The 55,642-nt window shown below is 66.6% G+C and carries 43 protein-coding genes and 3 pseudogenes; 20 read left to right on the top strand and 26 right to left on the bottom strand.

What is annotated here, in order from left to right; all coding sequences use genetic code 11:
• Together AC1Q6P_RS22300 and AC1Q6P_RS22295 are read left to right on the top strand one after the other, a co-directional pair.
• Positions 1-3,534 (top strand): SPM autocatalytic domain-containing protein (locus tag AC1Q6P_RS22300; RefSeq protein ID WP_492703334.1); only part of this gene is annotated, 3,534 nt, incomplete at its 5' end.
• A 158-nt stretch (positions 3,535-3,692) separates the two neighbouring features.
• Positions 3,693-4,187 carry an acyltransferase gene (locus AC1Q6P_RS22295; protein ID WP_492665869.1) on the top strand — a complete coding sequence of 165 codons (495 nt, stop codon included), beginning with the start codon at positions 3,693-3,695 and terminating at the stop codon, positions 4,185-4,187.
• 21 nt (positions 4,188-4,208) lie between these two features.
• Here AC1Q6P_RS22295 and AC1Q6P_RS22290 read toward each other — a convergent pair whose 3' ends face one another.
• The gene (locus AC1Q6P_RS22290) at positions 4,209-5,318 is read right to left on the bottom strand and encodes a DegT/DnrJ/EryC1/StrS family aminotransferase (RefSeq protein WP_492665870.1); all 1,110 of its coding nucleotides are present in this window, start codon (positions 5,316-5,318) and stop codon (positions 4,209-4,211) included.
• Complete coding sequence (locus tag AC1Q6P_RS22285; protein ID WP_492665871.1) at positions 5,315-6,328, bottom strand: WxcM-like domain-containing protein; 1,014 nt, start codon at positions 6,326-6,328, stop codon at positions 5,315-5,317. Before AC1Q6P_RS22285 ends, AC1Q6P_RS22290 begins: the two co-directional genes overlap by 4 nt.
• A 319-nt stretch (positions 6,329-6,647) precedes the next feature.
• Here AC1Q6P_RS22285 and gmd point away from each other — a divergent pair, with 319 nt between their 5' ends.
• The 5 genes from gmd to AC1Q6P_RS22260 are packed head-to-tail and all read left to right on the top strand — an operon-like array spanning position 6,648 to position 10,700.
• The gene (gene gmd / locus AC1Q6P_RS22280) at positions 6,648-7,682 is read left to right on the top strand and encodes a GDP-mannose 4,6-dehydratase (RefSeq protein ID WP_102766923.1); all 1,035 of its coding nucleotides are present in this window, start codon (positions 6,648-6,650) and stop codon (positions 7,680-7,682) included.
• Complete coding sequence (locus tag AC1Q6P_RS22275) at positions 7,679-8,605, top strand: NAD-dependent epimerase/dehydratase family protein (RefSeq protein ID WP_492665872.1); 927 nt, start codon at positions 7,679-7,681, stop codon at positions 8,603-8,605. The genes gmd and AC1Q6P_RS22275 overlap by 4 nt, the downstream gene beginning before the upstream one ends.
• Complete coding sequence (locus AC1Q6P_RS22270; RefSeq protein WP_492665873.1) at positions 8,592-8,999, top strand: cupin domain-containing protein; 408 nt, start codon at positions 8,592-8,594, stop codon at positions 8,997-8,999. Before AC1Q6P_RS22275 ends, AC1Q6P_RS22270 begins: the two co-directional genes overlap by 14 nt.
• The gene (locus AC1Q6P_RS22265) at positions 8,996-9,586 is read left to right on the top strand and encodes a class I SAM-dependent methyltransferase (protein ID WP_492665874.1); all 591 of its coding nucleotides are present in this window, start codon (positions 8,996-8,998) and stop codon (positions 9,584-9,586) included. Before AC1Q6P_RS22270 ends, AC1Q6P_RS22265 begins: the two co-directional genes overlap by 4 nt.
• 10 nt (positions 9,587-9,596) lie before the next feature.
• Positions 9,597-10,700, top strand: coding sequence for a DegT/DnrJ/EryC1/StrS family aminotransferase (locus AC1Q6P_RS22260; RefSeq protein WP_492665875.1), 1,104 nt, complete (start codon positions 9,597-9,599; stop codon positions 10,698-10,700).
• Between the two features lie 99 nt (positions 10,701-10,799).
• Here the strand turns inward: AC1Q6P_RS22260 and AC1Q6P_RS22255 are convergent, their stop codons facing one another.
• The 7 genes from AC1Q6P_RS22255 to AC1Q6P_RS22225 form a co-directional block, all read right to left on the bottom strand.
• Positions 10,800-11,525, bottom strand: a complete 726-nt coding sequence (locus tag AC1Q6P_RS22255) for an FkbM family methyltransferase (protein WP_102766927.1) — start codon at positions 11,523-11,525, stop codon at positions 10,800-10,802.
• A gap of 57 nt (positions 11,526-11,582) precedes the next feature.
• Entirely contained in the window at positions 11,583-14,861 is a 3,279-nt protein-coding gene (locus tag AC1Q6P_RS22250; RefSeq protein ID WP_492665876.1) for a DUF268 domain-containing protein, read from the bottom strand.
• 147 nt (positions 14,862-15,008) lie between these two features.
• Entirely contained in the window at positions 15,009-16,403 is a 1,395-nt protein-coding gene (locus tag AC1Q6P_RS22245) for a glycosyltransferase domain-containing protein (protein WP_492665877.1), read from the bottom strand.
• A 37-nt stretch (positions 16,404-16,440) separates the two neighbouring features.
• On the bottom strand, positions 16,441-17,880 hold the full coding sequence (locus AC1Q6P_RS22240; RefSeq protein ID WP_492665878.1) for a TolC family protein: 1,440 nt from the start codon (positions 17,878-17,880) through the stop codon (positions 16,441-16,443).
• Positions 17,881-18,069: 189 nt separating this feature from the next.
• The gene (locus AC1Q6P_RS22235) at positions 18,070-19,269 is read right to left on the bottom strand and encodes a beta-barrel domain-containing protein (RefSeq protein WP_492665879.1); all 1,200 of its coding nucleotides are present in this window, start codon (positions 19,267-19,269) and stop codon (positions 18,070-18,072) included.
• An 83-nt stretch (positions 19,270-19,352) separates the two neighbouring features.
• A complete protein-coding gene (locus AC1Q6P_RS22230; RefSeq protein ID WP_492665880.1) occupies positions 19,353-21,713 on the bottom strand; it encodes a type I secretion system permease/ATPase in 2,361 nt (786 codons plus the stop codon).
• Positions 21,714-21,734: 21 nt separating this feature from the next.
• Entirely contained in the window at positions 21,735-23,615 is a 1,881-nt protein-coding gene (locus AC1Q6P_RS22225; protein ID WP_171829152.1) for an O-linked N-acetylglucosamine transferase, SPINDLY family protein, read from the bottom strand.
• A 362-nt stretch (positions 23,616-23,977) separates the two neighbouring features.
• Between AC1Q6P_RS22225 and AC1Q6P_RS22220 the strand changes: the two genes are divergently transcribed.
• The 5 genes from AC1Q6P_RS22220 to AC1Q6P_RS22200 all read left to right on the top strand — a co-directional run bounded on the left by AC1Q6P_RS22220 (position 23,978) and on the right by AC1Q6P_RS22200 (position 27,297).
• A complete protein-coding gene (locus AC1Q6P_RS22220) occupies positions 23,978-24,685 on the top strand; it encodes a hypothetical protein (protein ID WP_492665881.1) in 708 nt (235 codons plus the stop codon).
• Positions 24,686-24,731: 46 nt separating this feature from the next.
• Complete coding sequence (locus tag AC1Q6P_RS22215; RefSeq protein WP_492665882.1) at positions 24,732-25,076, top strand: hypothetical protein; 345 nt, start codon at positions 24,732-24,734, stop codon at positions 25,074-25,076.
• A 64-nt stretch (positions 25,077-25,140) separates the two neighbouring features.
• Positions 25,141-26,148, top strand: coding sequence for a D-2-hydroxyacid dehydrogenase family protein (locus AC1Q6P_RS22210; RefSeq protein ID WP_492665883.1), 1,008 nt, complete (start codon positions 25,141-25,143; stop codon positions 26,146-26,148).
• Positions 26,145-26,741 (top strand): chromate transporter, encoded by a 597-nt coding sequence (locus AC1Q6P_RS22205; protein WP_492665884.1) that lies wholly within the window; start codon positions 26,145-26,147, stop codon positions 26,739-26,741. Before AC1Q6P_RS22210 ends, AC1Q6P_RS22205 begins: the two co-directional genes overlap by 4 nt.
• A gap of 7 nt (positions 26,742-26,748) precedes the next feature.
• Positions 26,749-27,297, top strand: coding sequence for a chromate transporter (locus AC1Q6P_RS22200; protein ID WP_492665885.1), 549 nt, complete (start codon positions 26,749-26,751; stop codon positions 27,295-27,297).
• Between the two features lie 13 nt (positions 27,298-27,310).
• Here the strand turns inward: AC1Q6P_RS22200 and AC1Q6P_RS22195 are convergent, their stop codons facing one another.
• Positions 27,311-28,174, bottom strand: a complete 864-nt coding sequence (locus AC1Q6P_RS22195; RefSeq protein WP_492665886.1) for a DMT family transporter — start codon at positions 28,172-28,174, stop codon at positions 27,311-27,313.
• A 119-nt stretch (positions 28,175-28,293) separates the two neighbouring features.
• Between AC1Q6P_RS22195 and AC1Q6P_RS22190 the strand changes: the two genes are divergently transcribed.
• Positions 28,294-29,643, top strand: coding sequence for an aminotransferase-like domain-containing protein (locus AC1Q6P_RS22190; protein WP_492665887.1), 1,350 nt, complete (start codon positions 28,294-28,296; stop codon positions 29,641-29,643).
• A gap of 10 nt (positions 29,644-29,653) precedes the next feature.
• Here AC1Q6P_RS22190 and upp read toward each other — a convergent pair whose 3' ends face one another.
• The 3 genes from upp to AC1Q6P_RS22175 are packed head-to-tail and all read right to left on the bottom strand — an operon-like array spanning position 29,654 to position 31,847.
• Entirely contained in the window at positions 29,654-30,286 is a 633-nt protein-coding gene (gene upp, locus AC1Q6P_RS22185; RefSeq protein ID WP_102766941.1) for a uracil phosphoribosyltransferase, read from the bottom strand.
• A gap of 47 nt (positions 30,287-30,333) precedes the next feature.
• Positions 30,334-31,098 carry a 23S rRNA (guanosine(2251)-2'-O)-methyltransferase RlmB gene (rlmB, locus tag AC1Q6P_RS22180; RefSeq protein WP_102766942.1) on the bottom strand — a complete coding sequence of 255 codons (765 nt, stop codon included), beginning with the start codon at positions 31,096-31,098 and terminating at the stop codon, positions 30,334-30,336.
• Positions 31,095-31,847: an acetyltransferase domain-containing protein gene (locus AC1Q6P_RS22175; RefSeq protein WP_492665888.1), complete on the bottom strand. Its 753-nt coding sequence runs from the start codon at positions 31,845-31,847 to the stop codon at positions 31,095-31,097. Before AC1Q6P_RS22175 ends, rlmB begins: the two co-directional genes overlap by 4 nt.
• A gap of 189 nt (positions 31,848-32,036) precedes the next feature.
• Here AC1Q6P_RS22175 and AC1Q6P_RS22170 point away from each other — a divergent pair, with 189 nt between their 5' ends.
• The 4 genes and pseudogenes from AC1Q6P_RS22170 to AC1Q6P_RS22155 all read left to right on the top strand — a co-directional run.
• Positions 32,037-33,152, top strand: a complete 1,116-nt coding sequence (locus tag AC1Q6P_RS22170; protein WP_492665889.1) for a S1C family serine protease — start codon at positions 32,037-32,039, stop codon at positions 33,150-33,152.
• Positions 33,153-33,272: 120 nt separating this feature from the next.
• Complete coding sequence (locus AC1Q6P_RS22165; RefSeq protein ID WP_492665890.1) at positions 33,273-35,984, top strand: PAS domain S-box protein; 2,712 nt, start codon at positions 33,273-33,275, stop codon at positions 35,982-35,984.
• A gap of 9 nt (positions 35,985-35,993) precedes the next feature.
• Positions 35,994-36,326 (top strand): annotated as a pseudogene (locus AC1Q6P_RS22160) (MsnO8 family LLM class oxidoreductase); the annotation flags it as partial.
• Between the two features lie 265 nt (positions 36,327-36,591).
• A pseudogene (locus AC1Q6P_RS22155) lies at positions 36,592-37,278 on the top strand (MsnO8 family LLM class oxidoreductase); the annotation flags it as partial.
• Here the strand turns inward: AC1Q6P_RS22155 and purL are convergent.
• The 12 genes from purL to AC1Q6P_RS22095 form a co-directional block, all read right to left on the bottom strand.
• Positions 37,279-41,274 carry a phosphoribosylformylglycinamidine synthase gene (gene purL / locus AC1Q6P_RS22150; protein WP_492665891.1) on the bottom strand — a complete coding sequence of 1,332 codons (3,996 nt, stop codon included), beginning with the start codon at positions 41,272-41,274 and terminating at the stop codon, positions 37,279-37,281.
• Positions 41,275-41,433: 159 nt separating this feature from the next.
• The gene (locus AC1Q6P_RS22145) at positions 41,434-42,750 is read right to left on the bottom strand and encodes a TRZ/ATZ family hydrolase (protein WP_492665892.1); all 1,317 of its coding nucleotides are present in this window, start codon (positions 42,748-42,750) and stop codon (positions 41,434-41,436) included.
• Positions 42,751-42,793: 43 nt separating this feature from the next.
• Entirely contained in the window at positions 42,794-43,810 is a 1,017-nt protein-coding gene (locus AC1Q6P_RS22140; RefSeq protein WP_492665893.1) for a nucleoside hydrolase, read from the bottom strand.
• 60 nt (positions 43,811-43,870) lie between these two features.
• Positions 43,871-44,794: a ribokinase gene (locus tag AC1Q6P_RS22135; RefSeq protein ID WP_492665894.1), complete on the bottom strand. Its 924-nt coding sequence runs from the start codon at positions 44,792-44,794 to the stop codon at positions 43,871-43,873.
• Positions 44,795-44,818: 24 nt separating this feature from the next.
• The gene (locus AC1Q6P_RS22130) at positions 44,819-45,862 is read right to left on the bottom strand and encodes a substrate-binding domain-containing protein (protein WP_492665895.1); all 1,044 of its coding nucleotides are present in this window, start codon (positions 45,860-45,862) and stop codon (positions 44,819-44,821) included.
• Positions 45,863-46,242: 380 nt separating this feature from the next.
• A complete protein-coding gene (gene gltA, locus AC1Q6P_RS22125) occupies positions 46,243-47,553 on the bottom strand; it encodes a citrate synthase (RefSeq protein ID WP_102766953.1) in 1,311 nt (436 codons plus the stop codon).
• A 31-nt stretch (positions 47,554-47,584) separates the two neighbouring features.
• Positions 47,585-47,881, bottom strand: a complete 297-nt coding sequence (locus AC1Q6P_RS22120; protein WP_102766954.1) for an FAD assembly factor SdhE — start codon at positions 47,879-47,881, stop codon at positions 47,585-47,587.
• A 25-nt stretch (positions 47,882-47,906) separates the two neighbouring features.
• Positions 47,907-48,611, bottom strand: coding sequence for a succinate dehydrogenase iron-sulfur subunit (locus tag AC1Q6P_RS22115; protein WP_102766955.1), 705 nt, complete (start codon positions 48,609-48,611; stop codon positions 47,907-47,909).
• A gap of 46 nt (positions 48,612-48,657) precedes the next feature.
• The gene (gene sdhA / locus AC1Q6P_RS22110; RefSeq protein WP_492665896.1) at positions 48,658-50,460 is read right to left on the bottom strand and encodes a succinate dehydrogenase flavoprotein subunit; all 1,803 of its coding nucleotides are present in this window, start codon (positions 50,458-50,460) and stop codon (positions 48,658-48,660) included.
• Positions 50,460-50,819 carry a succinate dehydrogenase, hydrophobic membrane anchor protein gene (gene sdhD / locus AC1Q6P_RS22105; protein ID WP_102766957.1) on the bottom strand — a complete coding sequence of 120 codons (360 nt, stop codon included), beginning with the start codon at positions 50,817-50,819 and terminating at the stop codon, positions 50,460-50,462. Before sdhD ends, sdhA begins: the two co-directional genes overlap by 1 nt.
• A 28-nt stretch (positions 50,820-50,847) precedes the next feature.
• The gene (sdhC, locus tag AC1Q6P_RS22100) at positions 50,848-51,288 is read right to left on the bottom strand and encodes a succinate dehydrogenase, cytochrome b556 subunit (RefSeq protein WP_492665897.1); all 441 of its coding nucleotides are present in this window, start codon (positions 51,286-51,288) and stop codon (positions 50,848-50,850) included.
• A gap of 116 nt (positions 51,289-51,404) precedes the next feature.
• Positions 51,405-52,265, bottom strand: coding sequence for a GntR family transcriptional regulator (locus AC1Q6P_RS22095; protein ID WP_492665898.1), 861 nt, complete (start codon positions 52,263-52,265; stop codon positions 51,405-51,407).
• 304 nt (positions 52,266-52,569) lie between these two features.
• Here AC1Q6P_RS22095 and AC1Q6P_RS22090 point away from each other — a divergent pair, with 304 nt between their 5' ends.
• The 3 genes from AC1Q6P_RS22090 to AC1Q6P_RS22080 all read left to right on the top strand — a co-directional run bounded on the left by AC1Q6P_RS22090 (position 52,570) and on the right by AC1Q6P_RS22080 (position 55,424).
• Entirely contained in the window at positions 52,570-53,556 is a 987-nt protein-coding gene (locus AC1Q6P_RS22090; RefSeq protein ID WP_102766959.1) for a malate dehydrogenase, read from the top strand.
• 137 nt (positions 53,557-53,693) lie between these two features.
• The gene (locus AC1Q6P_RS22085; protein WP_492665899.1) at positions 53,694-54,698 is read left to right on the top strand and encodes an HpcH/HpaI aldolase/citrate lyase family protein; all 1,005 of its coding nucleotides are present in this window, start codon (positions 53,694-53,696) and stop codon (positions 54,696-54,698) included.
• Between the two features lie 147 nt (positions 54,699-54,845).
• Positions 54,846-55,424 carry a hypothetical protein gene (locus AC1Q6P_RS22080; protein WP_492665900.1) on the top strand — a complete coding sequence of 193 codons (579 nt, stop codon included), beginning with the start codon at positions 54,846-54,848 and terminating at the stop codon, positions 55,422-55,424.
• 119 nt (positions 55,425-55,543) lie between these two features.
• Here the strand turns inward: AC1Q6P_RS22080 and AC1Q6P_RS22075 are convergent.
• Positions 55,544-55,642, bottom strand: a pseudogene (locus AC1Q6P_RS22075) (ABC transporter ATP-binding protein); the annotation flags it as partial.

The raw sequence follows: 55,642 nt of genomic DNA, 5'->3' as shown, positions 1-55,642 counted from the left end.
GGTGCCCTGGCATCCGACCAGCTCGGCGCCCTGACCACCGCGCAAGTCAACGCACTGACGGCCGGCCAGATCCAAGGTCTGTCCAGCGATGACCTGAACGCCTTCACCACGGCCCAGTTCCGCGCCATGAGCTCGACACAGGTCGGCGCCATCACCACCGACCAGGTCAAGACCCTGACGACGGAGGATCTGTCTTCCATCGGCACGGGCGGCCTGCGTGGCCTGACGGCCGGCCAGCTCGGCGCCCTGACCACGGACCAGGTGATTGCGCTGAGCACCACCCAGTTCGCTGCGCTGAACAGCGTCCAGGTGGTGGGCTTCGGCACCGAGCAGATGTCCAAGATTGCCACCGAGGACCTGCAAGCCATCAACACCAGCGCCCTGCGCAACCTCAACAGCGAGCAGCTTGGTGCCTTGGCTTCGGACCAGCTGGGAGCTCTGAGCACCAACCAGGTCAATGCCCTGACCGCCGGCCAGATCCAGACCCTGTCGAGTGACGACCTGAACGCCTTCACCACGGCCCAGTTCCGCGCCATGAGCTCGGCCCAGGTCGGTGCCATCACCACCGACCAGGTCAAGACCCTGACGACCGAGGACTTTGCCGCCATCGGCACGGGCGGTCTACGTGGCCTGACGGCCGGCCAGGTCGGCGTGCTGACGACCGACCAAATCGTCGCCCTGACCACCCAGCAAGCCGCCACGCTCAACAGCGTGCAGATCGCCGGCCTGGGCACGGAACAAGTCTCCAAGCTGGCCACCGATGACCTGCAAGCCATCAACACCAGCGCCCTGCGCAATCTGACGACCGAGCAGCTGGGAGCCTTGGCATCCGACCAGCTCGGCGCCCTGACCACCACGCAAGTCAATGCCCTGACCGCCGGCCAGATCCAGGGTCTGTCCAGTGACGACCTGAACGCCTTCACCACGGCCCAGTTCCGCGCCATGAGCTCGAGCCAGGTGGCGGCCATCTCCACGGATCAGGTCAAGACCCTGACCACCGAGGACCTGGCGTCCATCGGCACCGCGGGCCTGCGCGGCCTGACAGCCGGTCAAGTCTCCGCTCTGACCACGGACCAGGTGATCGCCCTGAGCACCCAGCAGATGGCCGTCCTGAACAGCGTGCAAGTCGCCGGTCTGGGCACGGAGCAAATGTCCAAGCTGGCCACCGACGACCTGCAAGCCATCAACAGCAGTGCCTTGCGCGCCTTCAACACCGAGCAATTGGGTGCCTTGGCGTCCGACCAGCTCGGCGCCCTGACCACCGCACAAGTCAACGCGCTGACCGCCAGCCAGATCCAGGGCCTGTCCAGCGACGACCTGAACGCCTTCACCACGGCCCAATTCCGCGCCATGAGCTCGGGCCAGGTCGCGGCCATCAGCACCGATCAGATCAAGACGCTGACGACGGAAGACCTGTCTTCCATCGGCACGGCGGGTCTGCGTGGCTTGACGGCCGGCCAGGTAGGCGCATTGACCACCGACCAGGTGGTCGCGCTGACCACGGCCCAAGCGGCGACGCTGAACAGCGTTCAGATCGTGGGACTGAGCACCGAACAGGTCTCCAAGCTGGCGACGGATGATCTGCAAGCGCTGAACACCAGTGCCCTGCGAGCCCTGAGCACCGAACAACTCGGCGCACTGGCCTCCGACCAACTCGGCGCCCTCAGCACGGCACAGGTCAATGCCTTGACCAATGCACAGATCCAAGGCCTGTCCAGCGACGACCTGAACGCCTTCACCACGGCGCAGTTCCGCGCCATGAGTTCAGGCCAGGTGGCCGCCATCTCCACGGATCAGATCAAGACCCTGACCACCGAGGACCTGGCCGCCATCGGCACCAGCGGTCTGCGCGGCCTGAGCGCCGGCCAGCTGGGTGTGCTGACGACCGACCAGATCATCGCCCTGACCACCACCCAGGCGGCTGCATTGAACAGCGCTCAGGTCGCTGGCTTCGGCACCGAGCAGATGAGCAAGCTGGCCACGGATGACCTGCAGGCGATCAACACCGGCGCGCTGCGCAACCTGAGCACTGACCAGCTCGGCGCCCTGGGCTCCGATCAGCTGGGCGCTCTGAGCACCACACAGGTCAATGCCTTGACCGCAGGCCAGATCCAAGGCCTGGCCAGCGATGATCTGAATGCCTTCACCACGGCCCAGTTCCGCGCCATGAGCTCGACCCAGGTCGGCGCCATCAGCACCGACCAGATCAAGACGCTGACGACAGAAGACTTCTCGTCCATCGGCACCGCGGGCTTCCGCGGCCTGACGGCCGGGCAGTTGGGCGCGCTGACCACCGACCAGGTGATCGCGCTGACCACGCAGCAGGCCAATGCCTTGAACAGTTCGCAAGTGGGAGGTTTCACGACCGAGCAGATGTCCAAGCTGGCCACCGATGACCTGCGTGCCTTGACCACCTCGGCGCTGCGCAACTTCAGCACCGAGCAGTTCGAGGCCCTGACCACCGAGCATCTGGTGAACTTCACGACCCAGCAGTTCCAGTCCATCACTGTCAACCAGCTCGACACCCTGAGCACCGATGACATGGTGGCGCTGACAACCACCCAGGTCGCGACCTTCAGCTCGATCCAGATTGGCAGCCTGAGCACGGAGCAGTTCTCCAAGTTTGTGTCCGAGGACATCAAGGCCTTCACCACGGCCCAGATGGCGGGCCTGACCACGGAGCAGATCCACAGCATCACCTCGGATCAGATCAAGGGCTTCGACGCCGAGGATCTGGCCAAGCTGAACATGGCTCAGGTCCTGTCCTTCGCCACCGAATCTCTGGCGGCGCTGACAGCAGCCCAGTTGGACGGTCTCTATCTGGCCACCCCGATCGTGCTGGACCTGGACGGCAACGGCATCAGCACGCTGAGCGCGGCCGACGGCGTGAACTTTGACGTCAACGGCACCGGCAACACCAGCCAGAAGTGGGGCTGGGTTGGCGGCAACGACGGCCTGCTGGTGCGCGACCTGAATGGTGACGGCATCATCAACAGCGGCAAGGAGTTGTTCGGCTCGGGCACGGAACTGGGCTCTGGTCAACGCGCCACCGACGGCTATGCCGCGATGCGCGAGCTGGATCTCAACCACGACGGCAAGCTCAATGCGCTGGATCAGAGCTTCGGCGAGCTCAAGGTCTGGGTCGATGCGGACAGCGACGGCCAAACCGATGGCGGCGAGCTGAAATCCTTGCAAGAGCTGGGCATCACCGAGATGAACCTGGCGGCGCAAGCCAACAGCACGATCGACCAGGGCAATCTGGTGGGACTGGTGTCGGGCTACACGACCAGCGACGGTCAGACCCACACCATGGCCGACGTCTGGTTCGCCAAGGACAACAGCCAGGCCGCAGCTCCCGCGCCGCAGCTGGGGGATGTGCTGGCCGGACCGGCTGGCACCCTGCTCGGCGAAGGGGCCGCGGTCAAGGGCAGCGATCTGGATCACAGCCAGAACGCGCAGGTGAGCCAGCAGCACCTGTTCATCAAGCAGCGTCCCGACGACGACGAGCTGCAGCGCATGAACCCGCTGATCTGATCGATCAGCCTGGACCCGGACCCGACCCCGGGGCCGGGTCGCCCCGCACACCGCGGGGCTGCGAGCCCCGAGCGGGGCGCCCTCCACGGCGCCCTCACTCGGGGCTCGCTTGCTTTATGCTCCCCCGACATCCGATCCACGCCGCCTCAATCCCTGCCATGTCCGACACGCCTGCCACCGATCCTCGTGCGCCCCGCATCCACGCCCTGGCCGATGTGCAAAGCCCGCACATCGGCGCCGGCACGCAGATCTGGCAGTTCTGTGTGGTGCTGGCCGGCGCGCGCATCGGCGCGGACTGCAATCTCAATGCCCAGGTGTTTGTGGAAAACGATGTCTGCCTGGGCGACCGGGTGACGGTGAAATGCGGCGTGCAGCTCTGGGATGGGCTGAGCGTGGCCGACGATGTCTTCATCGGGCCCAATGTCAGCTTCACCAACGACCGCACGCCGCGCTCCAAGCGCTACCCGGCCGAGTTCCAGCGCACCCGCATCGAGCGCGGCGCCTCGATCGGGGCCAATGCCACCATCCTCGGCGGCGTGACGATTGGGGCAGGCGCCTTGATCGGCGCCGGCAGCGTGGTGACCCGCGATGTGCCCGCGGGCGAGTTGTGGGTGGGCAACCCGGCCCGCTCCCGCGGACCGGCACCGGCCTGAGCCTTCAGGCCCGGGCAGGCATCACACGCTGGCTCGAACGACCTGGATCAGGCGCTCGACCTGGGCCTCACTCATGCCCGGCCACAGCGGCAGGCTCAGCACCCGGGCATGGATGGCCTCGGCGATGGGAAAGTCACCGGGGCCATAGCCCAGCTCGGCATAGGCCGGCTGCAGATGCGGCGGCACCGGGTAGTGGATCAGGCTGCCCACGCCCTGGGCCTCGAGCGCGGCGGCCAGGCGGTCGCGCGCCTCATGCTGCACCACAAAGAGATGCCAAGCCGAGCGCAGTCCCTCGGGCTCGACCGGCAGCTGCAGCGGCAGGCCGGACAGGCCATCGCGCAGCTGCGCCGCCAGGCGGCGGCGCTCGTCGGTGGCCGCCTGCAAATGCGGCAGCTTGGCGGCCAGCACGGCGGCCTGGATCTCGTCCAGGCGCGAGTTGATGCCCTTGACTTCGTTGTGGTACTTGATGCGCGAGCCGTAGTTGCGCAGCACGCGCAGCTGGGCATCAAGCGCCGCATCGGCCGTGGTGACACCGCCGCCATCGCCCATGGCACCGAGGTTCTTGCCCGGGTAGAAGCTCCAGGCCGAAATGTCCGCCAGGCTGCCGACGAGGCGGCCGCGGTACTCGGCCGCATGGGCTTGGGCGCAGTCGTCCAACACCTTGAGGCCGTGGCGGCGCGCCAGGGCCATCAAGGCATCCATCTCGGCCGGCAGGCCGTAGAGATGCACTGGCAGCAGCACCTTGGTACGGGGCGTGATCGCCGCCTCGACGCGGGCCGGGTCGAGGTTGTAGGTCTGCGGATCGGGCTCCACCGGCACCGGCCGGGCGCCGCACTGGCTGACCGCCAGCCAGGTTGCCACATAGGTGTTGCTGGGCACGATGACCTCGTCACCCGGGCCCACGCCAAGGGCGCGCAGGGACAGGGTCAGCGCATCCAGGCCGTTGGCGACACCGGCGCAATGCTGGGTCTGGCAAAAGCGCGCGTAGGCCGCCTCGAACTGCTGCAGCTCCTGGCCGAGCAGGAACCAGCCGCTGCCGGCCACGCGCAGGAGGGCCGCGTCGATCTCGGCCTGGGCGCTGCGGTAGGCGGGCTGCAGATTGAGGAACGGGATCTTCGCGGTCTCGCTCATGCCTGGGCTCCCGCGGCGGCCTTGGCTTCCATCACCGCAGCCAGGAACTCGTCGTAGTTGCGGATGTAGTCTTCGGCGCTGTAAGTGTCCGAAGCCAGCACGAGCAGGACGGCGTCGGGCGAAAACTGGTACTGGATGCCCCAGACCATGGGCGGGATGTGCAGGCCCAGGCGGGCGCTGTCGAGCAGGATCTCGTCGCGGTGCTGGCCGTCATCGACGACGATGCCGACCGAGCCTTTCACGCAGACCAGGAACTGGTGGCAGGCGCGGTGGGCATGCTCGCCACGCACCTCGCGGCTGGGCACGTCGTAGACCATGAAGAAGCGCTGCGGCTGGAACGGCAGATGACTGCCGATCTCGCCAAAGCTGAGGGCGCCGCGCAGATCGACGATCTTGGGCAGGCGGTGCAAGGTGGCGCGCGCCACGCTGAGCTGGGGCAGGCTGTCGGCCGGCAGGGCTGCGGCCCGCGCGGCCGATGAAACCTGGCCCGGCAGGTCCACGTGGGGGGTGTCCACATAACCGGTGATGTGGGCGGGGTTGCCGGCGACGATGGCATTGGGTGGCACATCACGGCTGACGACCGCGCCATCCGTCACCAGGGCACGTGCGCCGATGGTCACACCCGGGCGAATCGTGGCGCCTGAGCCGATGCTGGCGCCCTGACGCACCCGGGTTTGCACAAAGGCCTCGGGCCGCTGCTTGCTGCGCGGGAAGGGATCGTTAGAAAAGGTGACGTTGGGACCGACGAAGACATCGTCTTCGATGCGCACCCCGTCCCAGAGCTGCACGCCGCATTTGATCGTCACCCGGTCACCGACTTCGACATCGTTCTCGATGAAGACGTGGTCGCAGATATTGGCATCGCGGCCGATGCGGGCACCGGGCAGCACATGGCTGAAAGCCCAGATGCGGCTGCCCTCGCCCACCGCCGCGCTTTCCAGCAAGGCCATGGGGTGGACATAGACGCCTGGCGGCGATTGCGGTTCAGGGGTCAAGATCGGTGCATTCACGTTGCGGCTCACTCCCGGCTGGCTGGTCGCGCTTGGGTCTTCAGGGACACGGCCGACGCCGCACCCGATGCTGCGCAGGATACTGGATGCGCTGTCCAAGGAAGCTACGACAAAGCGGGCTGGAGCCCGGCTGTTTACCCCAATGCCAGTGACGCGGTGGCAGACGGCACACCCTATAGACTCAGGTTTAGGGAGCGAATCCCGGCTGAATCCAGCGTTTGGGCCCCGCGGGCTTGCGCTCCAATGCAAGCCAAGGCTGTGGCGCACGCGTTTTCGGACGCTCCAGCGAGAAATTGAACCAGCGAAAGTGCAAACACCCATGAAAAAAGCGTTCATCACCGGTGTGACGGGGCAGGATGGCTCCTACCTGGCGGAATCCCTGCTGGCCAAAGGCTACGAGGTGCATGCCACCCTGCGCCGCAGCTCGGTCTTCACCTCGGCGCGCATCGACCACCTGCTCGAGCACCAACGCTTCAAGACCTACCACGGTGACCTGACCGACTCCAGCAATCTGCACACCCTGCTGTCCAAGATTCAGCCCGACGAGATCTACAACCTGGGCGCCCAGTCCCATGTGGCCGTGTCCTTCGAGGTGCCCGAGTACACCGCCGAGGTCGATGCCCTGGGCACCATCCGCCTGCTCAATGCCATCAAGGACCTGGGCATCAAGCCGCGCTTCTACCAGGCCTCGACCTCCGAGCTTTTCGGCGGCTTGCCCGAGACCGCGCCGCAAAGCGAGAAGACGCCCTTCTACCCCAAGTCGCCCTACGGCGCGGCCAAGCTCTATGCCTACTGGATCGTGGTCAATTACCGCGAGAGCCATGGCCTCTATGCCTGCAACGGCATCCTGTTCAACCACGAATCGCCGCGCCGCGGCGAGACCTTTGTGACCAAGAAGATCACCAAGGCCGTGGCCCGCATCTCCCAAGGCCGCCAGGCCGTGCTCAGCCTCGGCAACCTCGATGCCAAGCGGGACTGGGGTTATGCCAAGGACTATGTGGAAGCCATGTGGCTGATGCTGCAGCAGGAAAAGGCCGATGACTATGTGATCGCCTCGGGCGAAACCTACACCGTGCGCCAGTTTGTGGACATGGCCTTTGCCGAAGTGGGCATCGAGCTGGACTGGCAAGGCGAAGGCGTGAACGAGCGCGGCCTGGACCGCCGCACCGGCCGCCCCCTGGTGGTGATCGACCCTCGCTACTTCCGCCCAGCCGAGGTGGACCTGCTCTGGGGCGACGCCAGCAAGGCGCGCGAAAAGCTGGGCTGGACCTCCAAGACCTCGATCCGCGACCTGGTGCGCATGATGGTGCAGTACGACCTGAAGAACGAAACCTACGGAGGCCATGAGCCATGATTCTGGTCACCGGCGCCACCGGTTTTCTGGGTCGGCGCGTCTGCCGCCTGCTCGACGCCCAGGGCCAGCCCCATCTGAAGACCTCCCTGTCTCTGGGTCTGGACCTGCGCGACCCCATCGCCACGGAGGCCTTTTTTGCCGCCCACAAGCCCAGCCAGGTGATCCACTGCGCGGCCTTTGTCGGCGGCATCCAGTTCGGCTACAAGCATTCGGCCGAGCTCTTTCACAACAACCTGCAGATGACGCTGAATCTGCTCGCCAGCGCCCAGCGCCACGGCGTGCAGCGCATCGTCAACCCGATCTCCAACTGCGCCTACCCCGCCAAGGCCACGCTCTTCAAGGAAGACGAGTTCTGGGACGGCCCCCTGCATGACTCCGTCATGGTCTACGGCTTTGTGCGCAAGGCCTCCTGGGTCGGCGCGCAAGCCTATGCCCAGCAGTACGGGCTCGATGTGATCAACCTGATCCTGTCGAATATGTACGGCCCCGAGGATCATTTCGAGGAAGAACGTTCCCATGCCCTGGGCGCCCTGGTGATGAAGTTCGCCCGGGCCAAGAAGCTGGGCCTGCCCGAGGTGGTGGTCTGGGGCAGCGGCATGCCGGTGCGCGAATGGCTGCATGTGGACGATGGCGCGCAAGCCCTGGTCCGCGGCCTGGCCGCGCCGCGCTGCGATCAGCCGGTGAACATCGGCGTCGGCCGCGGCATCTCCATCCTGGCCATGGCCGAGATGATCCAGCGCGAGATCGGCTACACCGGCCATCTGGTGCTGGACCCGAGCAAGCCCGACGGTGCCCCTTACAAGACGGTGGACGGCAGCCGCGGCCAGGCCCTGCTGAACTGGTCCCCCGAGATCGATTTTGAAGACGGCGTGCGCGCCACCATCCGCTGGTATCTGGAGCAAGAAGCCCATGGCAGTCACTGAAATCAAGCAAGGCGAGCTGGTGCTGGCCCGCCACATCCCGGCCAGCGTGGCCTGGAGCGGCGACCTGCAGTTTTTTTCCCCCGAGGGCGACTACCAGCAGGTAGGCACCTGGGGCTATGAGCAGGGCAAGACCTTGCTGGCCCACAGCCACAATGAAGTGAGCCGCGAGGTGCTGTGGACGCAGGAAGTGCTCTACATCCGCGCCGGCCGCGTGCGCGCCGAGATCTACGACACGGCCGATCAGAAAGTGGCCGAGCTGGAGGCCGGCGCCGGTGACATCCTCGTGCTGCTGCGCGGCGGCCACGGCTATCACATCCTGGAGAACGGCACCCAGGTGCTGGAGATCAAGAACGGCCCCTATGTCGGCGCCGACGCGGACCGGAGGCGGCTGTGAGCGCGGCAGCAATGGGCGAGACGGGCGCGCTGATCAAGGTCCATCTGGGCTGCTGGCACCGGGTCATCCCCGGCTTCGTCCATGTGGACCTGTGCGACATGCCGCACATCGACCACAAATCCGGCATCGACGCCCTGCCCTTCTTGGCCGACAACTCTGCCTCGCTGATCTACTGCAGCCATGCGCTGGAGTATTTCGACCGCGACCAGGCCAGGGAGGTGCTGAAAGAGTGGCACCGGGTGCTGGCCCCGGGCGGCGTGCTGCGCCTGGCCGTACCGGATTTCCAGGCCCTGATCCAGGTCTACCAGCAAACCGGCGAGCTGGCCCGGGTGCTGGGCCCGCTCTACGGCAAGATGGCCATCCAGACCGAGCAAGGCCCGGCCACCCTGTACCACAAGACCACCTACGACCAGGCCAGCCTGAGCACCCTGCTCGAAGCCTGCGGCTTTGTCGCTCCCGAGCGCTGGGACTGGCGCCAGACCGAGCATGCCGCGGTGGACGACCACTCGCAGGCCTACTTTCCCCATATGCAAAAGGACACCGGCATCCTGGTGTCACTCAACTTGCAGGCGCGCAAGCCCACCTGACCCCGCCATCATGAGCGACACACAAGAATTCATCCCCCAGATGCGGCCGCTGTTCGGCGGCGAGGAAAAGGCCGAGCTGATGGCCTACCTCGACGAAGACGGCTTCTTCACCGAGTTCAAGAAGACCGAGGCCTTCGAGCGCCAGATCGCCGAGTTCACCGGCGCGCGCCACTGCATCGTCGTCAACAACGGCACGGTCTCGCTGACCCTGGCCGCCATCGCCGTGGGCGTGGGCCCGGGCGATGAAGTCATCGTGCCCGACTACACCATGATCGCCACGCCCAACTCAGTGAAGATGCTGGGCGCGCAGCCGGTGTTCGTCGATGTCGACCCCGACACCCTGATCCTGGACCTGGCCGCCACGCGCGCCGCCATCACGCCCAAGACCCGCGCCATCATGCTGGTTTCGGCCAACGGCCGCGCGCCGGCCTGCGGCATTGCGGCTTTCGAGGCCCTGGCGCGCGAAACCGGCGTGGCCCTGATCGAAGATGCCGCCCAGTCCCTGGGCTCGGTCTACCCTGACGGCCGCCACATCGGCCGCGCCGGCGCCATCGGCAGCTTCTCTTTCTCGGCCCCCAAGATCATCTCCACCGGCCAGGGCGGCGCCCTGATCACCGACGACGATGCCCTGGCCGACAAGCTGCGCCGCCTGAAGGACTTCGGCCGCGCCGCCGGCGGCACCGATGTGCACGACAGCATCGGCTACAACTTCAAGTTCACCGAGCTGCAAGCCTGCGTCGGCCTGGCCCAGATGCGCCAGCTGCCCGGCCGCATCGAGCGCAAGAAAGAAATCTGGCGTCGCTATGCCGAAGGCCTGGCCGGCATCCCCGGCATCCAGCTCTTCGCCCATGACCTGAGCCTGTGCACGCCCTGGTTCATCGACTGCCGCGCCGAGCGCCGCGATGCCCTGGCCGCCCATCTCAAGGCCCAGGGCATCGGCACCCGCACCATGTACCCGCCCATCCACCAACAAAAGGCCTATGCCTTGCCTGGCCATCACCCGGTCGCCGAGGAAATCGGCCGTTCGGGCCTGTGGCTGCCGTCCATGATCCAGCTGAGTGACGCGCAGATCGAGCGCATCTGCCAAAGCGTCCGCAGCTTCTATCTGGGCTGAGCGATCGGGGCCACGAGGCCTCGCCCGCAACAAAAACACAAGGGCCACGCGGCGCAAACCGCGTGGCCCTTTTGATTGAAAGACCCGTCGCCGGCCGCTTCAGATCGGCAAGCTCAGGCGGTACGGGATCGAGAAGACGTTCTCACCCAGGTAGACAAAATCACGGTCGCGCCCGGCGATCGCCTTGAGGAAGTTCTTCGAGGTCCCCTGGCCCGGCAGGGCCCAGTCGTGCAACTCGATGGTCATCAAGGGGAAGGCATCGATCCAGTCGACGTTCTCTTCGAACAGCACCGACTCATAGCCTTCGATGTCCACCTTGATCATGAACGGCAGGAAACCGGCCGACATCGGGTACTGCTGCAAGAGCTCGGGCACCGTGATGGTGGCAATGCCACCGCCCGCGGCGGCGCGGGTCTGAAAACCCACGGGATCGGTGTCGGGGTTGCTGATCTCCACCGCCTCCTGGCGGCAGCTGGCGGCGCGCTGGAAGGCCGTGATCTGCGGGCGCGACAAGGTGTTGGCCACCAGGCAATCAAAGTTGCTGGCTTCCGGCTCCACCGCCAGCACCTTGGCCTTGGGCCACTGCAGACTGAAGTACAAGGCGCTGAGCCCCACATTTGCGCCCAGATCGATGATCAAGGGCGTCCAGCCCATCTGCACCGCAAAGTTGTAGAACTTGTTCAGCTCGGCCGCACGTTTGAGGCGGGCCACGGAAAAGACCTGCGCACCGAAGATCTGTTCAAACAGCGGAATCTCGTACTTGTCGGCGCGCAGGCTGACGGTTGCGCTCTGGTCGCCCAGGGTCACCGTACGGGTTTCGATCATGTCAGAGCCCTCCTGAGACTCGAAATCATGGGGCTGAGCTCGGCATCGGATGCGGCCTCAGAGCACATCGGCCGCGATCTTCTGGCGCACCGCCGGAGGCACAAAGTCAAAGATATTGGAGGCCAACATCAAGTCGCCAGGCTTGCTGTCCAGGGCCTCGATGCTGGCCACCACATAGCGGGTCGGCGTGTTCAGCAGCAGATTGCGCACCTGCAGGTAGGCGCCCTCGCTGGACAGCCAGGAGCCCTCGCCGTTGATCAGGCAGTTGGAATCGATGAAGCGCTCCTGATTGGCATGGAGGTCCAGGCGCGCCGCCACATCGATGCGGTTGTCGCCGACATTGCGCATGCCCCAGACCTGCAGGCCGCTGCTTTGAAGGCGGGCAAACAAAAGGCTGCGCAGGATGTTGAAGATGTCCTCGCCGTACAGCGCGCCCACTTCGGCCGCCTGGCGCAGGCGCGCCTCGAAGGGCGTGCGCGCATCGATCTGGAATCGATCACCTGGCAAGGCCTCGACCTTGGCCAGCAGATAGGCCTGCAGGAAATCACGCCGGCTCGGCGCGCCCTTGATCAAGCGGTGCACCGTCTGGGCAAAGCTGACGGTGAAGGGGTTGACATCGAACAGCACCAGCTCGGCCAGGCCCTGGCCGCTGCAGGCCTGCATCTGATCGAGGCTGAAAAAGCCGCCGCAGCTGGCAAACAGGCTCTTGCCCACATAGCGGCCGCGGGCCGCGTGAAGCTGCTGGATGTGGCGCTGCACCAGACTGACGGCCTCGGCCGTGCCCAGGTAGACATCGTTCCAGCTTTGGAAGGAATGTTTGCCGCCCATTTGCGCCGTCAGGCCCACCTGGCCGTAGAAGCCGGCCACATCGTCCCAGCGCAAGGCCTGGCTCTTGCCGGCCAGGGTGAAGAGCACATTGCGCTCGGGCGACTGCCAGCCCGGCAGTCGCTGCAGCGGCGAAACCTGCAAGCTCAGCAGGCGGGCCATGCTGTAGAGCTGCTCGCTGTTCAGGCAATTGGCGATGCAATGATCGATGCGCACCGCTTCGCTGACCTCCCAGTCGCTGCTGGCCGCGTTGTGCTCCAAGATGTGGACCTGCTCGAAATGCTGCAGCGCCCAGCGCAAGGTCTGGATGAAACGTGCCTGCGGCACGCCACAGCCCAGCAGCACATGCAGGAAGCAATGTTGGATACCGGCGAACTGGGCCGGATCGGCCGCCAGGGCTTCATCGACAGAAACGTTGACGCGTTGAACCTCCAGCTCGCTGAAACCGAAGGGCCGCACATGGGTCACCTCGACAAAGCGGGCGCCACCGATGGCCTGGGCACTGGCCTGCAGCGCGATCTGATGCGGGTCGGCCGGACGGCCGGCCACGGCCGTGCTGGCCGGCTGCGGCGCCTCGGCTGCGGCAGCGGTGGCATGCGCGGCACCAAAGCCTGCCGGCACACGCCCCATGCGGTGGGCGGCAAAGTTCTCATTGCTGAAGCTGGCCTGGCCGAAACACAACACCGGCTGGCGCAGCTTGCCCAGGGGCAAGGTGGCGAGCGAGGCGATCGACCAGCCGGCGCGCAGGCCCGCCTCGGTCTCATGGCTGGCCAGATAGGCCTCGTCGGGCGTGGCCATGCCGATCAGCTTCATTTCACCGACCTGCTCCAGCGCCCGCATGCGGGTGACGCCATAGATGCGATGGGCATTGAAATGGGTCAGGTCCTGCCCCACCGGCACGGCGACGGCGCACATGCCATGCGGTGCAATGCAACGCGACATCAGCAAGAAGGTGTAGAGGTCGCCCAGCGGCATGAAGCGGTCGCCGTAACGGCCCAGGCCCGAGTGCTCGATGGAGCTGTAGGACAGCACCATGTCATAGGCCTGCTCATGACGATCCAGCTCCTGCAGGTACTGGTCCCAGGTGATGGTGCGCACGGGGGTCGGGCTGCGCAACTCGCCGTCCCAATGGATCTCGCGGTACTCGACCGTGGTGACTTCGGCCGCGCCGAACAGGCAGCACAGCAGCTCGAGCCAGTAGGTCTCGGAACCAATCACCAGGATCTTGCTGCCGCGGATATGGCTTTGCAGCTTGGCGATCTGGGACAGGGCCTCCGGGTAGGGGCACAGGGTGCGGAAATCGGCCTCGGTGAAGCGCGACAGCCCGGCCTCCACCCATTGATTGAAACGCTCGGCATCCCAGTGCAGCACCGGCGTCGAGCTGCTGACCATGATCATGCGCTCCAGGATGGGGGTCTTGTAGCCCAGGGTCTCCCAGTAGATGAAATCGGGCGGCACGGTTTCCAACGGCGCCGGTCCGGGCTCACCCTGAACGGCGCTGAGCGGAAACTTGGCGCCGCCGCGCGGCAGCATCTGGGTGCAGCGCTGCACAAACAGGCTGTTGACCTGCTCCAGGGCCGAGAGCGGCGCAGCAGCCGGCGCGGCCACCGTGGCGGCCACAGGCGCAGCCGCCTCTTGCAGCACGCCGTGCAGATGACGCGAAATCTCGGCAAAGGTGCTGCCCGGGTGGAACACCACCAGATTGACGCAGGACAGCAGGTAGATGTCCTTGAGCGCATCGACACCATGGTCGGCGCTGACGGTGTAGCTGTCCGGATCGCCCCAGACTGCCTTGCCCTCGTTGAGCTGCAGATGCAGGCGGTCGTGGCGGCTCATCAGCTGGCTGGGGAACAGCTCACGCAAGCCCTGCTCCAGCTGCGCGTCTTCGGTCGAGAGGAAGAACTTTTCGCCGCGGTCCACGCCGATGCGGTCGCGGATCAGGCCGCTGTAGAGATCGAGCGCGTCCTTGAGCCCGAAGTCAGTGCCGCGGGCATGCACGCCCTTGGTCTGCAGGGTCAGGCCGTGCTCGGCCGCCTGAGCCAGCACCTGGTCGCGGATGTCTTCGGCCGGCACCAGGCTGCGCAAGGCGGCGATCGACAACTCCCGCGGCACGCAGTCCAGATAGTCGTTGTCGTAGACGATCACGGTCTCATGCGGATCGTCGAGCCTGAGCGCCTGGGCATGCTGGGGCGTCGAGAATTGGGAGACCTTCAGCAGCTGATCGCGCCCGAAACGCTCGGCCTCGCGCGTGACCCCATGGCCGGGCCCCTTCTCGGTGAACAAGGCCACACTGCGGCCAGCCAGAGCCTCGATTTCGGCCAGGCTGATGGGCTCGAACTGGTTCTGGTACAGGCGCTCCAGCGGCGTCAGGCAGCCGTTGGGGGTGATCGAATCCCAGTAGACGCGCAGCTTGCGCCCGGTCAGACGGCAGTAGGCAATGGCCGCGGCCAGGGGGCGCAGGCGATTGCCCAGGCCACTGGTGCAGTAGGCGATGAAGAACTTGTCAGCCATGCTCGGGTCTCCGTGCGATTCCAGGGGGTATCCCCGCAGTATCCCGGCGCCGTCACGGTGCGAAGCAGCAAAAAGCCGGGACAAGCCCGGCCTTTCAAAAACGGCATTCCGTCACGGCAGCCCTGCCCCGGGCGCCGGGCGGCCGGCTCACGGCCCCCACTCGAAGCCGAGCAGGCTGTTGGGCAGGCCGGCATCCAGGCTGTCATGCCGGCTGCCCTGCACCCGGGCGCGGCAAGGCGCGCCCGTCTTGAGAGCAATGGCCGACTCCAGCGCCGCCACATCGGCCAGCGGCGCGGATTCCGAGGCCAGCACCAGCATCTGCCCTTGCGGCTTGAAGGCTCCCGCCACCAGGCTCAGCATGGGCTTGAGCAGGCGGCCCGAGGCACCCAGCACCACGATCAGGTCAAAGCCGCCATCGTCGGGGCGGAAGGCCAGCTCGCCGCCTGCCAGCTGCTCGGCCCGCAGCTCGATGCGGGTGCCGACGCAGCCGGGCAAAAAGGCGCAGAGCGCCGCCTCAGCCCGCGCGCGCTCCTCGGCCTCGAATGCCGCGGGCTCGGCGCCGGTGATGCTCACCAACAGCAAACGCCCGGGCTTGCCGCGCCAGGGCGTCAGCCAGTCGTTGAGCGTGGCTGCCACCTGGCGGCGCGGTGCCACCTGGGCACCCAGGCTGGAACCGGCCTGGTAGCAGAGGTACTCGAACAGCTCCAGGCGTGCGTTGTAGCTGCGACCCTCGAAGCGGCCGTGGTCCAGGTAATGCTGGCGCGGATTGGCGCGCGCCGCCGGGTCCTGGCGGTGCATCCAGGCGTAGCGCACCGCGTCGAAGTTGGCATGCACGCGGTTGGGCTGGATGTTGGCGCTGTTCTGGATCAGGTCGTTGTCATGCTTGAGCCCGGGCAGGTAGTCGATCTGGGCCTGAGCGCAGTGGATGGCAAAGTCGAACGACATCTGATCGCGCTTGCAGAAATTCAGGATCTGCTCCCACCAGATGACGCCGAACTTCACCAGCACCGGGTGCATGTGCTGACGCAGGATGACGGTGCAGGTGCTCAGCGGCGTGATGTCGCTGAGCGGCATGCGGCTGGCGTAGAAATCCAGCTGGGCGCTCAAGCGATCGACCGATTCATAGCCCAGCTGCACGATGGCCTCGGCCTCCTGGCGCGGGTTGCTGCGCGTGGTGTGGCGGAAAGTGCGAAAAGCGTAGGGGCTGGCGCACTGCAGATCGGCCGCCCGGGGCATGCGCTTGAAGCGCACGATGTTGTCGACGTAGAGGCTGTACTCCCAGTCCGGCAGGTACTCATGCGGCAAGGCCTTGGGGCGGCGCGAGAGCTTCTCCGGTGGCAGGGGGGTGTCGTCGAGGTAGCGGAACTCCCAGACCGGGCTGCGCAGCGCGCGGTTGTCGGTGAAGCAGACGAAGCCAATGTCGAGATCGGTGTCATCGCGCGCACGCTCCAACTCGGCCAGCGGGTCACCCAGCGGCTCCTTGGATCCCGTGAGCACGGTGTAGATGACCAGGCGGGGGCGTCGAGCTTGGGGCGTCGTCATGGGCGGGATTGTGTCAGTCGGTGAGGCGCAAGGCCGTTCAGCGCAGCGGCGTCATCACGCCGCGACCCATGGACCACATCATGGCCACCGCCTGCTGGCCGTCGAACAAGGCATTGACATGGGCCACGCGCAAGGAGAAGTAGTCCGACTCGCTGCCCATCACATCGAAGAGCGAGCGACGGCCCAGCTGCTGCCACTGCTGCAGGGTAGAGACACGCAGGCGGTCGCTGTTGCGCAGGATGTCGACGATGCGGCGCGCACGGTCGAAGGACGACACGGCCGATTCGTGGATGTCGATCAGTCGGTAACGCCGTGCCTCGATGGCATCCTCGCGCTGCAGACGGGCGGCCTCGGCGCGCTTGCGGGCCGAGTTGATGGCCGGCTCGGCCGTGGCGTTGTAAATGGGCATGGAGACACTGAGGCCCGCCGACCATTCCGCGCCCTTGCCAAAGCCGGCGATGGCTGCGCCGGTGCCGGTGACATTGATCTGGGGTTTGAAGCTGGCCGCCACCGAGTCGGCGTAGCTGGACTGGGCCTTGGCCTGGGCATCGAGCTGGGCCACATCGGGCGCGCTGACCACATCGCGCTGCATCTCTTCCAGATCCGGCACCTGGGTCAGCAGGGCCGAGTAGCTGGCGCTCGGTGGCAGGTTGTCGCCGACCAGGCGGCGCAGCCGGGCCTCGGTCTGCGTCAGGGCCGATTGGGTCTGCTGCACGGCCAGCTCGGCCTGCTGGCGATTCTTGACCGCCTGCACCAACTCGCTGGCACGGCCGCGATCGGCCTTGACGATGGTGTCCAGCGCCTCGACCAGGCAGACCATCTTGCGAACGTACTGGGCATAGACCTGACCTTGCAGCTGGTAGCGGCTGCGATCCATGGCCAATGACACGGTCTGCAAGGCCAGCTGCTGCTCGGCATTGACCAGACCCAAGCGAGCCGACTCGGCCAGTTGGTTGCGCCAGTTGGCCAGCATGCTGTTGCGGCCAAAGTCGTAGAGCGGAGCGCTGACCGTGAGGCTTGCACGGCCCTGATTGCCGTGGCTGACCGGCAGATCGCCGGCCTTGACACCCACATGGGCCAAGCTGCCCGAGAGATTGACCTGCGGCATGCGCGCGGCACGGGCCTCTTCCCAATCGAGTCGTGCAGCCTGGGCCAGCATGGTGGCTGCGCCCAGCGCCTGGCTGCGCTTGAGGGTCAGGTCCACCAACTCCTGCAGCTGGCTGCGCGGGTCGATGAACTGGGTGTCCACCATGCGGGTGTCGCGACCACTGCTGCTGGGCAGGGCGTCTTCTTCGCCGCACTGGCTTTGGTTGGCAGGTTTCTCTGCCGCGGCCGGCGCCGTGGGCGCCGTCGCGGCTTTGCTCGTCTTGGCCGGGGCTTTGCCCGCGGCCTTGCCGTTCGGTGCGGCTCCCACCATGCCGGATGGGCCCAAGACCAGCGTCAGGCCGGCCAGCAAGGGCAGGACGAGACGGTGCAAGGCTCGGCGTGCGGGAGGGTGCAAGGCGGTCTGAAGAGGTTCGGTCAGCATGACCGCTACTTCATCACAGCGGCCTCATCGCGAAGCCTGGAACAGCGCTCGCATGACGCCGCAAATCGACGGTTCCCTCGGGCAGCCTGGAACGAGCACTTGCGCCGCACTCGGCGTCAGCGTCGGCTCAGCGTCGGCTCAGCGTTCGCTCATCGCCTCGCGCGCCTTGAGCATGGGGCGCAGCAGGAAGCTCAGCACCGAACGTTCACCGGTCTTGATCTCGACGGTTGCGCTCATGCCCGGGATCACCTGCACCGCCTCACCTTTGTAGCGCAGGGTGCTGCGTTCGGAGCGCACCAGCGCGCGGTAGTAGCGGCCCGAGCCTCCGGCCTTGTCAGACTCACCCAGGGCATCGGGGCTGATGTACTCGACCCGGCCCTCCAGGCCCCCGTAGATGTTGTAGTCAAAGCCCTGTAGCTTGACCTTGGCCTTCTGGCCGACGCGCAGATAGCCGACCTCAGCCGGCTTGATGCGGGTCTCGATCAATACCTCGTCGGTCAAGGGCACGATTTCCATGATGGGCGCGCCGGTGGTGATGACGCCGCCCAAGGTGTTGGCCCGGATGTTTTTGACCAGGCCGTGAACGGGCGAAGTCAGTACGGTGCGTTTGATGGCGTCTTCGCGCAACACCATTTGCTCGTCCTGGAGTGCGAGATCGTTCTGCAGCTTGACCAGCTCGGAGCTGGCCTCCTGGCGGAAGCGGCTGATGCGCTCGCTGCGCTGCTGCTGCAGCTCGTTGATCTGGCGCGAGAGATGCATGACCTCCACATTCGACATCAAGCCCTTTGCCGCCATGTCCTGCGAGATCTTGAGCTCGCGCGCCAGCATGCCGATGCTGCGCTCCAGGCTGGCCACCGCCTCGCTGAGCAGGCGCTGGCGGGCCTGATACGCACCGGTCTCGGCCGCCACGATGGCGGGCACGGCCTTGAGTTCCTCGGGAAAACTCAGCGCCTGGTTGTTGGCTTCGGCGGTCAGGCGGGCGACCGTGGCCTTGGAGGCCAAGCGTTTGACATTGCCTTCGCTCTGTTGCGCCTCCACCCGGGTCGGGTCGAGCTTGGCCAGCACCTGGCCTTCCTCCACCTCCTCGCCCTCGCGCACCAAGAGCTCGCGCAAGATGCCGATCTCCATGCTGGCGATCACCTGCTCGCGCCCATCGGGCACCACGACGCCGTCGCTGCGGCTGAGCTGGTCGACCTGGGTCAGGCCCGCCCAGATGATGGCAATCACCACCGCCGCCAGCAGCAGGTAAAGCGCCCAGGTGACCCGCGGCAAGGGCTCATCGATATGAGCCGCCGCCAGGCTGCTCAAAAACTCTTGGTCGCCGCGGGCTGTATTCATCGCAGCCATCCCCTGCCCTTGATGTTGCTGTTGTCGCTGAAGCTGCTTGTCATGAAAAACTCAAAAGACACCGTCACTCAGCCTCAGACCGAGGCCGAGCGCTGCACCGGCTGCGCGGCCGGGTGCATGTGCAGATTGGAGGCAGCCTCGGCGCCGGCCGCCGCCGGCTGGGCCGGACGCACGCCCGAGAGCGCGGCCAGCACCTGGTCACGCGGGCCATCCATGACCAGGCGGCCAGAATCCATGACCATGATGCGCGTGACCAGTTCCAGCACGGCCGGGCGGTGCGTCACCACCACCAGGGTGCACTCGCCGGCGGCGTCGCGCAGCTGGCGCAGGAACGCGACCTCGGACTGAGCGTCCATGGAGCTGGTCGGCTCGTCCATCAAGAGAATCTGCGGTTTCGTGACCAGGCTGCGCGCAAGCGCCACCAGCTGCCTCTGGCCGCCCGAGAGCAGGCTGCCCATTTCACCCACGGGCAGATCCCAGCCCATGGGGTGGCCGGCCACCACACGGTCCAGGCCGGTCAGGCGCGCCACTTCCACGAGTCGTGAAGCATCCACATGGGCGCGGCCCATCAGCACGTTGTCGCGCAGCGTGCCGTGGAACAGGCGTGGGTCCTGCGACACAAAGCCGACCCGGGCACGGAACTCGGCCGGGTCGATCTGGCGCAGGTCGATGCCATCGACCTCCACCATGCCTTCGGACGGCAGGTACAGGCCCGCCAGCATGCGCAGCACCGTGGACTTGCCACTGCCGATGCGGCCCAGCACGGCCACCCGCTCACCGGCCTTGAGCCGCAGGCTGACCGAGCGCAGCACGCGCGGCGCGTTGCCCTCGCCTTCCATCGGGTAGGAGAAGCTCACGTCATGCATGCCCAGGCTGCCCGAGACGCGCGACAGCGGCACATAGTTGCGGCTGGCATCGCGCTCGGTCGGGCGTGACATCAGCTGATTCAGCGCAATGAAGGCCGCTTGCGCGCTCTGATACCGCGCCGCCAGCCCCACCACACTGTTCAGCGGCGCGATCGCGCGGCCGGCGAACATGATGGCGCCCATCAGCGCCCCGGCGCTGATGATGCCGTCTTCAATCAAGTAGACGCCCCAGACCAGCATGACCAGGGTGATCACCTGCTGCATGCTCATGGCGATATTGCTGCTCAGGCTGTGCAGGCCGCGGCTGCGCATGGAGGCTTCGGCGGCAATCGCCGTGCTGACCTCGTAGCGCTGCAGGAAACGGCCTTCAGCGCCAGCGGTCTTGAGATCTTCCAGGCCTTCGATGGCCTCGACCAGCGTGCCCTGCAGGTCGGCCGATTCATTCATGTGCGTGCGCACGGCCTTGCGCATCTGGTTCTTGATCGCAAAGGTCAAGCCCAGCACCAGAGGAATGGCCAGCACGATCACCCAGCCCAACGGCCCACCGACCACAAAACACATGGCCACGAAAAGCACGATGAAGGGCAGATCGGTCACCACCGTGACGCTGGCCGAGGCGAAGAAGTCGCGCACCACCTCGATCTGGCCGATCGTGCTGGCGTAAGAGCCGGCCGAGGCCGGGCGGTGCTCCATGCGCACACCCAGGGTCTGGCGGAAGAGCTTGGAGCCGATGATGAGGTCGGCCTTGCGCCCGGCGATGTCGATCAGATGAGCGCGCAACTGCCGCGCGCTGAGGTCAAACACCACGGCCAATCCCGCACCAATGGCCAGAGTCCACAGCGTCACGAATGACTGGTTGGGAATGACCTTGTCGTAGATCACCGTGGTCACCAGGCCGGTGACCAACATCAGCACATTGCTGAGCAGGGCTGCCACCATGGCGGCGCGGTAGTAGGGAATGAAACGCTTGAGCGTGCCCCAGAGCCAGTGGCTGCCATCGGTGCGCAGCAGCGGCTCGCCGCGGTTCTGCGCCTGTGAGGTTTCGGGCAGGGTCAGCAGCATCAGGAAGCCGCTGTACTCGGCCTCCAGTTCCGAAGCCGAAGCCGTGCAGACATTGGCATCGGCGCCCGGGAATACCACCTCGAACTGGTAGTCCCCACCCGGTTGGGCCGGATCCAGGCGCCGCACCAACACACAGGCATCGCCGCCATTGAGCAACATCACCGCCGGCAGCAACAGCGGGTTCACATCCTCGATCTTCTTGCGCACCAGGCCGGCGCTGTAGCCGGCTTCGCGCATCACGCGCAGGGCTTGATCGGGGCTCAGCGGGCCACCGCCGGTCAGCCCGGCGCACAGCGATTCGGCCGAGCGGGCCCGGCCATGGTGCTGGGTCATCCAGACCAGGGCATGGAGCAAGGGGTTGCCGATGTCGGACGCGGCCTGGTCCTGCCAGCTGTCGTCGGGCCCGTTGGCTTCTTCGGCAGACGCGCTGCGATCCACAGCCAGGTAGATCCCGGGCTGCGCGGCCGGACGGCCGCCGTCGAAGAATGAATCGTGTCGCTGAGTCACTGTCGTCCTTCAGCCACGCCTTCAGGCCTTTTTCTGCTTCTGGCGCTGCGCCACCGCCATGGTTTCGAGCTTGTTTTCAAGATCGCGCACCAGGCCCGGAATGTCGAACAGTGTGGACTCGCGCCCTTGTTCGCGCAAGAAGCGCTTGTAGGAGCGGGCGCGGGCCGGGTTCTGGCCGATCTGCACCGCACGCTGCTCGTACTCTTCCAGCGAATGGGTCACCAGATCGGGCAGGCCGACATGGGTCAGCAGGCTGCCGGCCATGCGCGAGATGTAGGTGCGGCCCGAGCGGGTCAGGATGGGCGTGCCCACCCACAAGCAGTCGCTGGCCGTGGTGCCGGCGTTGTAGGGGAAGGTGTCCAGCACCAGATCGGCCAAGGCAAAGCGCGCCACGTACTCCGGCGGCGCCACACGCGGCGCAAAGATCAGGCGCTCGGGCGCAATGCCGTGCGAGGCCGCCACCTTGAGCATATTGGCATGCGACCAGGGGTTGTCGGCCAGCAGCCAGAGCACGCTGCCCTCCACCTGCTTGAGCACACGCATCCAGGCGTGGAACATCTCTTCGCTGAACTTGTGGTTGTTGTTGAAGGAGCAGAAGACAAAAGCGTCTTCCGGCAGCTGGTACTGGGCGCGGGTGGGCTCGGGGCCGACCAGGCGCTTGCGGTCGCTGATCTGGTAGCAGCGGTCCAGGTAGATGGGCTTCTCGGTGCAGTAGGGCAGGTACTCGGTGGGCATGACGAAGCGGTCGGCAATCATCCAGTCCACCCCCGGCAGGGCCGAGGTCGCCGGCAGCCCCATCCAGCAGGCCTGAATGGGCGCGGGTCGGTAGGCCAGGATATTGGGCCGGGCACCGTTGGTCAGGCCTTGCAGGTCGATCAGCACATCGATGCCCGCGGCGGCAATCGTGCGCGCCGCCGTCAGGTCGTCCATGCCGTGCAAGCGCACATGGTGGTCAAAGGACTTGACGATGCGCTCGCGCAGCGGCGTGCCGTCGTCCCGGCTCCAGCAAAAGCCGAAGACCTCGAAGCGGCTGCGGTCGTGCAGCTCGTAGAGCTCGGCCGTCATCAGGCCGACGGCGTGCATGCACAGATCGCCCGACAGGTAGCCGATGCGGATGCGCCCGTCACGCGGGCGCTGGGCCGCGGCCAGCTCGTGCAGGGGGCGGTCCTTGTAGTCGATCACCTTTTCATGGACAAAGCGCTGCGCCACCATCAGCTGCAGCGCCGGGTCGTCGCTGGCGCTCAGCATGGCCAGCAGCGAGGTGCCGACCAGCAATTGGTTGAGCGTCACCTCACCGACCGGCTGGTACACCGGCCAGGCGCATTGCTTCTGGCGGATGTGCACATAGTGCTGCAGCACACTGCCCTGGCGCGGGTTGATCTCCAGGCTGCGCACCATCAGTGCCTGCGATTCGTCGTAGCGCTTGAGGTTTTCCAGCAGGCGGGCGCCGTTGTTCAGGGCGTGGAGCAGCAGTTCCTCGCCATCGCGTCCCTTGGCCTGCACGCGCAGATCGTCGTAGACCAGGCGCCATTGCTCCAGCGCCTCCTCCTGGCGGCCGAGCTGCTCCAGCTGATGGCCCAGGTTGAGGCGGGCCTGGACAAAATTCTCGTTGAAGGCCAAGGCCTTGCGGTAGACCTGCTCGGCTTCGGCATGGCGGTTCATCGCCCCCAGCAGCGTGCCCCAGTTGTAGCAGGCCACATGGGCCAGCGGCGACGGGGTGGTCTCCACCCAGACCTGGTAGAGCAAGGCCGCCGCTTCCAGCATGCCGGCCTGCTGCAGATGGCTGCTGCGGTCCATCAGCTCGGGCAAGCCCATCTGGCCGCTGCGGGCGCGGGCCAGCAGTTGCTCCACCTCGGGGATGGCGGTATTCGGCGTTTGGGTCGGCGGGGTGGACAGATCCATGGCTGTGCAGACCGCGGGCAAGGCGGCTGAGAGTTGGGCGACGTGACGACAAGGAACGAGGAAAACGGCGACTCAGGTCCGCCCGGCAGCGCAGTGGCCCGGGGCGGATTGACGCACGACCTGATGTTAGGAGCGACGGCCCCGACCGGGCCGCTCGATTAGGGCGGGAAAGCCTGGCCTGTTCCCCGCATGGAGCACGCCCCTCGCGGTCTGGGCCCTGCGGCCCGATCGCAGCGGGAATGCTGGGCAAAGCCGGGCCTTTTCTCGCTTCAGCCGCACTCGCCCGCTGCCGAAAATGGCTTGAACCCTGTTGGAGGGGGAGCGAGCGGCCATGAGTGAGGCCGCCAAACTAGAGCAAAAAAATGTGGAACGCATTTCTGACTCGTTGGGCCAGGAGCCGCGCAGCATCGCCCTCGCGCGGACAACACAACAGCATCGCCAGCCGCCAGAGCACCTTGCCACCGACCCGCAGCGGCGCGGCCAGCAGCCGCATCTCGCTGAGCGGCAATGATTCCATCTGGCAAAGCCTCTTGCGCTGGATCCCGGGCGACAGCGACCCCTGGGGCGCCAGCCAGCCCCCCTCCCCGGCCGCCAGCCAAAATCTTGCCAGCGCACGCGCCGAGTTCCAGGCCTGCATGGTCGGGCTGTACAGCCCACCGGCCGCCTGCGGCGCCGAGCCTGGCACGCCCCCGCAGGTCGACAGCGTGCGTGAGTTGCAGCGCAGCATCCGCCGCGCCCGCAGCCTGCGCGACCTCTGGCACTTGCGCACCTGGCTGTACACCGAAGTGGCCCGCCAGTTCTCGCAACACGAGGCCGAGCAGCGCCTGCAACGCCTGGACGCCTTGTTCCAGGGCGGCAGCTCACAGCCCCTGAATGCCGAGCAGCAACGCCTGCTGGCACAGACCCAGGCTCGCGTGCAGGCCAAGCTGCAAGCGCAAGCCCATGCGGAAACGCTGGCGCGCATGCGTCAGGCCCGCAGCGCCCAGAAGGACGCCAAGGCCCAATCCGCGCAGGCACTGAGCGCTGACACCTTGGTGGCCACTCTGTCCGAACCCTGCACCGCGCATTGATTCATGCCAAGAAGACGAAGAGGCTGGCGAGAGGCCGAGCAACGCCATGGAACTGACCTTGCGTGACATCCCCCACTTCCCTCCACCTTGGGCCTTTGCCTGCACGACCCAAACGGATGAGCGCCGCGGCCGCATCGCGGCCCGCCGCAGCTTTGTGGCACTCAAGCTGTGCTTCATGCGGGCCGCAGCCGAGCTGCGCGGCGTCAGCGGCGAACATCTGCAAACCCTGGTTCGCCAGGCCAGCGAGCCGATCGAGCTGTGGCTGATTCGGGGCAGCCTGCTGGCTGCGCTGGAACGCGCAGGCGAGTCTGGCCTGATGCACAGCGACCGCCTGAAGGAAGCCCTGCACGCAGCCTTGCAAGAGGCCTACCCGGAACGCCCCAGCCTCTGAGGCCTTGCCCGGTTCCACCATGCCCCGAGGAGTCGTGCGGCTCGGTGCAAAATAGGCCCCACGCATGAACATCATCATCCTCGACGACTACCAGGACGCGGTGCGCAAGCTGCACTGCGCGGCCAAGCTGGAGCACCTCAATGCCAAGGTCTTCACCAACACGGTGAAGGGCATCGGCCAGTTGTCGATACGGCTGCGTGACGCCGAAGTGCTGGTGCTGATCCGCGAGCGCACCCAATTCCCGCGCCAGCTGCTGGAGAAGCTGCCCAAGCTCAAGCTGATTGCCCAGACCGGGCGCGTCGGCAACCACATCGACATCGAAGCCTGCACCAGGCTTGGCATTGCGGTGGCCGAAGGTGTGGGCTCGCCGGTGGCGCCGGCCGAGCTGACCTGGGCCTTGATCATGGCCTCGATGCGTCGCCTGCCCCAGTACATCGGCAACCTCAAGCATGGCGCCTGGCAACAGGCCGGGCTCAAGGCCGCGTCCATGCCGCCCAATTTCGGCGTCGGCATGGTTTTGCGCGGCAAGACCCTGGGCATCTGGGGCTACGGCAAGATCGGCCAGATCCTGGCCGGCTATGGCCGCGCCTTTGGCATGCAGGTGCAGGTCTGGGGCAGCGAAGCCTCGCGCCTGCGTGCGCAGAGCGACGGGCTCATTGCGGCTGAGAGCCGCGAAGCATTTTTTGCCAGCAGCGATGTGCTGAGCCTGCATCTGCGCCTGTGCGAGGCCACCCGCGGCATGATCACCCCCGAAGACCTGGCCCGCATGAAGCCGACCGCCCTGCTGGTCAACACCTCGCGGGCCGAGCTGCTGACCGATGGCGCCCTGGTCTCGGCCCTCAACCGCGGCCGCCCCGGCATGGCCGCCATCGACGTGTTCGAGAGCGAGCCCATCCTGCAAGGCCACCCCCTGCTGCGCCTGGAGAACGCCGTCTGCACGCCGCACATCGGCTATGTCGAGCAGGACAGCTACGAGCTGTATTTCAACGCCGCGTTCGACAACATCCTGAACTTCATCAAGAGCGAGCCGACGAACATCGTCAACCCGGAAGCGCTGAAAGTGCTGCGATGAGCGCCACCGAAGCGGCACGCGCGCCGCAACGCCCGGCCTCGCTCTGGGCGCTCTACCTGGCCTTCAATCGCCTGGCCTTGCAGGGCTTTGGCGGCGTGCTGGCGGTGGCACAGCGCGAGCTGGTCGAGCGCCTGGGCTGGATGACGCGCGAGGAGTTCGTCGAGACCCTGGCCATCGCCCAGGTCTTGCCCGGGCCCAATGTGGTGAACATCTCGCTGATGATCGGCGACCGCTACTTCGGCCTGCGCGGCGCGTTCGCGGCCCTGGCGGGCATGTTTGTGCTGCCCTCGGTCCTGGTGCTGAGCATGGCGGCGCTCTATGGCAGCGTGTCCCAGCATCCGGTGGTGGGCAATGCCCTGCGCGGCATGGGTGCGGTTTCGGCCGGCTTGATCCTGGCCACCGGCCTCAAGCTGCTGCCCGCCGTGCGCAGCAACCCCATGGGCCGGGCCATCGCAGCCCTGCTGGCCCTGGCCACGCTGGCGGCCGTGGTCTGGCTGCGCCTGCCCCTGCCCTGGCTGGTGTTGCTGCTGGGCGGCCTGGGCATGGCAGCAGCCTGGCGCGGCTTGAAGGCCGACCCGCGCACGGAAGGCTGACACCGAGATGCTGGCCACCGCCCATGTCGCCCTGCTCGACCTCTTCCTGCATTTCCTGACCCTGTCCCTGCTGTCCATCGGCGGCGCCATCAGCACGGCGCCCGAGATGCACCGCTTTCTGGTCGGCGAGCGCCACTGGCTCAGCGACACGGAGTTCACCTCCTCGATCGCCCTGGCCCAGGCTGCGCCCGGGCCCAACATCCTGTTCGTGGCCGTGCTGGGCTGGAATGTGGCCGGCCTGAGCGGCGCCTTCGCCGCCATGGCCGGCATCATGCTGCCCTCCACCACCCTGGTGCTGGCCGCCACGCGCTGGGCGCGCCGCAACAAGGACAGTCTGGGCGTGCGCGCCTTCTCGGCCGGCATGGCGCCGCTGACCCTGGGCCTGATGCTGGCCACGGGCTGGCTGCTGGCCGAGCCTTATCTGCGCCTGCCCGAACACCGGCTCGCCACCCTGGCCCTGATCGCGGGCACGGTGCTGCTGACGCTCAGGACCCGGCTCAGCCTGGTCTGGATGGTGCTGGGCGGCGGGGTCTTGGGGGCGCTGGACCTCGTCTGAACCCCGGCGCACTTCATCGCCCGAAGCGACGCGCTCCGGCCACGCAGAGAATCACCGCCACCGTCACGACCAGCATGGCCGGACTCACCGCCTCACCGAGCAAGCCAGCCGCCAAGGCCAGGCCGAACAGCGGCTGCAAGAGTTGCAGCTGACCCACGCGGGCAATCCCGCCCTGGGCCAGGCCGCGGTACCAGAACACAAAGCCGATCAGCATGCTGAAGAGCGAAACATAGGCCAGCCCCAGCCAGGCTGGCAGGCCAATGCCGCTCCAGCTCACCGGCAGCCGCCACCAAGTCAAGGCCAGCATCAGCGGCAGGGCCAGCACCAGGGCCCAGCAGATCACCTGCCAGCCGCCCAGGCTGCGCGAGAGCCGCGCCCCCTCGGCATAGCCCAGGCCGCAGACCAGAATGGCCAGCAACATCAAGGCATCGCCGCGCGGCGCCAGGCTCAGGCCCTGCGAAAGCGCAAAGCCGACCACCAGAAAGCTGCCCAGCAGCGAGAACACCCAGGACACCGGCCGCGGCCGCTCGCCACCGCGCCAGACACCGAAGGCGGCCGTGCTCAGAGGCAGCAAGCCCAGGAAGACGATGGAATGTGCGGCGCTCATCTCCCACAAGGCCAAGGCGGTGAGCAGCGGGAAACCCAGCACCACGCCCAGGGCCACCACCAGCAGGGATCGCCACTGCGCCGCCGTCGGCCGCGGCTGGGCCAGCAACAGCAGCAGGCCCAGTGCCAGCAGACCGGCGATGCTGGCGCGGGCGACGGTGAGAAAGAGCGGATCGAAATCCAGCACCGCCAGCCGCGTGGCCGGGAGCGAGCCACTGAAGATCAGCACTCCGATGAAGCCATGGAGCCAGCCGCTCGAATTCTTGTCCATACCGTCGTGAGCGCCGCTGAGGGGGTGGGCGCGAAGAGTGACCGCAGCGGCCGATGAGCACAGCCTAAAGCCCGCGATCAATACAATCAAAAAATTGTCATGGATACATCCCCACCGCCATGTCCGCCCCTCGCTACAAACAACTGCTGGACCGCCTGGCCCAAGAGATCCGCAGCGGCGCACTGCGCCCCGGCACGCGCCTGCCTCCGCTGCGCCAGCTGGCCCGGCGTGAAGGCCTGGCCCTGGTGACCGCCAGTCGCGTCTATGCCGAGCTGGCCGGCATGGGCCTGGTCAGCGGCGAGGTGGGCCGCGGCACTTTTGTGCGCGACCCCAGCCTGCCGGCAGGCCATGGTCTGGATCTGGGCGTGCTGGCGCCGGATCTGGTGGACCTGGGCTTCAACTACCCCACCCTGCCCGGTCAGGCCGAGCTGCTGCGCAGCGGCCTGCGCCAGCTGGCGCAGGGCGGTGACCTGGAGGCCATGCTGCGCTACCAGCCCCACGGCGGCCGCCCGCATGACCGTGCAACCGTGGCCCGCCATCTGGCCAGCCGCGGCCTGCATACCATCGCCGAGCAGGTGCTGCTGGTGGACGGCGCCCAGCACGGCCTGGCCTGCGTTGGCCTGGCCCTGCTGCAACCGGGCGATGTGGTGGCGATCGATGCACTGAGCTACCCCGGCTTTCGCCTGCTGGCCGAAACCCTGAGGCTGGAGCTGGTGGCCGTGCCGGCCGCCGGCCATGGGGCAGGCCCCGATCTGGCTGCGCTGGATCGCCTGTGCCAGCAGCGCCGCGTGCGCGCGCTCTACACAATGCCCACCCTGCACAACCCGCTGGGCTGGGTCATGGGGCTGGCCGAGCGCGAGGCCCTGGCCGCGCTGGCCGAGCAGCATGAGCTGCTGCTGATCGAGGACGCGGCCTATGCCTATCTGGTGGAGCGGGCGCCACCGCCTCTGGCCATGCTGGCGCCCGAGCGCACGGTCTACATCTCCGGCCTGTCGAAAAGCGTGGCGGCCGGCTTGCGCCAGGGTTTTGTGCATGCCCCCAAGGCCTGCATCGCCGCGCTGGGGCGCGCCATCCGCGCCAGCACCTGGAGCACCCCAGGCCTGACCACGGCCCTGGGCTGCGCCTGGCTGGAAGACGGCACGGTGGCCCGGCTGGAGCGCGAGAAACGCGCCGACGCCCGTGAGCGCCAGCGCCTGGCGGCCGAGCTGCTCGGGCCCCTGCCCCGCGTCGGCCACCCGGGCTCCTACTTTTTATGGCTGCCGCTGGGCGAGGACGTCCGCGCCGACCGGGTGGCGGCCCAGCTGCTGCAAGGCGGCATCTCGGTCTCCACCGCCGCGCCCTACACCGGCAAGCGCGACGGCAGCGAGCCCCAGGCCATACGCCTGGCCCTGGGCTCCGTGGACCGGGCCGCGCTGGCACCTGCCCTGCGCGAGGTGCGCCGGGTCATCGAGGCGCACAGCGTTCTCTGAAAAAACGCGCTCAGGCGTCCTTGGTGCCGAAGATCTTGTCGCCCGCGTCGCCGAGGCCCGGGATGATGTAACCCTGCTCGTTGAGATGGCTGTCGATGGCGGCCGTCCAGCAGCGCACTTCGGGATGGGCCTTGTTCAAGGCGGCCACGCCCTCGGGCGCGGCCACCAGCACCAGGGCGCGGATGTCCTTGCAGCCGCGCGCCTTGAGCAGATCGATGGTGGCGATCATGGAGCCGGCCGTGGCCAGCATGGGGTCGATGATGAGGGCGGTGCGCTCGCCCAGATGGCCGACGAATTTGTCGAAGTAGTTGACTGGCTTCAAAGTCTCGTGATCGCGGGCCAGGCCGACGACCGAGATCTTGGCATTGGGGATCATGTCCAGCACGCCGTCCATCATGCCCAGACCGGCCCGCAGAATCGGCACCACCGTGACCTTGCGGCCGGCGATCTGGTCGATCTCGACCGGGCCGCACCAGCCCTCGATGGTGGTTTTCTCCAGCGGGAAATCGGCCGTGGCCTCGTAGGCCAGCAGGCGCGCCACCTCACCCGTCAACTCGCGGAACTTCTTGGTCGAAATGTCGGCCTCGCGCATCAGGCCGATCTTGTGTTTGACGAGGGGATGCTGGACTTCGATGACGGCCATGGCTGTGCTCTTCTTCGGGGGAGGCAAAAACTGCGGGAGGGGGGCGATTATCCCTGGCGGGCGCGGCGCTGACGCAGGGCTTCGTAGAGGCACACCCCGGCGGCCACCGAGACATTCAGGCTTTCCACCGCACCCAGCATGGGGATGCTGACCAACTCATCGCAGGTCTTGGCGGTGAGCTGGCGCAGGCCGTCACCCTCGGCACCCAGCACCAGGGCCACCGGGCGGTTCAGGTCGATGTCGTAGATCGATTTCGTCGCTTGGTCCGAGGTGCCGATGATCCAGATGTCGCGCTCTTTCAGTTCATTGAGCGAGCGGGCGAGATTGGTCACCATCAGATAGGGCACGGTCTCGGCCGCGCCGCTGGCCACCTTGGCCACGGTGGCGTTCAGGCCCACGGCGTGGTCTTTGGGTGCGATCACCGCGTTGGCGCCAGCACCATCGGCCACGCGCAGGCAGGCGCCGAGGTTGTGCGGGTCGGTCACACCGTCCAGCACCAGCAGCAGGGGTTGAACCTCGGCCGCTTCCAGGTCCTCCATCACCGCGTCCAGCGAATGCTGCATGGCCAGGGGCTGCACCCGGGCGACCACGCCCTGGTGGCGGCTGCTGCCGGCCAGTTTGCCCAGGCGATCGTCGTCGCTGTCCACCAGCTTGGCGCCGGCTTCGGTGGCACGCTCGACAAACTGGCGCATGCGCTGGTCGCGTCGCGTGGCGTCGACATGGATCTCGCTGATGGATTTGGGGTGCGTCTTCAGGCGCACGGTCACGGCATGGAAGCCGAAGAGGATTTTGTTGCTGGTGCTGCTGCTCATCCCCGCATCGTAGCGGCTGCCGTCAACAAACCGATCAAAACCGGCTGATGCAGCATGTAGAAACTCAGGGACCAGCGGCCCAGCACAGCGAGCGGCTGCAGCGGCGCCGGCAGCACGCCTCCCAACCAGGCCGGGCGTGCAGCCAGCAGCCAGCGGCCGCCGGCATAGCCCCAGAGCATCATGCCCAGCCAGGGCAGCACGGGCACGAAATCCTCGGCGATCGGCAAGCGCGTGACCAGGCCGACCCAGTTGGTCCAGCGGCTGTCGAAAAAGGGATGCGACCAGAGCTGCGGCGCCACCCAGGCCAGCAGACCCAGGCCCAGGCAGGCCCAGAGCGGCAAACGCGGCCCGATCGCACGCAGGATCAGCAGCATCACCGCCATGCCGTGCAGCACGCCAAAGCTGATGAAGCTGCGCGGGAACATCAGGGCCGAGCCGGCGCTGACCAGAAGCGCACAGCCCGCCACCTGGGCCCAGCGGCGCCAGAAACGCGACCAGGGCTGGCCCTGATGCAGCGCCAGGGCCTGGCCCAGGCCGGCGCAGAGCAGGAAGAGGCTGACGATGGCGCTGCGCTGCCCGGTCCAGAAGGGGTCGCGGTAGAAGTTCTGCTGGATCCAGCCAAAGTGGTTGAGGTCAAAGCAGAAATGGAACAGCGCCATCCAGACGATGGCCGCGCCGCGCAGGGCGTCCAGGCGCGGCACGCGTTGCAGCGGCGCTGGAGTGGGAGTGAGGGGCGAATCAGGGGCCAAGACAGTGCTGCAAGAGGAGTCAGAATGGCGGCAGTCTACGGGCAAGGCCGGGCCGCAGCCGCGCGCACATCCGCTGCGGGCTGCCCGGCATGCGCCGAGCACGACCGGCGCCATGCCTTGAATCCCCGCAATTCAGACCGACCTGCCGCACTCACCTGCTTTTTTCACTCAACTGCCCCGCCACGCCCGATGAAACTGCCCACCGCCCCCGCCTCTCAAGCCGCCCTGCTCGCCCTGGCCTTGCTGGCCGGTGTGGGCTTGAGCGCCTGCTGGCCCAATACCGCGCAGAGCAAGCCGCAGGCCGAGCCGCGTGCCGTGCAGCCGCGCGGCCCGCTCGATGCCGCTGAACAGAACAACATCAATGTCTTCAAGAAGGTGTCGCCCTCGGTGGTGCACATCACCACCCTGGCCCTGAGCCGCGATCTGTTCTCCATGAACATCACCCAGCAGCCGCGCGGCACCGGCACCGGCTTCATCTGGGACGATGCCGGCCATGTGGTGACCAATTTCCACGTGATCCAGGACGGCGACGCCGCCACCGTCACCCTGTCGGACCAAAGCAGCTACCCGGCCAAGCTGGTGGGCAGCTTCCCCGACCGTGACCTGGCCGTGCTGCGCATCGAGGCGCCCAAGGAGAAGCTCGCCGCCATCGCCATCGGCAGCAGCCGCGAGCTGCAGGTGGGCCAAGCCGTGTACGCCATCGGCAACCCCTTCGGCCTGGACCAGACCCTGACCCTGGGCATCGTCAGCGCCCTCAACCGCGAGATCGAGTCGGTCACCCGCCGCACCATCCGTGGTGCCATCCAGACCGACGCGGCCATCAACCCGGGCAATTCGGGCGGCCCCCTTCTCGATTCGGCCGGTCGCCTGATCGGCGTCAACACCTCGATCTACAGCCCCAGCGGCGCCAGCGCCGGCATCGGCTTTGCGATTCCCGTGGACGAGGTCAACCGCATCGTGCCGCGCCTCATCCGCGACGGCCGCCTGATCCGCCCGGCCCTGGGCATCACGGCCGCGCCCGAGAACGTCAACCAGGCGCTCAAGCTGCCCAAGGGCGTGGCCTTGCTGCGCGTCTCGCCGGGCAGCCCGGCGGCGCAAGCCGGCCTGCAGGTGTTCGCCCGCGGCCGCGACGGCAGCGTGATCGCCGGCGATGTGATCACCGCCATCAACGACGAGCCGGTGCGCGATCTGGACGAAATGCTCAGCCTGCTGGAGCGCCGCCAGGTCGGCGAGCGCGTGACCCTGAGCCTGTGGAACGCCGGCAAGACCCGCAAGCAGGCGGTGCAGCTGGGCAGCGCCGACTGAGCGATAAAAAGGCCGGCCCTCGCCACACCACCGCAGCTCCGCGCTTCCCCGGCTGGCAGGTCCCGGGGCCTGTGTTACCGTCAAAGCAAACGACTTTTTCTGTGACCGAGCCTCCCGGCGATGAGCCTGCAAACCCAGCCCCCGGCCACCAGCCCTGCCGCAGCGCCTGACTCGCCGAGCCTGTCCCGCATCCTGCCGGCCTACTGGCCGGCCCTGCTGACCGCCTTGGTCAGCCTGACCCTGTGCATCGCCCTGGCCTGGATGCGCCACGGCCAAACCCTGGCGGCCGAAGAAGCGCAGGTGCAGCAAGAACTCAACGCCCTGCGCAGTCGCCTGGAAGCGGTGGCGCAAACCACGTTTGCGCCGACCCTCGGCCTTGAGGCCCTGATCCGGCTCGACGGCGGCATCTCGGACGCCCGCTTCCAAGCCATGAGCAGCCAGGTGATCCGCCTGCTGCCCCATGTGCGCAGCATCGTTGCCGCCCCCAACGACGTGGCTGAGTTCGTCTATCCCCTGGCTGGCAACGAAGCGGTCTATCGCCTGGATTACCGCAGCATCCCGCGCCAGTACGAGCAGGTCCAGCTCGCACGACGCCTGGGCCAGCCCTTGCTGGTGGGTTCGGTGCAGCTGGTCCAGGGCGGCCAAGGCTTGATCCAACGCGTGCCCGTGTTCCTGCCTCGGCCCGAAGGCCAGGCGCCGCAGTACTGGGGCGTGATCTCGGTGGTGGCCGACCTGCCCCGCTTCATGGAGAGCACCGGCCTGGCCAATCGCCAGGACCTGCGCCTGGGCCTCTACCATACGGGCCAGCCGGCCGAGCGCCTGGGCGCTGTGATATGGGGTGACGGCAGCCTGCCGCAGCGCCGGCCGGTGCTGCAGACCGTCAACCTGCCCGGCGCCGTCTGGACCCTGGCGGCCGTGCCGGCCCAGGGCTGGAGCCAGGGGCCGAGCTGGCGGTCGATCGAGACGGCCTTGTCGGTCGGGGTGAGCCTGGTGCTGACCTGGCTGGCCGGCCTGCTGGTCTACCGGCGCCGCCTGCTGGTCAGCCACAACCGCGCCCTGGCAGAGGAAATTGCCCACAGCCGGCAGGTGCAGAGCGCCCTGGATGCCGAGCACGCCCGCTTTCGCAGCCTGACCGAGCTGTCCACTGACTGGGTCTGGGAACAGGACCGCGAGCTGCGCCTGAGCTACATCTCGCGCCCGGCCGAGAAAGCCTCGCAAGTGCCTTCGCAGGCCTTGTTGGGCATGAAGCGCTGGGAGTCGCCCGCCCTGGTGCCCGGGGTCGATTGGGCCGCACATCAGGCCATGCTGGAGCGCCACGAAGCCTTCCGCGATTTCGAGTACGCGCACTACGCGGGCGATGGATCCGTCCGTTATGTCAGCGTCTCGGGTACGCCCTTTTTCGACGCGCATGGCGAATTCGCCGGCTACCGTGGCACCGGCCGCAACATCACGGCGGCCAAGCAAGCCGAGCAGGCCTTGATCGAATCGCAGGCGGCGCTGACCGAGACTCTCAACCGCCTGCAAGCCATCCTCGACTCGGCCAGCGAAGTGGCCATCATCGCCACCGATCTGGACGGCCGCATCACTGTCTTCAACCGCGGCGCCGAGCGCATGCTGGGCTACAACGAGCGCGAGATGCTGGGCCGCTACCCGGATTTCCTGCATCGGCGTGAAGAGGTCAGGCAACGGGCCGTCGAGCTGAGCGCCGAGTTGGGCGAAACCATCCAGGGTTTCGACACGTTTGTTGCCAAGGCCCGCGTGCTTGGCAGCGAGACCCGGGTCTGGACCTATCTGCGCAAGGACGGCAGCGCGCTCGATGTCTCGCTGACCGTCAGCCTGGTGCGCGACCGCGGCGGCCCGGCCATGGGCTATCTCGGTATTGCCCGCGACATCACCGAGCAACGCCAGGCCGAGCGCGCCCTGGTGCAGCTCAACGCCGAACTGGAAGACCGGGTCAGCAGCCGCACGATTGAGCTGACCGAAGCCATGCACACCTTGCGCCAGGCCCAGGATGAGCTGCTGCGCTCGGAAAAGATGGCGGCCCTGGGCTCGCTGGTGGCCGGCGTGGCCCATGAGCTGAACACCCCGCTGGGCAACTGCCTGACCACGGCCTCGACTTTGGAGGAACGCACCCGCGAGATTCAGGCCGAGTTCGAGGGCACGGGCCTGCGCCGCCAGCGCCTGGCCGACTACCTGCGCGACGCCGGCACGGCGGCCAGCATCCTGCTGCGATCGCTGAGCACCTCGACCGAGCTGGTGGCGCATTTCAAGCAACTCTCGGTCGACCAGACCAGCTCGCAGCGCCGTGTCTTCGACCTGGCCAGCGCCCTGGACGATGTGCTGAGCCTGCTGCGACCGCGCCTGCGCACGACGCCGTATCAAGTGGTCTGCGAGGTGCACACCCAGCGCCCGCTGGACAGCTACCCCGGCCCCCTGGGCCAGGTGATCAACAACCTGGTGCTGAACGCCCTGCTGCATGCCTTCGGCGGCCGCGAGCACGGGCGCCTGTCCATCCGTGCCGATGAGCTCTCGCCCGACTGGCTGCTGCTGGTGGTCGAGGATGACGGTGTGGGCATGAGCGAGGCGGTGCGGCGCCGGGCCTTCGACCCCTTCTTCACCACCAAGATGGGCAGCGGCGGCACCGGGCTGGGCCTGAACATCGTCTACAACATCGTCACCGGCATCCTGGGCGGCCAGATCGAGCTGAGCAGCGAGCCCGGCAAGGGCAGCCGCTTCACCTTCCGACTGCCCTATGTGGCGCCACAGCTCTCGGCCAAGGCCGAGGAGAGCGCCCATGACCCCAGGCCGGTGCCGAAGCCGCCGAACTCCTAGACTCGGGGCATGACCCCGCTCTCCATCCCGTTGTCGATTCTCGACCTCGCCCCCATTGTCGAAGGCAGCGATGCCCGCAGCGCCTTGCTCAACAGCATCGCCCTGGCCCGCCATGCCGATGCCTTGGGCTACCAGCGCTTCTGGGTGGCCGAACACCACAATATGGACGGCGTGGCCAGTGCCGCCACCGCGGTCTTGATCGGCCAGCTGGCCGCCGCGACCACGCGCATCCGGGTCGGCTCGGGCGGCGTGATGCTGCCCAACCATGCGCCGCTGACGGTGGCCGAAGCCTTTGGCACCCTGGCCACGCTCTACCCCGGCCGCATCGATCTGGGCTTGGGGCCTGTTAACACGACGTCGATGGGTCGCGTTGCCGGCCAGAAAGGCCGCAGGCAAGGCGCGAACCGCAGCCGGGTTGGACACCCGGCGAGGATTCGCAACGCGGCCGGCGGTCTTTCTGGCCGCAACCCTGCGGGAAGGCTCGACTCAGCGGGCCAGGCGTCGTTGCGGCGCTGGCCCGCACGCGAGTGCGGGCGGCGCGCTGCGCCTAGCCTGACCCGCTGAGGCGAGCCTTCGCGACCCATCGACGTCGTGTTAACAGGCCCAAGGCCGCGCACAGGGCACCGACGGCCCCACCATGCGCGCCCTGCGCCGCCACCTGAGCAGCGCTTCTGAGGACCGCTTCCCCGAAGATGTGGTGGAGCTGCAGGCCTATCTGGCGCCGGCCCGCGAGGGCCAGCTCGTGCGCGCCATCCCCGGCCAGGGCACCGAAGTGCCGATCTGGCTGCTGGGCTCCAGCCTCTACAGCGCGCAGTTGGCGGCCTATCTGGGCCTGCCCTTTGCGTTTGCCTCGCACTTCGCGCCCGAGTTGCTGCAGCAGGCGCTCGATCTCTACCGCAGCCAGTACCGGCCCAGCGCGGCACATCCGAAATCCCACGCCATGGTGGCGCTCAATGTGATCATGGCCGACAGCGATGCCGAGGCGGGCCGCTTGTTCAGCTCCCTGCAGCAGCGCTTTCTGGGCATGCAGCGCGGCCAGCGTGGGCCGCTGCCGCGGCCGGTGGACAGCATGGCGCCGTTGTGGGCGGCCGCCTCGCCGGCCGAACGTTTGGGGGCTGAGCGCATGCTGGCCGAATCCATCGTCGGCTCGCCGGTGACGGTGCGTGCGGGCCTGCGCGCCACACAGGAACGCACAGGCGCCGACGAGTTCATCGTCGCCGCGGCGGTGCATGATTTCCAGGCCCGGCTGCGCTGCTACGAGCTGCTGGCGCAGCTCGCGGAACTTCAGGCCTGATCAGCCGAGGGCTTTTCTGGCGTTGCGGAACATGCGCATCCACGGGCTGAACGCGCTGACATCGCCCGAAGTCCAGCTCAGCTGCACATTGCGGAACACGCGTTCCGGGTGCGGCATCAGCACGGTGAAGCGGCCATCGGCGGTGGTCACCGAGGTCAGGCCGTCCGGGCTGCCGTTGGGGTTGAGCGGATAGGTCTCGGTGGCGTGGCCCGAATGGTCAACATAGCGCATGGCGCGTGCGACCTGGGCGGCATCGCCGCGCTGCGAGAAGTCGGCAAAACCTTCGCCATGGGCCACGGCGATGGGCAGGCGGCTGCCGGCCATGCCCTGGAAGAACAGGCTGGGCGACTCCAGCACTTCCACCATGGCCAGGCGGGCTTCGAACTGCTCGCTCTTGTTGCGCGTGAACTTGGGCCAGTGCTGCGCACCCGGGATGATGGGCGACAGCGCCGCCATCATCTGGCAGCCATTGCACACGCCCAGAGCAAAGCTGTCGCCGCGAGCGAAGAAGGCCTTGAACTGCTCGGCCAGCACCGGGTTGAACATCACCGAGCGGGCCCAGCCTTCGCCGGCACCCAGGGTGTCGCCGTAGCTGAAACCACCGCAGGCCACAAAGCCCTTGAACTGCTCCAGCGTCACCGCGCCGGCCTGCAGATCGCTCATGTGCACGTCGTAGGTGTCGAAGCCGGCCTGCGCCATGGCATAGCTCATCTCGACATGCGAGTTGACGCCCTGCTCGCGCAGGATGGCCAGCTTGGGGCGAGCGCCGGTGGCGATGAAGGGCGCGGCCACATCCTCGTTCGGGTCGAAGCTCAGGTGCACATGGCGGCCGGGGTCGCTGGCCAGGCCCGCCTGGGCATGCTCGCTGTCGGCGCAGGCCGGGTTGTCGCGCAGCTGGTTGATGCGCCAGGACACCTCGTCCCAGCTCTTGTGCAGCTGTTCCAGCGATTCGCTGTAGACCTTCTTGGCATCGCGCCAGACCTCGACCTGACCGTTGCCATTGGGCTTGCCCACCACATGGCTGAGCTTGGACAGACCGTGGCGGCGCAGCACCTGCAGCACGGCGTCGCGGTCGGCGGTGCGCACCTGCAGCAGCACGCCCAGCTCTTCGCTGAACAAGGCCTTGAGCGTCAACTCTTCGCGGCGCGCACCCACTTGCGTGGCCCAGTTCTTGGCATCACCGGTGTCGGCGCGGCTGTCGCTGACACCGTCACCCTCGGTGACCAGCATGTCGACATTGAGGCTCACGCCCACATGGCCGGCAAAAGCCATTTCGCAGGCCGTGGCCCAGAGTCCGCCGTCACCGCGGTCGTGGTAAGCCAGCAGCTGGCCGGCGGCGCGCAGCTCATTGACTGCCGCGACCAGGCTCTTCAGCAAGCCCGCGTCGTCCAGATCCGGCACAGCGCCACCAAACTGGTTCAGAGCCTGGGCCAGGATGGAGCCGCCCATGCGGTGCTGGCCGGCACCCAGGTCGACCAGGATCAGACTGGTGTCGCCGGCATCGGTCTTGAGCTGGGGCGTCAGCGTGCCGCGCACATCGGCCACCGAGGCGAACGCGGTGATGATCAAGGAGACGGGGGCCGTCACCTGTTGCTCGGCGCCTTGCGCATCGCTCCAGCGGGTGCGCATGGACAGGGAGTCCTTGCCCACGGGGATGGACACGCCCAGGGCCGGGCACAGCTCCATGCCGACCGCCTTGACGGTGTCGAACAGGGCGGCGTCTTCACCGGGTTCGCCGCAGGCGGCCATCCAGTTGGCGCTGAGCTTGACGCGCGGCAACTCGATCGGCGCGGCCAGCAGATTGGTGATGGACTCGGCCACCGCCATGCGGCCCGAGGCCGGGCCGTCCACGGCCGCCAGCGGCGTGCGCTCGCCCATGGCCATGGCTTCACCGGCGAAGCCCTTGTAGTCGGCCAGGGTCACGGCGCAGTCGGCCACCGGCACCTGCCAGGGGCCGACCATCTGGTCGCGGCTGTTCAGGCCGCCCACGGTGCGGTCACCGATGGTGATCAGGAATCGCTTGGAGGCCACGGTCGGGTGGCGCAGCACGGTCTGGGCCACGCTGGCCAGGCTGACGCCGTTCAGGTCCAAGGTGCCGGCATCGCGGGCGACGCGGCTGACCTCGCGGTGCATCTTGGGCGGCTTGCCCAGCAACACGTCCATGGGCATGTCCACAGCGCGCTGGCCGCCGGGGCCGTCCTCCAGGATCAGCTCGCGCTTCTCGGTGGTCACGCCGACCACAGCGAAGGGGCAGCGCTCGCGCTCGCACATGCGCTGGAACAGGTCCAGGCTGTCGGCGGCAATCGCCAGTACATAGCGCTCCTGGCTCTCGTTGCACCAAATTTCCTTGGGCGCCATGCCGGACTCTTCCAGCGGCACCTTGCGCAGATCGAAGACCGCGCCGCGGTGGGCATCGTTGACCAGCTCAGGGAAGGCATTGGAGATGCCGCCGGCACCCACATCGTGGATGGCCAGGATGGGGTTCTTATCGCCCAGACCCCAGCAGTGGTTGATCACCTCCTGCACACGCCGCTCGATCTCGGGGTTACCACGCTGCACCGAATCGAAGTCCAGGTCGGCGGTGTTGGTGCCGGCCGCCATCGAGCTGGCGGCGCTGCCGCCCATGCCGATGCGCATGCCGGGGCCGCCCAGCTGAACCAACAGGGAGCCGGCGGGGAACTCGATCTTTTGCGTCTGGTCGTCACGGATGGCGCCCAGGCCGCCGGCGATCATGATGGGCTTGTGGTAGCCGCGCTGCACGCCGTCCACCTTCTGCTCGTAGACGCGGAAGTAGCCGTTCAGATTGGGGCGGCCGAACTCATTGTTGAAGGCCGCGCCACCGAGCGGGCCTTCGATCATGATCTGCAAGGCGCTGGCGATGTGGCTGGGCTTGCCGACCGGGTTCTGCTCCCAGGGCTCGCTCAGGCCCGGCAGGTGCAGGTTGGAGACCGAGAAGCCGGTCAGGCCGGCCTTGGGGCGGGAGCCGCGGCCGGTGGCGCCTTCGTCACGGATTTCACCGCCGGCGCCGGTCGAGGCACCGGGATAGGGCGAAATGGCGGTCGGGTGATTGTGGGTCTCGACCTTCATCAGCACATGGGCCAGCTCTTCGCGGGCCTGGTACTGCGGCGCGCGCTGGTCGCCGGCCGGCATCCAGCGCTCGATGCGGTGGCCTTCCATGACCGAGGCATTGTCCGAATAGGCCTTGACCGTGTGCTGCGGGCTCAGCTTCTCGGTGTTGCGGATCATGCCGAACAGGCTCAAGTCCTGGTCGACGCCGTCCACCGTGAACTTGGCATTGAAGATCTTGTGGCGGCAATGCTCGGAATTGGCCTGCGCGAACATCATCAGCTCGACATCGCTGGGGTTGCGCTTCAGGGTCTGGAAGGCGTTTTCGAGGTAGTCGATCTCGTCTTCGGACAGGGCCAGGCCGAAAGTCTTGTTGGCGGCCACCAGGGCGGCGCGGCCCTGGCCCAGCACATCGACATGCTCCAGCGGCTGGGCGGTCTTCTCATCGAACAAATGGGCGGCGTCCTCGCGGGCCAGCAGCACGCTCTCGGTCATGCGGTCGTGCAGCAGATCGGCGCAGGCGATCAGCTCGGCCTGGCTCAGGGTCTTGCTGCCGCCCAGCAGGCCGCTCTTGAGGGTGATGCGGTACTCGGTGACGCGCTCGACGCGGTGGATGTTCAGGCCGCAGTTGTGGGCGATGTCGGTGGCCTTGGACGCCCAGGGGCTGACCGTGCCCAGGCGCGGGGCCACCACCACCAGATGGCCGTCTTCGCCGCCCACATAGGCATCGCCATAGTTCAGCAGCGCGGCCAGCTTGGCGCCAGCGTCTGCATCCAGGGCCGCATCAGCCCAGACCCAATGCACATGGCGCGCTTGCACACCATTGATACGTTCGTTGATCGCCTGCAGCTGCGGCAGCAAGGCCTGAGCCCGGAAGGCGGATAGAGCGTTGCCGCCCTCGAAAGAAAGCAAGTGCTTGGGTGTTGCCATGGTGTCCCGCGTGGATGGCACGGCCAAGATGCCGTGTGAAGGTGCGGGATTCTACCGAGAGCGCGGGACCTGGCCGGACAAAGCGGCAAAGGGGCCTGCCAAGAACGCCTGGCGGCCCCTCTTTGCTTCAGCTTTCCCGCGATCCAGCTTTCCCGCGCTTCAGCGCTCGGTCTTCATGGCGTGGACGATGGCGTCCACCCGGTCCAGCAGCGCAGCCTGATCCAGGGTGGTCAGCTCGCGGCCATTGAGCACGCGGCGACCGCCGACCCAGACGTCGGAGACATGCTCGCGGCCGGCCACGTAGACCAGCTGCGCGTCGGCGTGGTAGACCGGGCGGCATTCCAGCGCGTCGAGCGAGACGGCCACCACATCGGCCAGCTTGCCCACTTTCAGCGAGCCCAGATCGGCCTCGCGGCCCATGGCCTTGGCGGCACGGATGGTGGCCATTTCCAGGGCCGTGCGGGCCGATACAGTGGTGCTGTTTTGCGTCGTGCCCTTGGCCAGCAGGGCGGCCGCGCGGATCTCACCGAACATGTCCTGGCGGTTGTTGGAGGCCGCGCCATCGGTGCCGAGGATGGTGTTGACGCCGGCCGCCTCCAGTGCCGTGATAGGCGCCACGCCCGAGGCCAGCTTGAGGTTGGAGTTGGGGTTGTGCACCAGGTGCACGCCCTGGCGGGCCAGCATGGCGATTTCGTCCTCGCTCAGATGCACCATGTGCACGGCCATCATCTTGCTGTTCAACACGCCCAGCTTGTTCAGGCGCTCCAGCGGGCGCATGCCGTACTGCTTCAGGCTGCCTTGCACCTCATCTTCGGTTTCGTGGATGTGGCAGTGCATCTGGATGTCCAGGCGCTCGGACAGCTCGCGCAGCTTGACGAAGGTTTCGTCCGACACGGTGTAGGGTGCGTGCGGCGCGCTGGTCCAGTCCAGCAAGGCCTCGCCCTTGAACTGCTCGTAGGCGGCCACGCCCTTGGCGATGTAATCGTCCGGGCCGGAGGCATAGCCGGTGGGGAAGTCGATCACATTGATGGACACGCCGGCGCGGATGCCCGAATCCACCGCGGCGCGGGCCATGGCGGTGGGGAAGAAATACATGTCATTGAGGTAGGTGACGCCACCGCGCAAGGCCTCGGCGGCCGAGAGCAGGCTGCCCTGGTAGGTCCAGTCCTCGCTGACCCACTTCTTCTCCAGCGGCCATATGTGGTTGTTGAGCCAGTCCATCAACGGCACATCGTCGGCAACGCCGCGCAGCAGGGACATGGCCGAGTGGGTGTGGCCGTTGATCAGGCCGGGGATCAGCACATGCTGGCCGAGCTCCACGCGCTCGGCATCGGGGAACTGTGCCTCGGCCTCGGCCCAGGGCAGGATGGCGGCGATGCGCTCACCCTGCATGACCAGGGCGTGCTCGTTCAGCACCTCGCTGCCGGGGGTCATGGTCAGCAGCCAGCGGGCTTTCAGGATCGTCGTCGTGCTCATGGTCGGGAACTCCGGGGGTGAAGGGGGTGGATGAGGCCAGACTTTAGGCGGCCGGGCGGTCGAACGATGGGTCAAACACCTGCTCAAAAAGCGCCAGAAGTCGCGGGCCATCGACGGCCACGCAGACCTGCTGCACAGGGCTTTGGTCCCAGGGCGCCGTCAGGCTGGCCGCGGGCCGGGTGTTCTGGATGGTCTGGCCCACGGCCAGACCATCGGTCACCACCCGCACCGGGCCGGCGCGCAGGGTGAACAGGCTGGGGTCGATGGCATAGGCAATCGCGCTGGCGTCGTGGCCGTAGATGCCCTCGATGCCGGCCACGCTGTGATAGAAGTCCTGGTAATGGCGGGTGGCCTGCCAAAGGAACTCAGCCACCGCAGCGCCCTGCCCGCCCCGGCCGCGCAGGCCATCGAGATAAGGCTCCCGCATCACCACCGCATGGGTCACGTCCAGACCCACCACCACCACCGGCCAGGGCGCGGCCAGCACCTGATCGGCCGCCTCGGGGTCGTTGATGATATTGGCTTCGGCCACCGGCGTGACATTGCCGCTGTGGCCGTGAGTGCCAAAAGCACCGCCCATGATGATGACCTGGGCCACCTTGGCGGCGATGCCGGGGTCATGCTGCAGGGCCAGGGCCAGATTGGTCATGGGGCCGACAGCGATCAAGGTGATCTCGCCCGGCTCGGCATTGACCATATCGCAGATCAGCTCATGCGCGGGACGCGGGTCGAGTGGGGCCAGGTCTTGTTCGGCCAAGGCCAGCTCGGCGCGGCCACCCAGGCCGTCTTCGCCATGGACATGGGTGGAATGCGGACGCGCGGCATGCGCGAACAAGGGGCCGCCAGCGCCGGCGGCGACGGGCACCGGCTGGCCGTAAAAGGCGCAGAGCGCGCGCGCATTGCGCGTGGTCACCTCGATCGAGGCATTGCCGAACACCGAGGTCACGGCACGCAGCTTGAGCGCCGGATGACGCGCCAACAGGAACAGCGCCATGGCGTCATCAATGCCGGGATCGGTGTCGAAAATCACCGAGCGGGGGCGGTGCGAGTGGTCAGTCATGGCGGTACTGCTTCCAAAAACTCTGGGGAACCGAAGGCTCCCCGTCCATCGTTGATTCGTTCAGAGCGGCGCAAACGCGGCGCCCAATTCAGCGCGACGCGGCATGGCATCTTGCACGCCGGGGCGGCTGACCGCCAGCGCGGCAGCGGCTTGCCCGAGGCGAACGGCCGCTTGCGCGCCCTGCCCTTCGGCCAGGGCGGCGGCCAAGCCGCCCACCAGGGTGTCACCCGCGCCCACGGTCTCGACCGCCTTGACCGCTTGGGCCGGCAGCAAGACCTGACCCTCGGCATTGCACAGCAAGGCGCCCTTGGCGCCCAGAGAGACCAGCACCTGGGCCGGGCCACGTGCACGCAGGCATTCCGCCGCCGCGGACACTTCCATCGAAGCCTCACCACCCGCCATCAGCAGCGCCTCGGTCTCGTTGACCACCAGCCAGTCGCTGAGGGCCAGCAGCTCGGCCGGAACGGCCAGGGCCGGGGCGGCATTGAGCACAGTGACGGCACCGGCTGCGCGCGCGATCTCGAAGGCCGCCTGAATGGCCGGCACCGGCACCTCCAGCTGAGCCACCACCACGGCGCTGGCTTGCAGCTGCGCGCGGGCCGCCTGCACATCAGCGGCGCTCAGCTGGGCATTGCTGCCCGGCACGTAGACGATGGAGTTCTCGCCATCGCGGCTGGCCACCATGATGACGGCGATGCCGGGCAGGGCCTGCGGGTCGCGATGGACGGCGCGGCAATCAATGCCCTCGCCTTCCAGCGCCTGCAGCAAATCGCTGCCGTACTGGCTGGTGCCGACGCGGGACAAAAACACCGTGTGGGCGCCCAGGCGGGCTGCGGCCACGGCCTGGTTGGCGCCCTTGCCGCCGGGGGTCATAACGAAACGATCGCCGACCAGGGTTTCGCCCGGCTCGGGCAAGCGCTCGGAATGCGCCAGCATGTCGATGTTGAGGCTGCCGACCACGGTCACGCTGCGTGCTGCTGTCATCTTGGGTTCTACCGAATTCAAAAGTCAGGGGGCGAGCAGCGCCGCGTCGGGGGCGGCCGTGCTCTCGCGCACAACCAGGCGCGGGGTCAACAACACATCTTTCAGGGCAGCGCCCGGGTTCTCGATGCGCTCGATCAGCACCCGACCGGCTTCATGGCCCAGCTCCTTGATGGAGCAACCCACCGAGGTCAGGGCCGGGAAGACATAGCGGCTGAGCTCGATGTCATCGAAGCCCACCACGGAGAGCTGCTGCGGCACGCGCAGGCCGAGCTCGGCCGCGGCGCGCAGGGCGCCGATGGCCATCATGTCGTTGCTGGCGAAGATGCCGGTGAACGGCGCCGCGGCGCCCTGCTCAGGTTTGGCCTGGGCCATCAGCAGACGCCGTGCGGCGTCGTAACCACCGGGGCTGCTGAAATCGCTTTCGATCACCCAGGATGCGTCCGGGCTGATGCCGGCTTCCTGCAGGGCGCGGCGCCAGCCTTCGATGCGCTCACGGGCCACCTCGAACTCGGCCGGGCCGCTGATGCAGGCCACACGGCGGTGGCCCAGTTCGATCAAATGGCGCACGGCGTTGTAGGCGCCCTGCTGGTTGTGCACCGACACCCGGTCGGCGCGCGCGCCCGGGACCAGGCGGTCGACGGTCACCGAGGGCACGCTGGCCAGCTTGAAGATGCGGGCCAGGGCTTCGTCGTCACCGGCGGAGGACAGCAGCAAGCCGTCCACCCGCTTTTCTAGCAGGGTGCGCATGTACTGCTGCTGGCGCTTGGGGTCGTTGTCCGAGTTACACAGAAACACCGAGTAGCCGGCCAGGCGGCAGCTCTCTTCCACACCGCAGACCAGTTCAGCAAAGAAGGGGTTCTGCACATTGGGCACCAGCACCCCCACGATCTTGGTCTCGCTCTTGCGCAGTGAGCGTGCCACGGCGCTGGGCAGGTAGCCGATTTCCTCGACCGCGGCCAGGACGCGGCGGCGGGCATCGGCACTGACCGGCCGGGTCTCGTTGAGCACATGGGACACGGTGGTGAAGGACACCCCGGCCAGGGCTGCGACATCTTTGATGGTGCTCACAGGATCAACACTCGCACGGTCTCGCTGGTGGAGAACTCTCGCCGGCGCGCATGCGTGCCGTCGGACGGGCCCTCTCTGCCTTGTTTTGATGTGACTTATTGGGGCTGGCAAACGTTTGCCAACCAGACCGAAGCATAGCCGATGCAAGGCGCGTTCTGCGCACATGCAAATTGGGAATTTGCGCAAAGCAGGGCTTGGATGCCCAAAAACCGAGCAGGCATGAACCAGGCTGGCGCATCCAGGCCCGCGAGGAAGCCGGATAGTGCGTGTCTCTCCACGGCGCGCACCCAAAAAGAACAGCCCCGGCGGTCCAAGGACGCGCGGGGGCTGCATTGTGGCCTGCCTGCGCAGGCCCTCAGACCGGGATCAACCCGGAGCGATCAACGCTCGCCGATGGGCTTGACGTTGCGCGAGGTGGCGCCGACGAAAAGCTGGCGCGGACGGCCGATCTTGTACTCCGGGTCGCCAATCATCTCGTTCAGCTGGGCGATCCAGCCCACCGTGCGAGCCAGGGCGAAGATGGCGGTGAACAGCGGCACCGGGATGCCAATGGCGCGCTGCACGATGCCCGAGTAGAAGTCGACGTTCGGATAGAGCTTGCGGGCGACGAAGTACTCGTCTTCCAGCGCGATCTTTTCCAGCTTCATGGCCAGTTCGAACAGCGGGTCGTCCTGCAGACCCAGCTCGCCCAGCACCTCGTAGCAGGTCTCGCGCATCAGCTTGGCACGCGGGTCGTAGTTCTTGTAGACGCGGTGACCGAAGCCCATCAGCTTGACGCCGGAGTTCTTGTCCTTGACCTGCTTGATGAATTCGCCGATCTTGTCGACGCCGCCCTGCTTCTGGATGTCACCCAGCATGTTCAGGCAGGCCTCGTTGGCGCCGCCGTGAGCGGGGCCCCACAGGCAGGCCACACCAGCGGCGATGGCGGCGAAGGGGTTGGTGCCCGAAGAGCCGCACAGGCGCACGGTCGAGGTCGAGGCGTTTTGCTCGTGGTCGGCGTGCAGGGTGAAGATGCGGTCCATGGCGCGCACCAGCACGTCATTGGGCTTGTACTCCTCGCACGGCGTGGCAAACATCATGCGCATGAAGTTGCCGGCGTAGCTGAGGTCGTTCTTCGGGTAGATGTAGGGCTGGCCGATGGTGTACTTGTAGGCCATCGCCACCAGGGTCGGCATCTTGGCGATCAGGCGGATGGCCGCGATCTCACGATGCTCGGGGTTATTGATGTCGGTGCTGTCATGGTAGAACGCCGACATGGCACCGACCAGACCGGTCATCACGGCCATGGGGTGCGCGTCGCGACGGAAGCCACGCAGGAAGAACTGCATCTGCTCATTCACCATGGTGTGGTGCATGACGCGGTTCTCGAACTCGGCCTTCTGCGTCTCGTTCGGCAGCTCTCCGTACAGCAGCAGGTAGCAGGTTTCGAGGTAGTCGCAGTTGACGGCCAGTTGCTCGATCGGGTAGCCGCGGTACAGCAGCTCGCCCTTGTCACCGTCGATGTAGGTGATGGTGGAGTTGCACGAAGCCGTGGACAGGAAGCCCGGGTCGTAGGTGAACTTGCCCGTCTGCGCGTACAGCTTGCGGATGTCGATCACATCCGGGCCGACCGAACCCTTGTAGATGGGCAGGTCCATTTGCGGGCTGCCGTCGGAGAACGACAGGGTGGCTTTGACGTCAGACGGTGTCATGAGCAGGTCCTTTGACTTCTTGGGGAAACTTTTATGGGGCGGTCCTGATGAGGCTCAGGACTTCTTCAACATCGGGGCGCTGCAAATCGCCTTGCGGCTCCTTGCGGCACAGCAGCAAGTCCAACAGATCGTTATCGGACAGATCCATCAACTCCCGCAGTCCTTGCGCCTGCGATTCGGTCAGCGTGTCCGCATGCTTGTTGAAGAAACGCTCGATCAGGAGATCGTTCTCCAACAGGCCGCGCCGGCAACGCCAGCGCAGCTTGGACAGGGCGCGCTCGTCGATCAGCGCGTCTGCAGCGGGAGTGATGGCAGCTTGGGTGCTCATGGCCAGGGCTGGTGCTGCTGCGTCCTCAGACGGCGCGGCGCACCATCATTTCCTTGATCTTGCCGATGGCCTTGGTGGGGTTCAGACCCTTGGGGCAGACATCGACGCAATTCATGATGGTGTGGCAACGGAAGAGGCGGTACGGATCTTCCAGATTGTCCAGGCGCTCGGCCGTGGCCTGGTCGCGGCTGTCGGCGATGAAGCGATAGGCTTGCAGCAGACCGGCGGGACCGACGAACTTGTCGGGGTTCCACCAGAAGCTGGGGCAGCTGGTCGAGCAGCTGGCGCACAAGATGCACTCGTACAGGCCGTTGAGCTCGTCGCGCTCTTCCGGGAACTGCAGACGCTCCTTGTCGGGCAGCGGCGTGTCGTTGATCAGGAAGGGCTTGATCGAGTTGTACTGCTTGAAGAACTGCGTCATGTCGACGATCAGGTCTCGCACCACCGGCAGGCCCGGCAGAGGCTTGAGCACCACAACGCCCGGCAAGGTGCGCATATTGGTCAGGCAGGCCAGACCGTTCTTGCCGTTGATGTTCATGGCATCCGAGCCGCATACGCCTTCGCGGCAGGAACGGCGGAAGCTCAGGGTCGGATCCAGCTGCTTGAGCTTCATCAGTGCGTCGAGCAGCATGCGCTCGGAGCCGTCCAGCTCGACCTCGAGGGTCTGCATATACGGCTTGGCATCCTTGTCCGGGTCGTAGCGGTAAATCTGGAAGGTACGCTTGGTCATGGGGTGTCCTTGATATTCGGGTCGCAGTGTGTCGGTGCGGGTTCGATCAGAAGGTGCGAACCTTCGGGGGGATCGACTCGACCGTCAGCGGCTTCAGATTGACCGGCTTGTAGTCCAGGCGGTTGCCTTCCGAATACCACAGCGTGTGCTTCATCCACTCGGCGTCGTTGCGGCCGTTGGGATGCTCGGGCGTATCCCCGTAGTCATTGACCGTGTGGGCGCCACGGCTCTCGGTGCGGGCTGCTGCCGACACGATGGTGGCTTGCGCCGCCTCGATCAGGTTCTCGACTTCCAGCGCCTCGATGCGGGCGGTGTTGAAGACCTTGGACTTGTCCTTCAAGGTGATGTTCTTCACCCGGGCGGCGATCTCGGCGATCTTGCCCACGCCGGCATTCAGCGACTCCTGGGTGCGGAACACGCCGGCGTGCAGCTGCATGGCGGCGCGCAGATCGTTGGCCACATCCTGGGCGTATTCGCCCGAAGTGCTGTTGTCCAGACGCTCCAGACGGGCGACCGATTGCGCACCCGCATCGGCCGGCAGCGGCTTGTGCAGCTTTTGCTTCAGGCCCGACTCGACGATGTGGTTGCCGGCGGCGCGGCCGAAGACCAGCAGATCCAGCAGCGAGTTGGTGCCCAGGCGGTTGGCGCCGTGCACGCTCACGCAGGCGCACTCGCCCACGGCGTAGAGGCCGTTGACCACGGCATTCGGGTTGCCATCCTTGGGCGCCACGACCTGACCGTAGATATTGGTCGGGATGCCACCCATCTGGTAGTGGATGGTCGGCACCACAGGGATCGGTTCCTTGGTGATGTCGACGTTGGCGAAGTTGTGGCCGATCTCGAACACCGAAGGCAGGCGCTTCATGATGGTCTCGGCGCCCAGGTGGGTCATGTCCAGCTGGATGTAGTCCTTGTTGGGACCGCAGCCGCGACCTTCCTTGATCTCCTGGTCCATGCAGCGGGACACGAAGTCGCGCGGGGCCAGATCCTTCAGCGTCGGCGCATAGCGCTCCATGAAGCGCTCACCATTGCAGTTGCGCAGGATCGCGCCTTCGCCACGGCAGCCCTCGGTCAGCAGCACGCCCGCGCCGGCCACGCCGGTCGGGTGGAACTGCCAGAACTCCATGTCTTCCAGCGGAATGCCGGCGCGCGCCGCCATGCCCAGGCCGTCACCGGTGTTGATGAAGGCATTGGTCGAGGCCGCGAAGATGCGACCCGCACCGCCGGTGGCCAGCAGCACGGTCTTGGCTTCCAGGATGTGCAGCTCGCCGGTTTCCATTTCCAGCGCGGTCACACCGACCACATCGCCTTCGGCGTCCTTGATCAGGTCCAGGGCCATCCACTCGACGAAGAACTGGGTCTTGGCCTTGACGTTCTGCTGGTACAGGGTGTGCAGCATGGCGTGACCGGTACGGTCAGCCGCGGCGCAGGCGCGTTGCACCGGCTTTTCGCCGTAGTTGGCGGTGTGGCCACCGAAGGGGCGCTGGTAGATGGTGCCGTCGGCATTGCGGTCGAAGGGCATGCCGAAGTGTTCGAGCTCGTACACGACCTTGGGTGCTTCGCGGCACATGAACTCGATGGCGTCCTGGTCACCCAGCCAGTCCGAACCCTTGACGGTGTCGAAGAAGTGATAGTGCCAGTTGTCCTCGCTCATATTGCCCAGCGAGGCGCTGACGCCGCCTTGAGCGGCCACGGTGTGCGAGCGAGTCGGGAAGACCTTGGACAGCACGGCCACATTCAAGCCGGCCAGAGAGAGCTGCAAGGATGCGCGCATGCCCGAGCCACCGGCTCCGACGATGACCACATCAAACTTGCGCTTAGGAATTGTCTTGTTGTTCGCCACCGTCATCACAGTCTCCACAGCACTTGGATCGCCCAGCCGGCGCAACCCACCAACCACACCAGCGTGAACACCTGCAGAGTCAGGCGCAGGGCGACCGACTTCACATAGTCCATCCAGATATCCCGAACACCGACCCACGCGTGGTAGGCCAGCGAAATGATCAACACAAAGGTCAGCACCTTCATCCACTGCTGCGAGAAGATGCCCGCCCAGCGGTCATAGCCCAGCGGGCCCGGCAGCAGCACTTGCACCAGCAAAGCCACGGTGAACAAGGCCATCAAAACGGCGGTGACGCGCTGCGCCAGCCAGTCACGCAAACCATAGTGCGCACCGACAACGATGCGTTTGGAGCCAAAAGTACTCATTGTTTGTCTCTTCTTTCTCGAGGGCCGATCAGTACAGGCCGAACAGCTTGGCGCCCAGCAGCAGGGTCAGCAGCACGCTCAAGGCCAGGGTGATGACGGCCGAGTTGTGACCTTGCTCTTTGCTCACGCTGTGGGTGGCGTCCATCCACAGGTGGCGCACGCCCGCGATGAAGTGGTGCAGATAGCCCCAGATCAGGCCCAGCACGGTCAGCTTGACGAACCAGGCAGGCACAAAGCCGATGCCGGCGACGAATGCGTTGGTGAAGCTCTCGTAGGAGATTTCCGAGCTGACGCTGGTGTCAAACATCCAAATGATGAAGGGCAGCAGCAGGAACATCAGCAGGCCGCTGATGCGGTGCAGGATGGACACGATGCCGGCAGGCGGCAGACGGTAGGAAATGATCTCGGTCACATGGATATTGCGATAGACCGGTCGATTTTTTGCTTTTGAATTGGTGGCGTCTGTCATACCCAACCTTTGTAATCAACGTGAAACCACGGGAGTTTATTGCAATGCAGCACAGCAGCCTGTGAAACCCGTGCGCCGAACACAACGCAGCAGGTGGCTATTCGGTGCTGCAAGACTCAGTTCAGCTCATTGCGGTAGAAGTGCGAAGCGGTGTTGTAGAGCCCGCGGCGCAACTCTACCGGTTTATCCCCATAGGTGAATGACAGGCGCTCGACGCTGAGCAGCGGCGCTCCGACCTCCACCTGCAACAAGGCTGCCGTTTCTGCATCGGCCGCCACGGCTCGGATCTTCTCCTGAGCGCGAATCATGTGAACCCCGAACTCCGCCTCGAAAAGCCCGTAAAACGGGCCGCGATGCTGGTTCAGCAGCTCGGTGCTCAAGCCCTTGAACAACTGCCCCGGCAGCCAGATGTCATCCAGCACCACGGGCTCGCCCTTGCTGTGCAGCAGGCGGCGCACCTCAACCATGGGGTCGCCGGTGCGCAGCTGCAGTTGCCGCGCGATCGCGGCGGGCGCACGCAGGCGGCGGCAATCCAGCAACTGCCGGCCGAGTGACTCGCTGCCTTCGTCCGGCATCAGTCGCAGAAAACGATACTGCTGCTTCTGTTCGGCATGGGTGGCCACAAACGTGCCCTTGCCCTGGCGACGCACCAGCAGGTTCTCAGCCGACATCTCATCGATCGCCTTGCGCACCGTGCCCTGGCTGACGCCAAAGCGCGCGGCCAATTCCAGCTCGCTGGGAATGGACTCCCCGGCCTTCCACTCCCCGGCCTGCAAGCGGGCAATGATCAGCCCTTTGATCTGGCGGTACAGCGGACTGAAGGACGGGCTCTCAGCAGCCGAAGCGCTGGAGAGCAAGGCAGCCGAAGCGCTCGTCACGGCACCGGACACCGCCGATACCACAGGCTGCGCCGCGCCCGAACGCTCGGGGGCGGCAGGCACTGTTCGCGGCAGCGACGAGGGTGGCAGGTTCGGCATGGCCGGCATTGCAGCACAAGCGCCGCGCAAAAGTCCATCGCCAAGGCCATGACCCAGCACTCCAGTCTTATATAAGACAGAAGACTGTCAGATTTTCGCCATAATTGCACAAATTCGCAGCAGCATTTGAACGGCAGGGGCCGCTGGGACTAGGGGATTGCCCGAGGACTGGCCTACACTTGCCGCGCACTTCTTGCGCCCTCCCCGTGCCACGCAGCCCTGCGGCGCCCGGACCGGCCAAGCCGAACACGCTGTCGTACCGATCGATCGATTCCTTTCTCATTCAAACCTTCGGAGCCACTCCATGAGCAAGACCCCCGTTCGCGTTGCCGTCACCGGCGCTGCCGGCCAAATTGGCTATGCCCTGCTGTTCCGCATTGCCTCTGGCGAAATGCTGGGCAAGGACCAGCCCGTCATCCTGCAATTGCTGGAGATCCCCGACGAAAAGGCCCAGAACGCACTGAAGGGCGTGATCATGGAGCTGGAAGACTGCGCCTTCCCGCTGCTGGCTGGCGTTGAAGCCCACAGCGACCCGCTGCAAGCCTTCAAGGACACCGACTACGCCCTTCTGGTTGGCGCCCGCCCCCGCGGCCCCGGCATGGAGCGCGCCGACCTGCTGGCCGCCAACGCCCAGATCTTCACCGCCCAAGGCAAGGCCCTGAACGCCGTCGCCTCGCGCAATGTCAAGGTGCTGGTGGTCGGCAACCCGGCCAACACCAACGCCTACATCGCCATGAAGTCGGCCCCGGACCTGCCGGCCAAGAACTTCACCGCCATGCTGCGCCTGGATCACAACCGCGCCGCCTCGCAACTGGCTGCCAAGACCGGCACCAAAGTCGGTGACATCAAGAAGCTGACCGTCTGGGGCAACCACTCGCCGACGATGTACGCCGACTACCGCTTCGCCACCACCAACGGCCAGTCGATCAAGGATTTGGTCAACGACCAGGTCTGGAACGCTGACACCTTCCTGCCCACCGTGGGCAAGCGCGGCGCCGCCATCATTGCCGCTCGCGGCCTGTCCTCGGCCGCCTCGGCCGCCAACGCCGCCATCGACCACATGCGCGACTGGGCCCTGGGCTCGAACGGCGAATGGGTGACCATGGGCGTGCCTTCGAACGGCGAATACGGCATCCCCGCTGGCGTCGTGTTCGGCTTCCCGGTGACCACCGCTGGCGGCGAGTACAAGATCGTCGAAGGGCTGGAGATCGATGCCTTCTCGCAAGAGCGCATCAACATCACCCTGGCCGAGCTGCAAGGCGAACAAGACGGCGTCAAGCACCTGCTGTGATGCAATCCGCGCCCGCGCCTCGGTGGCGGGCGCAGCAAACGCCTTGAAAATCGGGCCGGCATGGCATCCATGCTGGCCCGTTTTGTTTTCAGGTCCGCCCTGCCAATGCCCACAACCTTCTTCTGCCTGCCTGCACCATGAGCTCCTTGCCCGCCCTGCACCCTAAACTGGCCCTGTTCGAAGACGGTGATGCCGCCACCGTGCTGCCCGTGGTCGACCACTACTGCGGCGTTGAAGTCCGCATGCGCAAGAGCCTGGAGTTGCAGGCCGAGATGGGCCCGGTGTTTGACATCACGCTGGACTGCGAAGACGGTGCGCCCATCGGCGGCGAGGCCGAACATGTGCAGCTGGTCACGGAGCTGCTGCAGAGCGCGCTCAACCGGCACGACCGCGTCGGCGCACGGGTCCATCCTTTCGATCACCCGAGCTTCGAGGCCGATGTCGACGGCTTGATCGCCGGGGCCGGCGAGCGCCTGGCCTTTCTGATGATCCCCAAGCCGCGCAGCGCCGAGGAGCTGGCGCGTGCCTGCGCTTTCATCGACGAGCGCCTGCAACACCACGGCACGCAAAAGCCCTTACCCCTGCACACCTTGATCGAGACGCACGGCGCTCTGCGCGATGTGATGCAGATCGCCGCCCACCCGCGCATCGAGTCCCTGTCTTTCGGCCTGATGGATTTTGTCTCCGCCCACCGCGGCGCCATCCCGCGCCATGCGCTGACGGCCGAGGGTCAGTTCAGCCACCCGCTGATCGCCCGCGCCAAACTCGAAATCTCAGCGGCAGCCCACGCCCATGCCAAGACGCCATCGCACTGTGTGGTGACCGAATTCAAGAACAGCGCCGCCCTGCAAGCGGCCGCCACCCGCGCGACACGCGAGTTTGGCTACACCCGCATGTGGAGCATCCACCCCAATCAGATTCAAGCCATCCTGGACGCCTTCGCCCCCAGCGCCGCCGAGGTGGATGAGGCACTGGAAATCATCCAGGCCGCACAAGCCGCCCAGTGGGCGCCGATCCAGCATCGCGATGTGCTGCACGACCGCGCCAGCTACCGCTTCTTCTGGCACCTGCTGGAACGCGCCCACGCGACCGGCCAGCCCCTGCCTGCAGAAGCCCGCCTGGCCTATTTCAGCGGCGACTGATCCGTCATTCGCTGGAGTGCGCTGCGCGCAACGGCCGCTTGCAATTGCTGGCAAACGATTACCCTCGGGCACGAATCACGGAGCGACAATAGCGCCATTCAGATGCCAGCGCTGCGGCGCACATCCCTCCTGCTTGAGAACCCCTCCATGATTCACACCCCCTTGAAATCCACCGTGTTGGCCTGCGCCCTGGCACTGCTCAGCAGCTCGGCCTGGTCCGCCGCCGTTGAAAGCGCCAAGCCGCGCAACCGCCTGGCCGCCAAGATCAAGCCGGCCGCGCCCGCGCCGGTGGCAGCTGTCGAGGACAACAGCCCGCTGAGCGAAGAGCAAATGGCCGTGGCCCCGCAGGTGCACGCCGGCGAAGCCAGCTGCGAGTTCAAGCACAAGGTCTCGGTGACGCCGCATCCCGAGAAGCCCGGCCGCTTCCGCCTGCAGTTCGGCCAGGCCGTCTACAACATGGCGCCCGAGCCCACCACCACCGGCGCCGTGCGCCTGGAAGACAAGCAGGCCGGCGTGGTCTGGCTGCAGATCCCGGCCAAGTCCATGCTGATGAACACCCGCATCGGCCAGCGCCTGGTGGATGGCTGCCAGCATGCCGAGCAAGTGGCCATGGCCCAGGTGAACGAGCCCCTGACCGAAGGCGGCATCGGCATCACCCCGAGCGAGCCGCAGACCCCGCCGCCCGCCCCGGTAGCCAAGGCCAGCGCCAAGAAGCGCGTCAAGTAAGGACCGCTCACACGGCCTGTTCCGCAGGCCCCAACAAAAAAGGAGACCGCAAGGTCTCCTTTTTTTGTGGCCGGGTCGGGCGAAAGATTCGCGCCGCACTTTCAGCTCACTCGCCCGCTTCACTCCCCCAGATATGCCGCCCGCACCTTGGGGTCATTGAGCAAGGACTGACCCTCGCCCGTCATCGTCACCAGGCCCGACTCCATCACATAGCCCCG

The sequence above is a fragment of the Roseateles sp. GW835-FHT13E02 genome, from assembly GCF_058794035.1.
This window is presented reverse-complemented; position numbering and strand designations above follow the sequence as displayed.

Bases quoted from the DNA above. Each gene is read 5' to 3' on its own strand.
- AC1Q6P_RS22295 (WP_492665869.1), top strand. From the start codon at position 3,693: ATGTCCGACACGCCTGCCACCGATCCTCGTGCGCCCCGCATCCACGCC.
- AC1Q6P_RS22290 (WP_492665870.1), bottom strand. From the start codon at position 5,318: ATGAGCGAGACCGCGAAGATCCCGTTCCTCAATCTGCAGCCCGCCTAC.
- gmd (WP_102766923.1), top strand. From the start codon at position 6,648: ATGAAAAAAGCGTTCATCACCGGTGTGACGGGGCAGGATGGCTCCTAC.
- AC1Q6P_RS22275 (WP_492665872.1), top strand. From the start codon at position 7,679: ATGATTCTGGTCACCGGCGCCACCGGTTTTCTGGGTCGGCGCGTCTGC.
- AC1Q6P_RS22270 (WP_492665873.1), top strand. From the start codon at position 8,592: ATGGCAGTCACTGAAATCAAGCAAGGCGAGCTGGTGCTGGCCCGCCAC.
- AC1Q6P_RS22260 (WP_492665875.1), top strand. From the start codon at position 9,597: ATGAGCGACACACAAGAATTCATCCCCCAGATGCGGCCGCTGTTCGGC.
- AC1Q6P_RS22255 (WP_102766927.1), bottom strand. From the start codon at position 11,525: ATGATCGAAACCCGTACGGTGACCCTGGGCGACCAGAGCGCAACCGTC.
- AC1Q6P_RS22250 (WP_492665876.1), bottom strand. From the start codon at position 14,861: ATGGCTGACAAGTTCTTCATCGCCTACTGCACCAGTGGCCTGGGCAAT.
- AC1Q6P_RS22245 (WP_492665877.1), bottom strand. From the start codon at position 16,403: ATGACGACGCCCCAAGCTCGACGCCCCCGCCTGGTCATCTACACCGTG.
- AC1Q6P_RS22235 (WP_492665879.1), bottom strand. From the start codon at position 19,269: ATGAATACAGCCCGCGGCGACCAAGAGTTTTTGAGCAGCCTGGCGGCG.
- AC1Q6P_RS22225 (WP_171829152.1), bottom strand. From the start codon at position 23,615: ATGGATCTGTCCACCCCGCCGACCCAAACGCCGAATACCGCCATCCCC.
- AC1Q6P_RS22220 (WP_492665881.1), top strand. From the start codon at position 23,978: ATGTGGAACGCATTTCTGACTCGTTGGGCCAGGAGCCGCGCAGCATCG.
- AC1Q6P_RS22215 (WP_492665882.1), top strand. From the start codon at position 24,732: ATGGAACTGACCTTGCGTGACATCCCCCACTTCCCTCCACCTTGGGCC.
- AC1Q6P_RS22210 (WP_492665883.1), top strand. From the start codon at position 25,141: ATGAACATCATCATCCTCGACGACTACCAGGACGCGGTGCGCAAGCTG.
- AC1Q6P_RS22205 (WP_492665884.1), top strand. From the start codon at position 26,145: ATGAGCGCCACCGAAGCGGCACGCGCGCCGCAACGCCCGGCCTCGCTC.
- AC1Q6P_RS22200 (WP_492665885.1), top strand. From the start codon at position 26,749: ATGCTGGCCACCGCCCATGTCGCCCTGCTCGACCTCTTCCTGCATTTC.
- AC1Q6P_RS22195 (WP_492665886.1), bottom strand. From the start codon at position 28,174: ATGGACAAGAATTCGAGCGGCTGGCTCCATGGCTTCATCGGAGTGCTG.
- AC1Q6P_RS22190 (WP_492665887.1), top strand. From the start codon at position 28,294: ATGTCCGCCCCTCGCTACAAACAACTGCTGGACCGCCTGGCCCAAGAG.
- upp (WP_102766941.1), bottom strand. From the start codon at position 30,286: ATGGCCGTCATCGAAGTCCAGCATCCCCTCGTCAAACACAAGATCGGC.
- rlmB (WP_102766942.1), bottom strand. From the start codon at position 31,098: ATGAGCAGCAGCACCAGCAACAAAATCCTCTTCGGCTTCCATGCCGTG.
- AC1Q6P_RS22170 (WP_492665889.1), top strand. From the start codon at position 32,037: ATGAAACTGCCCACCGCCCCCGCCTCTCAAGCCGCCCTGCTCGCCCTG.
- AC1Q6P_RS22165 (WP_492665890.1), top strand. From the start codon at position 33,273: ATGAGCCTGCAAACCCAGCCCCCGGCCACCAGCCCTGCCGCAGCGCCT.
- purL (WP_492665891.1), bottom strand. From the start codon at position 41,274: ATGGCAACACCCAAGCACTTGCTTTCTTTCGAGGGCGGCAACGCTCTA.
- AC1Q6P_RS22145 (WP_492665892.1), bottom strand. From the start codon at position 42,750: ATGAGCACGACGACGATCCTGAAAGCCCGCTGGCTGCTGACCATGACC.
- AC1Q6P_RS22140 (WP_492665893.1), bottom strand. From the start codon at position 43,810: ATGACTGACCACTCGCACCGCCCCCGCTCGGTGATTTTCGACACCGAT.
- AC1Q6P_RS22135 (WP_492665894.1), bottom strand. From the start codon at position 44,794: ATGACAGCAGCACGCAGCGTGACCGTGGTCGGCAGCCTCAACATCGAC.
- gltA (WP_102766953.1), bottom strand. From the start codon at position 47,553: ATGACACCGTCTGACGTCAAAGCCACCCTGTCGTTCTCCGACGGCAGC.
- AC1Q6P_RS22120 (WP_102766954.1), bottom strand. From the start codon at position 47,881: ATGAGCACCCAAGCTGCCATCACTCCCGCTGCAGACGCGCTGATCGAC.
- AC1Q6P_RS22115 (WP_102766955.1), bottom strand. From the start codon at position 48,611: ATGACCAAGCGTACCTTCCAGATTTACCGCTACGACCCGGACAAGGAT.
- sdhA (WP_492665896.1), bottom strand. From the start codon at position 50,460: ATGACGGTGGCGAACAACAAGACAATTCCTAAGCGCAAGTTTGATGTG.
- sdhD (WP_102766957.1), bottom strand. From the start codon at position 50,819: ATGAGTACTTTTGGCTCCAAACGCATCGTTGTCGGTGCGCACTATGGT.
- sdhC (WP_492665897.1), bottom strand. From the start codon at position 51,288: ATGACAGACGCCACCAATTCAAAAGCAAAAAATCGACCGGTCTATCGC.
- AC1Q6P_RS22095 (WP_492665898.1), bottom strand. From the start codon at position 52,265: ATGCCGAACCTGCCACCCTCGTCGCTGCCGCGAACAGTGCCTGCCGCC.
- AC1Q6P_RS22090 (WP_102766959.1), top strand. From the start codon at position 52,570: ATGAGCAAGACCCCCGTTCGCGTTGCCGTCACCGGCGCTGCCGGCCAA.
- AC1Q6P_RS22085 (WP_492665899.1), top strand. From the start codon at position 53,694: ATGAGCTCCTTGCCCGCCCTGCACCCTAAACTGGCCCTGTTCGAAGAC.
- AC1Q6P_RS22080 (WP_492665900.1), top strand. From the start codon at position 54,846: ATGATTCACACCCCCTTGAAATCCACCGTGTTGGCCTGCGCCCTGGCA.